The following is a 57671-nucleotide window of genomic DNA, read 5'->3' on the forward strand; positions in this document are numbered from 1 at the left end:
ACTGTCGACGCCATGTCGAGCGCTCCTGTCGCAACAGGGGCGGGCGAAAACAACAAACCATCGAAGTTTGGAAAGTGACGGGTCGACCCGATAGGCTTGTCCAGCGTCTTCCCGATGTGCGCCCGCAACTCGTTTTCCAGCGTGGTTCGCACGCCAAACCTCTGCAGGGCCGTGACACCTTCCAACAGGTTTTTCGTGTACGGGTCACTGAACAACTGGCGAACTGCGTGATCGACCGTGCGGTTGATCACAAAACGCATCCAAAACGGCGACAGAGCAGCCAGCAGGAGCCCAAGACACGCCAAGACGGCGAGCAGCAAAACGCCTGACTTCGCCCACAGCAACGTATCCTGGTGCAGCTGCCAATTCCCCATAAGGACCTCCACAATTGAGACGAGACTGTATGTACGCGTATTCCCTGTTGCGCCATAGACAAGCGGGTCGTCGAATGCAGTTCAAGAATAAGATCGCCGAATTACGAGCAAAGCATGCGGGCTGAAGACATCCACTGACTGATGCCCTGCATGGGCAACGCGGGTGAACCGCACGCCGACTAGACGAAGCCTGTACTGACTTCGCGCAGATTACTGTTGTCGATCCCGGTAATACGGCGCACCCGGCCCATATGTGTTGTTCAAATAGCCGACCATAGCACGCCAGAATACCAATCCTGCCCCCGCCAAGACAAACACACCTGCGAGACCGCGAGTTCTGTTCGTTCGCATCGCCCATCACCTGCATCATGATATTTCAAAACTGCCTGTCGTGGCACGGCTGTAGGCACACGGCTGTAGGCACACGGCGTGCAGCAGAGTTGCGCGTGTTCATTGACCGACCGTCTGGCGACCTCGTCGCCTAATCCATCCGGAAACGATGGCCATCGTTGGCAAAGTGAGTAGACCTGTGATAAAGATGCCGGGATGTGTATAGACAATGAACTCGTCCACGCTCTCACCGTCTTTCCACAACAGCAAACTGCACGCTGCAACGACAAGCACTGCCGGCCAGACGAGATTGCGGTAGTCGTGGAGGTTGAAAGTTTCCGCTGCGGCCGACACGAAGATGTACAGCATCAATGATTGCTGAAGCATCAGCGCCATCAGGACTCCGCCGACGTAGACAGGATCAAGGCGTTGAAAAAAATCGCCGTACCGAATCGCCTTGACAATCTCAAGTAGTGGGTACTTTACATACGCCAACTGCTCGCCAAGTATGGAGACCATGAGTAGGTGCGCTACAACGCCAACAACTGCAACAATGAGACCAACCCAGAGAAAGTTCCGCGGAAGATCCTTTTTCGGGTTCTTTAAGGCGTGCACAAACTGCAGACAGAACAGGGACTGCAAGGTGAACCGCCATGGGACCACGGCTCCCCGTAAGACAGGGTCCATCCCGTTTGCAAGAACAGGCAACAGGTATGACGGGTGCACGTTTCGCAGACTCAAAGCACAAATCAAAAGAGTGACCAGTGCCGCAGCCGGTGTCAATACATCACTGAGTCGCCCTAGCACTTCGAGGCCTAGAAAGGCCGCGTAGCCAACAGGAATGATGATACACATGTCAATCACAATAAGTGGGGTGGCGGGCGATAAGTTCTCGCCGATGAACAAACTCGATTTGCGTTGCAGAGTGACCATCGCCACGAACACCATGCCGAGAAATACCACTGCCAGAGCGCGCCCCATCCACGGGCCAAACCCCTGCAACAATCCGCCAACCAGTGTCCGGTTCGGGCAAATCCGGACAAACAGCCACGTGATCAGATAGAGGATGAAAGCATTCGCGACTAGCAGTCCAGCGGTAATCCATGAATCCCGCGTCACGAAGTGTGCCATCAAATACGGCAGAAAGATGGCGCTGCTTGCCATGACGAGCCAACTAGTCAAAAAAATGAACTGCACATTCGCCAACTGCTGCTTCAAAGTCAGCACCCTCACTTCGGATTTGCACAGTAGTGTCACCTCCGCACGGGAGTCTAATTCCTCGCGGGTCTGCGGCACACATGCCGCTCCACGGAGAGGACGTTTCACATACTGTGATTGAAGCGAGTACGGTACGAGAAGGGGTGATCCTATGGGCAAACAGTTCCCACAGTCTGTTCTCTGGGCCCATCGCTTTACAACGGTCTTCGTCGGGGCCAATATCGCGTGGATGTTTGTCAGAAAGGCCGTAACAAACCGGACGACTGTCTCGAGACGGTAGTTGACGGTACTGCAGGTCTCATAGGATTTCCACTTGCAGGGCATGCTCCCCATGTAAATGGTCCGCGAGGGGGCATTTGATGTGAGACGGCAAGCCAAAAGGCGTGTGCTACAGACCCTCCCGCTTATGCCCACAACACGGTCGGACACCAGCCAACCGGATCAAGATTTGCTCAGTCGCACAAATCCCCCAGATGCCGACCTTCCCATGGATGTGGAGTCAGCACGGTTGAGGTTGGAATCAGTATGGGAGAACTGCGATGACTTAGAGTATCGCTCGCTCGAAGTCGCGTGTGGTCGATTGCTGATTGTCTGGCTAAAACCGTTGGTCGGTAAAGACATTGCGCAAGCCGGGATCATTGAACCTCTCAGCCGAGCAGTGAGTGAACTCGTCAGTATGCAGGATGTGCGGCGACGAATTTGGTCACCTACCATCCACGCTCACCGAACGTGGTCCGCGACTGATTCAGCTCTGGCAGAAGGAAACATGATGGTTTTCGTGGACGGCAGCGCCGAGGTGCTAGGGGTCGATGTCAACGCGTTTCAGGCCAGACCCATTGGCAAAGCGGAGGCGGAGCCGAGTGTCATTGGACCTCAGAATGCGTTCGTTGAAGACGTCGACAAGAACATCGGTCTCATCCGCACAATCGTCAAAACACCACAGTTCAAAGTCGAACTTCATGTCGTCGGCCAACTCTCTCAGACAAAGGTGGCAGTGTGTTATCTTGGAAACCTCTGCAAACCTGAACTCGTGACCGAAGTTCGCGCACGGCTCGGGCGCGTCAAACTTGATGGAGTGCTCGACCTGAACATGATCCGTGAGTCTACCAACGATGCGCCATTTTCTCTGTTTCCCCTTGACCAGACCACAGAGCGCCCTGACCGCGTGGCCGCGGCGTTGCTGCAGGCGCGCATCGCCATCTTGTGTGACGGTTCGCCAGCAGCTATGATGCTGCCAGCAACCTTTATGAATCACCTCCAATCCCACGAGGACTACTACTTGAACTTCGTTGCCGCAGGTATGGTTCGCGTCTTGCGTCACGTCATGTACTGGTCATCTTTCCTCCTCCCCGCACTATTCGTCTCCATTGTCGCGTACCATCCACAAATGGTCCCAACGCAACTGCTTGTGTCGCTGGCTGCGTCGCACGAAGGAGTGCCCTTTCCAAGTGCCATCGAGGCCTTGATTATGGTGCTGATTTTCGAGGCGCTGCGAGAAGCTGGCATTCGCCTGCCAAAGGCCGTGGGGCAATCGGTGAGCATCGTCGGAGCACTGGTTCTCGGTCAAGCCGCAGTTGCAGCGGGCCTCGTATCACCGGCAATGGTGATTGTCGTCGCGCTTAGCGGTGTAGCTTCATTCACCATACCGAACTACGCTCTCTCATATACAAATCGACTCCTCAGCATAGTGTTTTTGCTACTGGCGTCAGTTTTCGGACTGCTCGGTGTCTCCATTGGCATGTTTATCTTGCTCACTCATCTGGTATCGCTTCGCTCCTATGGCGTTCCCTATCTAGCTCCGATTGCTCCACTGGAGTGGAAGTCTTTGTTACGGGACACCTTTTTCCGAGCGCCATGGTGGAACATGCAAAGTCGACCTGCACTGATGGAGCCACAGCAGAGCGCCCGGGAGCGCACACCGCGTCCAGGCCCCGAAAGTGGTAGACGCTGATGAAGCGACCGCTTTTGCTCGTGCTAAGCACCGTGTGTTGCGCATTCCTCAGCGGCTGCTGGGGACAGCAGGAGCTTGGCCAAATGTCCATCGTCATCGGCACGGGGCTAGACCTTGCGCAAGACGGGCAAACTTCAGTCAGCGCCTTTGTGGTAAATCCCACGTTGATGCGCAGCGGGCAAGGGGGTGGACCCTCGACACCCGGTCCTGGGTATGTAACTCACACGGCCACTGGTGCATCTTTGCAGGAGGCACTGTCCAAATACCTCATCACGCCTTACCGGGAGTTTGATTTCTCCCACAACGCCGTCACGGTTTTTGGAGAAGACTATGCAAGGCACGGGGTTGCAGATGCGTTCGACTTTGTTGAACGCTTGCCAGAGACGCGCAAGGACCAACTGCTGTTAGTCATGGTAGGGCATGCATCGAGCCTAAAGGAAGCGAATGCCGGCGTGGAAAAGCTGACGCCGCGTGGGCTACAGGAACTGATTCGACACAGTAATTTATCCGGACTAGCCTACGACTCATCCGAGTTGAATGCTGTAAATCAAGTGCTGTCACCCTCACATGCGTTCGTACTGCCGTTGATCAAACTGGAAGGGAGCGAAATTGAGCTTGCAGGAAGTGCTGTGTTTGACCACAACAAAATGGTGAAAGAACTTGACCTAATGCAGTCCAGGGGTGTCTTGTGGTGGCTCAATCAGAGCGCAGGGACAGTGCTACCGATATCGAGCAGAGGTTTTCCTAAGGAAGGGACGGTTCGAATCAGGGACACCACGACCACGGTTCATCCCGTCATCACACACGGGCATTTGACCATGTTTGTCACGATGCGCGGGAATGCCGCACTCGAAAGCGTGCATCCCGGGGTACGAGTTAATTCACGTTACCTTGAAGACACAAGCAAATCCTGCAACCAAGAGATTCAAAAAGAGATGGATGCTGCTTTGGCGGAATCACAACAAGCGCGGGTGGACGCACTCCAGATTGGCACTCGGCTGTATCGTCAACACCCGCGGTCTTGGCAAAATGCGCAGTCACACTGGCAGGACCTGCTCGCCCATGCGAGTGCGTCGTACGACATCCAGGTTCAGGTCATTCGCACGGGATTGGCACAGAACTCGCCGTTTAGCGTAGACAGTTCAAAGCAAGTACCCCACCCGAGTGAGTCAGGAGGCACTTCTCAATGATTTGGGTTAGCGTCGTTTTCACTGCGCCCATCCTGCTTCTCCAGGCGAGAAAGTTGTTGCACCGTCGCCAGTGGGTTGACCTTTGTGCACAGCTGGTGCTGCTGAGCTTTGGACTGGTCTGCAGTGCCGCGTTGTCGTTGCACTTGTGGATGACGGTCGATTTTCTCAGCCCCGTCAAGGCAGTGTTCACACCAATCACAGAGTGGATGTACGCCTTGTTGTGAGGTCGCTGAAAGGCTGGACCAGAGCAGCGCTTTCGTCCAGTCGCGACATCCGCTAATCGCCGCGGAGTTCCTCAGCCTCGTCCTCTTGCTCAACTTTTCGACGCAACATCTCCTGCAGCACCTGCATGCGGAAAAGCGCCGAGCGAATGCCAAAACCGATGAGTCCGCCGCGCTCCATCAAGACTGCGCCAATTCTGGCTTGTTGACCAATCAGGAGAATACCGACAATGACCCCGAGCCAATACAACTTGCCGCTCATCCGAGGTAGCGTCAACTGACTCGGAAGTCTGCGCACACTGCGCTGCAAAGGCGCGGCGGATGTCGAGAACATCAGTTCCATCGACCTGTCCATACTCACCGCCGTGATCTCAAATGGCAGTTTCCGAACTACAAGGCCTAGTCCCACTGCCACGTTCAGCAACATCAGAATTGCAGTGCGGTAGCGAAAGGAAGTAGAGTCCCCCTTCAAAAGTTTACCAATCTCCGTGAAGCGAAACCGTTCCGAACCGATGGTCCAAACCATGGTCGAGGCGGCAGTGGTCGACTGCGTTAGGTGGGCTTCTCCCACCAACAGGAGGTAGGCCAGCAGCGCTTCAATGCGCAGGTAGGCGTCGGCTGCCAAGCCAGTACTCGGCTTGCGGAGATACGGAAGCGTTCCAGCCGTCAGGCGCCAAAAAATCGGGCCGCGCAAGGTAAATGCAAACGCCTGCGGTCCTATCTCAATCAGACCAACCTGCAAATATCCCAAAACAAGCCCAAAGGCCGCGATTTTCTCCAAATCGTGGACGGCCAGGCCGAGAATTCTATCGTTCCTTGACAAAGGCTTCTTAGGTGTGCCAATACGCTGCTTCTTCATCGCGACCTGTTGGCCTCATCGGCCAACTGCTCCGCGTTTTGTTCCTGAGTCCACTCCCATCCCGGCCTGAGGTTCAACAAAGCGTATCCGGCAAGGATGCCCACCCCAATCAGTCCGATTACACCCGAGACGTCTCGAACAGTTCGGACAAACCGTCCCTCCCCACCTGGTCCTCTAGCTTTTGTCATGATAATCACCGACCTATTAGGTTGGCATAAAGTAGAAGAAGAAGAACAACGCGGCTGCCGTCACGAGTAGAATCACGTCGTGACTGATACTCCGCACAGTCAGTCTGTCCGTCATCGCTGTCCACCTCACTGTGGTTGTGCCTAAAGGGTGTCAGAAGAAACATCCCTGTCGTGACAACGGTACATTTCGTTCACGTCTCCCCCTGGTCTCCAGGGGACCTGCCGTAAAAGAATATCGAGTACGCGGCGAACAGCGATATGATCACGATGAAGTCGTGGAATCGGTACGACGGATTCCGTTCCGCTGCCGCAACCGCCTCCTCGCGCGTCTGTTCCATTGTCCGAGTGCTTCTCATCGCCGCCACTGTCCACTCCCCCCATTCAGCATATGAACGGCAGTGCAGCAATGTTGCGGCCCGCTTCACAAATAGGCAATGGGGGGCCGTCTGGGGAGTGTGACGCTCATACAGTAGTGGTAGGGAGGGAGGCACCTTGGCATGCTGAAGGAACCGATGGAGGACAATTCGCCCGCGGTCATCAAAGCGCGCTCTGCCTTTGGAGTCCTGGCTGCCCTCGGGATGATTGTAATCACAGCTGACGTGTTCTGGCAGAGGATGCGCGGGAAGGGGGCCAGGCCCTATGGCGAATAAGCGTCGGAAATGGAGCGAGTTCGGAATTCTGGTTTTGTTCTTTGGCGCGACACCGCTGTTGTACAAACTAGGCGCAATGATGCCCCGAAGGTAAATCGTGGGGCCTGACCTGTAGGCTTGATGGCCCCTGGCTGACGATACCGACCCGAAGACAGACAAAATCGCCGCAACCATCGATTCTGGTCGCGGCGATTATTGTAGTGCTGCCATGTGGCGCGCCCGGAGGGATTCGAACCCCCGACCTCTGGCTCCGGAGGCCAGCGCTCTATCCACTAAGCTACGGGCGCAAGTGAACGACTGTCACTATACCACATTTGCGCGAGTAGAAACAAGTGTCGCGTAGATGGCCTTAGCCACGGTTACTTACTGCTTGTTCTCCATTTCTTTCTTCAAGCGCTCTAAGTCGTCCTGAACAGCGGACTGTTGCTTGATTTGGTCAAGTTCCTTTTGCACGTTGTCGCGCTTGTCGAGTGGGTCCTCAAGGATGCCTTCCTCTGCCAAGGACTCCATCGCCGCTGCGCGCGCCTGCATCTGCTCGGCTTTGTCCTGCGCCCGCTGCAGCGAGTCGCCGACACCGCCAAACGATTTGCTGATGCCGCTCATCGACTCCCCGACTTTAACCTCTGCCTTCGACGCGTTGTAAGTCGCCTTTGTGACCTCTTTCTGCGTCTTGAAAGCATGGATGCGGTCTTCGAGTTTGCGCTCCGCGTCCTTCAACCGCTCCGCTTGCGCTGTGATGCGCTCGAGTGCCTGTTTCAGCGGTTCGAGTTGCGACGACAACTGGTGCTTGCGCTCCAAAGCTGCCTGAGCGAGGTCTTCACGGCCCATCTTCAGCGCCGTCTTCGCTTCCTCTTCACGGTCTGCCATATCACGCTCGACGCGCGCAATTTGGACTTCAAGTTGCTTTTGTTCTGTCACGACATCAGCCAGACTTGCCTTCATCTCCTGCAGCCCGTCAATCATTTTTTCGTAGCTGAGGTCAAGCGTCGCGTTCGGATCTTCCAGCTTGTCAAGCAGCTTGTTTACCCGTGATTCGACAACGGTTGCTGCGCGTTTGAATAGTCCCATTCCAATCCCCTCCATGTCCTTCAGGATACGCTACTTATTTACGTTGTGCGAGTTGCTTCTGTCGCCTGTACGGCCGAATTTCTGCCAAATTAGCGGTTCTACGTCAATCCCGATACGCCCCACGAATCGGCGTAACGCCATGCCCGTCGGCACGCTGCCGCACGGCACCGTTCGATGGCCACCGTCAGGGCTCATTTGTCACGGCTCAGTCGTTCAACGACAGGATGAGTTGTGGCTCATTTGTCACGGCTCAGTCGTTCAACGACAGGATGAGTTGTGGCGGGGAAATTTCGTGATCGGCCCGAATCGGCGTCACTGCCGTCCCGACCGCAAAGAACTCAATCACGTGCGAACCCCAGCCGTGTGACTTTTCGTCAATCCGGACGCCGACAATCCCTTCCGCCTTCTCTTCGTGCGCCTCGGCCTGCATACGTTCCATCGCAAGTTCGCGCGCATCGTAGAGAGCCTGCGTAAAGTTCGGCATCTCCTGGTTCTGCCCAACTAAGGACATACTCTTCAACATTCCCTGGTGTGCAACGTGGTAGACACAGCTGCCCATCACCATCGACAGCGGTCGGTAGCCTGCCCGCAGCAACGTCCAAAAATCTTGTCCGGACAAGTCGGACGTAAACGGCTTGCCGCGAAAACTGCGGAAGTGCCCACCGGGTTCGCGAGCGACGACCGCCGTGCCAATCGCAAGAAACTCCGCCAGACTTTCTCCCCACTCGTATCGGTTCACTTGTAGCCGGACACCGACGACGCCATCTGCGCCAAGTTCGGCTGCTTCTTCTTCCATCCGCGACATGGCGAGTTCACGCGCTTCGTACATCGCTTGCGTCAGCACGTCCATCTCCATGCTCTGTTTCCAGCGACTCTGCTGGTAGCCAATGTGGTAGATGGAACTGCCGAGCACCATGCCAATCGGTTCAAAGCCTGCTTCGCGCACCAGTAAGTATTCGTTCACGCTCAGGTCGGACGTAAACACTCCGTCCGGGTGTCCCTGTGACCTCAGTCCGCGCAAACGCTCCAGTGCGTGTTGTGGCAAGCCTTCATGTGGATCCGCCATTGCTTCGCCTCCTAGTGGTTACTTCCCAGCATCTATTGTGAGTTTTGGCGTGAACTTTGCGGGTACGACTGTGCTGTGGACCGCCGTGCCCATGGTGAAAAATTCGACGATGTGATCGAGCCGGTCATCGCCTTCGCCACGTTCGACCTCCACGTCGTGCACGGACAGCTTGGTCTCGTGCGCGAGCACGCCGGACGCGCCAAGCGCGGAGGCTTCCCGCCACATGTTGCGCACCGCGCGGTTGCGTGTTTGGTAGACGGCGTCGGTGTACGCCGGGATCTCCTGATTGACCCAACTGCGCACCTGCCACATGTCTTGGCGGGAGGACGCCTGGTAGTAGACACAGACTCCCAACGCGAGGCCAATCGGGATTGATCCGGCGCGCAGCAACTTCACGAGCGACGCTCCGTCCACAGTGCACAGCACGGGCGATTTCGGGACTGGCTCACCGTCTAGTACCACAGCCGTGCCAAATGCGGTGAACTCGACTTCGTGACTACCGTAGTCGGGCTCCTTTAGCTCTAGTCGCACGCCGACAACTGCATTCGCGCCGAGCGCCTCAGCCTCCATCGACATCCGCTGCAACGCCTGTCTACGGACGTCGAGCATGGCTCGTTCGACGTCGGTCACATCGCCGGAATACCACATGCCTGCGCGGTTTTGTGCGGTAAACCCGATGTGGTAGTAGCTGCTGCCCATGACCAGACCGAGAGGTCGGAAGCCAAACGGGCGCAACAAGTGCCACTCATTCACGGACAAATCGCTCGTCCACGGGAGGTCGCCCTTTTTCTCAAGCTCCATGCGTTCGAGCACACGCCCTGGCAGCCGCCCGGAAGTCAGCGCCGCTTCCGTCTCGCGCGCCCGCGCCGCTCCGTCTTCAACGGCTAGTCTGCGCGGACGGCCTGACGTACCGAGCTCGCCGGCGCCACCGCCACTGGTTCCGCCACTGGTTCCGGACTGCGGCGGTGGTCCGGTGTCTCTAGATTTGTCCTTGCGAAACCACACCCGAACCCCTCCCTCACCCACTCGCATTCGCACATCGTTTAGGAAAACAGGAAACGCTCGATCGCAGATCGCGCCTCTTCATGCAACTCTGCAAGCTCTTCGAGTTCCTGCGACACCCCTGCCAACCACTCAGAGAACGAAATTGGCTCGGTCTTCAGCGCGATTCCACGGACAACCTTTGCCCGCTCCGTCGACATGCCACGCCGTTTGTCAAAGTGGAGACGATACGTGTGGGTCTCCAATCGAATCTCAATCAGTCGGATTGCCTGTTCATTAGAAAACAGCCGGTGCTCTCGCTCAATTGTGGTCTGGCCCGGAAGTGCCTTTTCCAGCCGGGTCGCCAGGGCTTCTACGTATGCCTTCTCGTCGGTTAGTCCGCGGCGCCACGACGCCGCCCCAAGGTCAAACTCGCTCACCGTCGGCCCCCCTCTGCCTTTGGCCTCAGTATAGCGCATTTTTTGGTAAAGAAGTGGCACTCCGCAACTGCGAAGCGCCCTAATTTGATGCATGTATGACGATTGTCACAAGTTTGTGGCCGGCGTCTACCTGAGGGGGGTGGCGGAGGGGCGGAGGGGGCGTCATTTTGACATCTACAGCTGCAGGCTCCCGCCGCTAAGTGTCATTTTGACATTTACAGCTGCAGGCTCTCCCCACTAGGTGTCATTTTGACATCTACAGCTGCAGGCCGTCGCCGCTAGGTGTCATTTTGACATCTACAGCTGCAGGCCGTCGCCGCTAAGTGTCATTTTGACATCTACAGCTGCAAGCTCACCCCGCTAAGTGTCATTTTGACATCTACAGCTGCAGGCCACCGCCGCTAAGTGTCATTTTGACACCTACGGATGCAGGCCGTCGCCGCTAAGTGTCATTTTGACATCTACAGCTGCTGGCCGTCGCCGCTAAGTGTCATTTTGACATCTACAGCTGCAGGTCGCCGCCGCTAAGTGTCATTTTGACATCTACAGCTGCAGGCCGTCGCCGCTAAGTGTCATTTTGACATCTACAGCTGCAGCCTCTCGCCGCTAAGTGTCATTTTGACATCTACAGCTGCAGGCTCTCGCCGCTAAGTGTCATTTTGACACCTACAGCTGCAGGCTCACCCCGCTAAGTGTCATTTTGACACCTACAGCTGCAGGCTCCCGCCGCTAAGTGTCATTTTGACATCTACAGCTTCAGGCTCCCACGGCTAAGTGTCATTTTGACATCTACAGCTGCTGGCTCCCGCCGCTAAGTGTCATTTTGACACCTACAGCTGCAGGCTCCCACCGCTAAGTGTCATTTTGACACCTACAGCTGCAGGCTCACCCCGCTAAGTGTCATTTTGACATCTAAACCTGCAGGCTCACCCGGCTAAGTGTCATTTTGACACCTACAGCTGCAGGCTCCCGCCGTTAAGTGTCATTTTGACACCTAAACCTGCAGGCTCCAGCCGCTAAGTGTCATTTTGACACCTACAGCTGCAGGCCACCGCCGCTAAGTGTCATTTTGACACCTAAACCTGCAGGCTCCAGCCGCTAAGTGTCATTTTGACACCTACAGCTGCAGGCTCACCCCGCTAAGTGTCATTTTGACACCTACAGCTGCAGGCCACCTCCGCTAAGTGTCATTTTGACACCTACAGCTGCAGGCTCACCCCGCTAAGTGTCATTTTGACAACTGCGGAGACGGCCAGAGCGGAGACGGCCAGAGCGGAGTAGTTGTCATTCTGACAACTACAGCGAACGGAGTCCGCAAATAGTGAGCAGTTTGATGTCTACGCGCAACGGACCACCCTGCTAGGGGTCATTTCGCGACTCCGCCACGCCACGCCACGCCGAACTGCCAGTCGCTGCCTACACGCGCACAAGCCGGCTCGTCAGCACATCGATCGTGGCGCCAGCCTTGTGGCCGCACTCCAGCCACTCCTGCGACGGCACGCTGTCGGCGACGATGCCCGCGCCGACCTGAACATAGTAGGCGTCGTCCGCTTCGACAACTGTGCGGATCACGATGGCTGTATTGGCGTTACCAGCAAAGTCAATCATGCCGAGCATCCCACCGTACGGCCCCCGGCGCAGCGACTCGAGTTCGTCGATAATCTCCATCGCCCGAATCTTCGGTGCGCCCGACAACGTGCCAGCCGGGAATGTCGCGAGCAGTGCGTGGAACACGCTCGTGTCTTCACGCAGCGTCCCTTCGACGACAGAGACAAGGTGGAACAAGTGCGAGTACGGTTCCACCACCATCAGTTCCGGAACGCGGATGGAGCCAATCTCGCAGACGCGCCCCAAGTCGTTCCGACACAAGTCAACCAGCATTACGTGTTCCGCTCGCTCTTTCTCATCAGCGAGCAAGCGGTCCGCGAGCACCTTGTCTTCAGCCGGTGTCTTGCCACGGCCCTTCGACGTGCCGGCGATCGGCTTCATCTGGGCCTTGCGACCGACTGCGCGAAACTGCACTTCCGGGCTCGCGCCAAAGACTCGCATATCCGGGTATTCCGCCACAAACATGTAGGGCGACGGGTTGAGTTTGCGCAGACGGTCGTACGCGACGTAGGGATGGAGTTGCTTCGCAACACGCAGGCGTTTCGACAAGACAACCTGGAAGATGTCGCCAGCCCGAATGTACTCCTTGGCTCTCTCCACATTCGCCTCAAACAGCGCCTGCGACACATCTTCCTGCACTTGCCCACCCACCTGGCCAGCAGTCGGCGGCAACGAGACCGAGGCGCTTTCGCTCATCTGCGCAAGGGCATCCAGCCGCTCGGCGCCAAACTCGAGCGCCGCCGCGGGATTCGCGACAATCTCGCGGGTGCGAGCAGCTTCTGCGCGTAAATCCGTGATCACAGTCTGTGGAGCAACCCGCGCCAGAGCGTCGATGCTGTCGAACACATGGACGTCACCGTCCGTGATCTGCGTGATCACGGCGTGCCACTGTAAACGGATATCCGGCAACTGACGGTCGTCGCACGTCGTCTTTGGCAACTCTTCAAGGTAGTGAACCGCGTCGTAGCCGATGTAGCCGAGCAGCCCAGCTGAAAACGGCACCAAGTGATCGACTGCGAGTAGCCCCGCAACCAGCTGCCGCAGTTGTTCGAGCCAAGTCATTACGTCCGCCGCCCGAAAGCGCATAGGCACTTCGCAGATCACGCTGGCTCGGGTTGGCGGCAGCACCGCCCCCGCTTCGCTCGTCTCCACTCGCTCAGCAGTCACGCCTAGCTGGGTCGCCCCCAGTTCAACCGCCTTCGGTTCAACCGCCCCCGCCTCGCTCGTCTCCACTCGCTCAGCAGTCACGCCTAGGCCTTCGCTCGGGGCGGTCGTTCCATGCCCGCCCCCCGCTAGGTCAGTTGCGACTGCACCCGGCAATTTGCCGAGGAGGTACTGCGCGAGTCCGTCAATCGCGTACAGGTCAATCACACCGTCTTTCACCTGCACCTCGACGACCGGTGCCGTGCCAATCATGCTCATTTGATACTCCGGATGCGCGTCGTCAGATGCTGCTTCTAGCAGGAACACGCGCCCTTCACCTGCGTCTTCGACAAGGCGCAGAAACATCCGCAGCGCATCTACGTGTTGTCCTGTCATCTCCCCAACTCCCTCGTTTCACTCAGTCTCCTGCACTCCATCGTCTTCCCGACCGCCACCGGATGAATCAACGAGATCCGTCCGTCTGACCCATCAACTACGAATCCCTCCGCGCCGACGGTCAGCTCGCGAGGAAGTTGCGCAACAGGTCCTTTCCTTGCGGGGTCAAAATCGACTCCGGGTGAAACTGAACACCGAGCGCGCCTGTCGGTCGGTGGCGCAGTCCCATGATGGTCGAACCTGTGCGAGCGATGTCTGTAAACGTGTCGGGCAGCGTCTCCCGTTCCACGACGAGTGAATGGTAGCGAGTGGCTTGAAAGGGGTTGGGGATGCCGGCGAACAGGTCGTCGCCGTCGTGATAAACGAGTGAGGTCTTACCGTGCTTAAGTTCCTCCGCGCGCACAACGTGGGCGTCAAACGCCTGCGCGAGCGACTGGTGACCAAGACATACGCCGAGCACCGGGATTAAACCGGCAAACGCCTGAATGGCCTCGACCGAGCAACCGGCCTCGTGCGGGGTGCACGGTCCGGGTGAAACCATCAAGTGGGTCGGGCGCAAGTCTTTGAGATCCTGCACAGTCACCGTGTTGCGCCGGACCACGACGTCCGCGCCAAGTTCACCGCACAGTTGCACGAGGTTATACGTAAACGAGTCAAAGTTGTCGATCACGACCAGCATTATGGGGGCTCCTCTCTTCTCTAGCGAGCGACTCCAAGCGACTCCGAGCAGTTCGTACGCGGTGTTCATGGCACCCTGCGTGATCAAAAAAGCCGCAGCATCAGCCGCGGCAAACACACAGCAGGAACCAGAGCATACCAAACACTCGGCTCAACTCAGCTCACCAGGCTCATCTGTTCTTACCTCTGCTCATCTGCATACAGCTTACAAAGCGAGAGCCGTCACGTCAAGAGACAGCGGAACCAATTCAAAATCCCAACATGTCGAAACACAGCTACCAAAGTGACGGTCGTGTACGCGCTCTCGATAGTTTGCAATATATTACAATTGCGTAAACGTGGAGGGATTTCGGAGACGATGCAGAAGTAACTCGACGGTGATGTAAATGATCAAGTCGAAGTTAAGGGAAGCGTTGAATGAGTACGGCACGAAACAGAGTTGGTTGGTTGCGAAGACAGGAATTCATCCTGCTGTCTTGAGTCGAGTGGTCACGGGTAAATCGCTTCCGTCCTTGTTGAATGCGTACAAAATTGCGAGGGCGTTAGGGAAGAGAGTCGAGGACATTTGGGTGTGGGTCATAGTGTGGACTTGTAAGGCATGCGAGTATCAGTTTGATCCGGATACTGCAGAGCCTATTGTACCTAGTGACGAGAATATACTATTGAAGGAATCAGACGAAGACGGGGTCATAAAAGAAGCTGTCGTATGTCCGAACTGCGGGCGCATTGTGGTTGATGACCGATAAATACTGACCCTCGGGTGTGACCGGCCCGAGGGTCTTGTCGTGTGTACATAACCACGTGGAAATGGTCACCTCCGCCCGGCTACTTCACTGCCTTCCCGGATAGATGGTTTGCACTTGGAAAATCAAAAATCCCTTGCTCTGCAAGGGATTGGCGGTGCTATTGGTGGGCCTAAGAGGACTCGAACCTCTGACCTCACGATTATCAGTCGTGCGCTCTAGCCAGCTGAGCTATAGGCCCGCACGTGCGGGTAGTACATACGCCACCAGAAAAAGCATGGCGGAGCTGACGGGATTCGAACCCGCGGTCTCCTGCGTGACAGGCAGGCATGTTAGGCCTCTACACCACAGCTCCATGTGGTTGCGGGGGCAGGACTTGAACCTGCGACCTTCGGGTTATGAGCCCGACGAGCTGCCAACTGCTCCACCCCGCGTCATTGTGCGCTTTGCGCACCAGTACCGGACCGTCTGGTAAGCGGCCGATACGTACATCTTGTGGCCTTGCATTATGAAGTTCGGTGGTGGGCGGTGGCAGGATCGAACTGCCGACCCCTCGCGTGTGAAGCGAGTGCTCTCCCGCTGAGCTAACCGCCCTTGGTGACCCCAGGGGGACTCGAACCCCCGTTACCGCCGTGAAAGGGCGGTGTCTTAACCACTTGACCATGGGGCCGCAGAGTGCGCGGTCGGCGCGCGGGCCGCCGCGACACCGTTGAAATCCGGTGGCTCCCCGAGTAGGATTCGAACCTACGACCCTCCGGTTAACAGCCGGATGCTCTACCGCTGAGCTATCGAGGAACGTGGTGGAGCTAAGCGGAGTCGAACCGCTGGCCTCTAGAGTGCGATTCTAGCGCTCTCCCATCTGAGCTATAGCCCCACGACCTGGTGCCGAAGGCCGGACTCGAACCGGCACGGTTTCCCGCACGATTTTGAGTCGTGTGCGTCTGCCAATTCCGCCACTTCGGCATGGTGCGCCCGGAGAGATTCGAACTCCCGACCTCTTGATTCGTAGTCAAGCACTCTATCCGGCTGAGCTACGGGCGCATGTTTCAGAGCGGTAAACTCGGTTCTATCAGTGCTCTTTTTCACCCTGCCGCTCGAAGCGACGAAGCTTATTATACGGCGTCATTCGAGCAATTGCAACTGCTAATTTCATCTTCGAACTTGCCGTCTTTGGATTGGCAGACGCCCACCAAAGCCTGAGCGTTTCGCTCGAACCCTGTACCGCAAAAGCGGAACGTTGCCCATAATACAACGGCTGCTCGGGTCATGTCAAGCACGATTTTCACCAACTAGAAATCAGGGTCGTCTGACACATCAGCAACGAGTAGATGTCCATGGGCGCCCCACTACCCTCTTCAGCTGTTCAAAGCTGAAGAGGCAGCCGAAGCTGCCTCTTCCGTAAAGGACTTATGACGATGAGGAACACTGACCAACCATGCGGTTATGTCCGGGTTGCCATCACCCATCACCCTCCCTTACGCACCTTAGAATGTCACGGAGGGAGGCACCTTATACACGGCATCGCAAAAAATTTGAATTCCCCACTTTTGCTCCACCAGCCAAGCAGCCAGTCCCACAGCTGACTTCAGTAGATCACGCGCAGCACTACCCACGGCTCATCCCCAGCCACAATTGCAGTCGTGCTGCACGCCGTTGGGATGAGCCAGGCGTCCCCGGTACCCACTTGCCCAACATCACGCCCCTGCCAAGTCATCCGTCCCACGCCGGAAACTCCGACGACGACACTCGGATTACTGCTCGGTGGTAAAACCGTCGTACCTTCACCGACCTGCATCCACCGCTCGATGCGAAAATACGGGCAGTCGAGCAGCACTTGTGCACGCGCGTGTTCGGTCCTGGCGTCGACGTTTCCCGCCGGCAGCGGCGCGGGTGCCTCCTCATAGCGCAATACGTCCGCAGCCCGCTCGACGTGCAGCGCGCGCGGTTGTCCGGATGCATCGACGCGATCCCAGTCATATACGCGGTAGGTCACGTCCGATGTCTGCTGCACCTCGATGAGGGTTGTCCCACCGAGCAAAGCGTGCAAGGTCCCGGACGGTACATAGACCGTGTCACCCGGCTGGACACTGCGGTAGTCGAGAAGGTCGGCCACTCGCCGTTCCGCGACTGCCCGCAGGTAGTCCGCTCTGTCCCGAAAGTGATGGCCGTAGACGACACGCCCCGACTCCGGAGCGTCGAGAATGTACCAAGCTTCTGTCTTTCCGAAATCGTTCGCGTGCATCTGTGCGTACGTATCGTCCGGGTGAACCTGCACAGATAGGTCAGTCTCAGCTTCAATTAATTTAATTAACAGCGGAAATCGCGGCTGCGGCGACGTGCCGAGATAAGCTTCCGGGTATTGCCGTGTGAGTTCCGACAGCGACCAGCCATCGTAGTCCCCTCCGACGACAACACTCTCTTGTTGCGGGTGCGCCGACACCAGCCAGTACTCACCGACCGGCTCAGTGACATGGTCGGCGCCGAAGTGGGCTTTCATGTGATGTCCGCCCCAGAGACGGGGCGTCGGGATGGGGCGAAGTTTTACAGGTGAAACGTGAAGGTTGTCCATGTCGCATTCCTCTCTGCAGTTACTGTCAGATTAAACGTGTTCTCAGGCTGACAAGGATGCCTAGGCGTAGTCAATACAACTCAGATGGCGACTTCCACTTTACGCCAATGTAGCACGTCAATCGGGCAGGCAGCAACGGTTTTTGCTCATGTCCGGGGTCCACACGAAGGGGCTGCCCCGGCATCAGCCTGACGGGACAGCCCCAGCTTTCAAACCACCTTCGAAATTTGTTTTAGCTGATGCCCAGAGCAAAAATATGCATGGCAGCCTGATAGCCCGCTACGCTAGAGAGTGACGGCAACTTCACAGCTTCGACGGTTTTTCCCGCCTGCAGCGGTACAGATACTCCAAACAGATACACAGTGTGTCCGGATGAACCGGTAGGGTAATTGGCGTAGTTTACTGCTGCCACTTGTGTACTGTTGGGATTGCCGCCCTGCCCCGGGGGATACCAGAAGTTCCCGACGTTCAATGTAAACTGAGAAGTGGTCCCGTCGGTATAGTAAATGACCCCTGTACCACTAAGCGTGGAGTTGTTACTTGAGGTGATGAAGGTCAACTCTTTACCTTCACCGGAGACTTGGATGATTTGGCCGAGTGCCATAGTGTTGTCGTGTTGCCCGGGTGGAACATTGGGCCAGGTCAATGAAGTTCCATTGACGTTGACGGTAACGCCCGGCTGCAGTCCATCTGCGGCCAATCCCTGGGCCGAGAAAGTCGTTCCAATCCCATCGAATCCGAGAAAACCGGTGTGCGGGTTTGGCACAGAATTACTGGTGATCCCGGTATTGTCATAGCTGGCGGCAAGGCTCGCGTAAGGAGTCACCATTCCCACGGTATCTCCAGTGCTACTCTGGCGATGGCCTGATTTCCACGTTGCCGTCCCGGTCAACCGAACGTCACCAGCAGACGCAGAGGTCTGTGGAGGTGTCACGATAAAGGTTTCCATCACCTTTTGTCCCGGTCGGACCACATCGAGTGAATTGGGAGAATTTTGTTTCACCGTCCAGCCACTTGGTGCGCGCAGGGTGATTGCTGCATCCTTCAGTGGTCGGCGAGATGAATCAAGCAAGGTGGCCGTGACCGTCGCCGAATGACCAGCCTCGACAAGACGCGATGATGTCTGCAAGGAAAGGTTCGGCGCTGACTTGATGACTGGAGGACCGTAGACTGCGGGAGAGTAGCCAGGCGCAGAGACCGGTTTTACCGGAATCCCGCCTCTCTCCACGCTGTAGGTAACAAGACCTACGTTGCCAAGTCCACCTCCGTGATTGCTAAGGCCCCAGACCGCAATGGCTAAAGTATTCTTCCCGTGGTCATTGAGAATTCCTGCTGGTAGGTAGAAACGTTGCTGCGGTCCTAAGTAGTTGATGTACCTGCCCACCAACCATCCGTTCAAGTAAATGAACGCCTGGTACTGTCGGTGCGTTGACCCAGGCTTTCCACCTGATACAGGGGACATTGTAAGGGCAATCGGCGCGGTAACTCCTTTCGGGATGTTCAGGGTGAAGTTGGTCCGGTACCAGCCAATACCGGGTGCAATGCCTTGTGACGCCCACGTATTCGGGAGTGAAACCGGCTTCCAGTTCTGGTCTGGGAAGCCTGGGAGATTCCATCCGTGATTTGTACCGTACAAACCAGCTGGATTCATTACGCCGCGAACCTTATCTTGTAAATTTGTACCGCCCTTATTTCCTTGCAGACGCCAGGTGACTTGCGGCGCAGCACCAGTACTCGTGTGGAGCGATGCACCCAGCAAGCCTCTTGGGCGTTTCTGTGAATCATTTGATCCCCCGTCTTCGTTATGACCCATGTTTTCCACAAGGACGCTGACCACATTCTTGGCGTTGGACCGAAGCAGCGACTTCGGGAACTTGAAGGTCTGCTGTTGCTCTCCTCCGGTGGTGTTGGACCCGAGAAATGTCCCGTTCAGCCACACAGAGAACGCGCCATAACTTCCGCCATCAGCAGTTAACGTGATTCCGGAGACGTTATTCTGACCAGTAAACTGACCACGGTACCACACAAACCCATGGTGAAAACCATAATCGTCCGCATATAGCACGGGGAGTGTTACCGGTTTCGTCGGGTTTGTAGTCGACATGTGATTCGCAATCTGCCAGTTCGAGTCGTTGTAGTTTAACAGCCGTTCAGGCGCGCCCTGCATAAACCGCCACCCGGTCAGTTTGGGAAGGGTAATGCTAGGTGGACCTGCTAAAGTCCCATTGAAGGAACCATCGGGTTTCATCGTCGTCGCGAGGGCTGTACCGTCCCACACAATCTTTCGAACCATGGCTGGTCCCCAGACCTGGATTGGCCCTGCGGCCGAAGTATCCCCAGTCAGCACAAGCGTTGAACCAGCAACACGGGCAGTACGCACCAGATTTGACCCGCGCACCAACACAGTTCCGACCGAAGTTGAAACTTTCCAGAACTGCTCTGCCGTCTTGTGTGTACCAATCAGCAGCAGCAATTGATGTGTCCCAGCTGTAATGCGTACTTCAGTCAGACCTGAGTGGGTGTAGTCCAGTCTCAGATTCCCCGTGGCAGCATTCCAATGAGAGGTTACGTTGCCGTTGCCCGACAGGACGTCGACCGACGGTTGGCTGTGGTAGTGAAGAACGGTTTCTCCAGTCGTTCCAGAGTCACCGTATAACAGAAGCGCGCGCTGCTGACCCACCTTGGCTTGGGTAGCAACTTCTGAGGTCGAGTAGACTAGGTCCTGAGCGCCGAACTGCCAATTTGCGACCAAAAATTTTGCTTCCCGTCCTCTGATGGTAATAGAACCCACCTTCGGAATTGACGGAAAGTAGGTGCCGGGGCTCGGGACGTTGATCGCGTTGATGGAAACAAAAGTCCCCCCTGAAGCTGGATTCTTTTGCCCACTAACGACAATCTTGAGTGTATGCGTGGTGTTAGACAATCCGCTCACACCGTAGAGGACCTGTTGAAACTCAGTGGATGGGGCGTAGCTATCCACCGCAGCAACCTTTTTCCCGTCCAAGTAGACGTTCGCAATGCCGTGATTGGCTGCCTTCGGTCCAATCCACTGTACGGCTGTTCCCGTAAACTTAACCGTGACTGAGGCCCCCGTCTGGTTGGAGAAGTCTTCGGAGTTTTGATAATCACCACTGGTGTACGACTGGTTTTTGACTGGTGTCCAAGTTCCAGAGTATTGGAGCGCTGAATTCGTGTCGCCGTATGTGTAGTGCCCGACTGCACCAAGCGTCAGACTCGCATGGGTCTGCACAGTTGCCGTAGAGGACGGGTTCGTTTGACTCAAATATAGGAAGCGCGTGCCCGTCGACGGATTTGCCCGTTCAATTGCCAAGACACCAGGATTGGAAGGTTGTGGCGTAGCCGTGGACTCCGTTTTCGTCAGCGGTGCAACCGCTTGCGTCTGCTCGATAATCAGCTTTTCGGCAGCGTATTTCGACGGAAGTTTACCAGACTCCGCGATGGCGGCGCCATAATCATACGACGTGTACATGAATGGTGCCGGCAGCCATCCCCAGTTGGTACCGCCGACAGTCATGTAATTGCTCTGGACTGTCACTCCGGTAGCCAGATTTTGCTTGTAGTACACATTCTCGAAGCTCGAACCCGTCATTGTCCGACACATTGCATAGTTGGCCGAACTCCCCCACCCATTAAACGACCCACCTTGGTATTCCGGCGAGATCAACGGCTTATTCGGCCCGCCAAGATTATGTGTCCCGGAAAGATTGGGAGGCGTTCCGAACGCCTGTGTATTCGCGCAGTTAAATCCGAGTGGATAGACGTCCGACCCGTACAGGTTTGTGGCACCCGGACCGCTCGCCCAGTTGGACACCGCACTCCCGTAGTTGTTTGCTAGGGTCGGTACGTTGATGCCATCCTGTGCGGCCTTTGCTTCCAATGCCTGCATACCAGCAATAGACGCTTGGGAATGGCTTTGATTCTCGTTTTCGACTTGATAGAGAATCACGTCACCGCCCCTTGTAATCTGGTGAGCGGCGATAATTGCATCGATCTCGGACAACCATTGGTCGGCCGCCGCGAGGTAATCCGGCGCGTTTGTTCGGGCGACACCGGACTGTGTGACCAACCAACCAGGGAATCCTCCGCCGTCGGTTTCCGCATTAATGTACGGACCGGGTCGCGCTATGACGTACAGCCCGACTTTCTGGGCATCGTTTAGGAACTGGTTCATGTTACGGATTCCGGAGAAGTTATAGACACCAGGCGCCGGCGACGTGTAGTCCCAGTTAAAATACACAGTGACAGCGTTAAATCCTGCGGCCTTCATCTTTTCAAGTCTGTCCACCCACAGAGACGGAGAAGGCGTTCGCCAAGGGTCAAATTCTCCCGAGAAAATGAAAACCCGCTTTCCACCGATTTTGAGTGAATAGTGGTCGTAAGTGACCTTTTGCGCTTTTCCGAGGATCACGTGTTTTGGCGGTGCGATGGGATTGGGAGTCACACGGTTGGACGTCGGTGAAGCCTGGGATGTACCTTTTGAACTGGTAGCAGTCACCCGAAAAGTCACGGAGACTCCATTCTTGAGTCCAGGGAAAATCACCCAATGGTTAGGCTGTTGTGCCGTTACTTGCTGTCCCGTAGAAGCCGTTACGGTCCAAGAAGTCACGGGAGCACCATCCACAGTCGAAGGGCCTGCCCACGTCACCGTCACCGAGGTGTCCCCACCAATGGCATGCACGTGCGTCGGCACTGTCTGAGCTTTCTTGAAAGGTGAATCCAGCACGACTTGATGTGCGTTGCTGTGTGTCACAGGAGCAAGCGAGCCCGCTATAGTGCCCGCGCCCGTATCGGCTTGAACCGACGCCATTCCAGTCGCAGTGAAAGCGACTCCCGTCACGACCACACCTGCCCATTGACCCAACCGCAAGAAAAAGCGCTGCTGCTGTCTCGCGCCCCCTCGTGCTGCTGATACATTGGCCTTTGCCCGCATACTCTTCGTCACCATCAATCCCTCCTTGAGTGCAGTCACGTTTTTCAAAGTAACTAACTAACACTTCGGGAAATTGATATGTATGACTCCCCCCTTCCTAGGGTTGCGTCACATATGACTCACCTTGCTCCAAGATTTCAGGGGCTGACGGAACTGTACGCGGAACACTGATCCAGAAAACAGCGACCTCATCTTATGCAACTGGACGTAATCATAGATCACCCCCCTTGCAACAAGTGAAGAACTACCGGGCAATCTGCATGTCAATCTCATGAGGTCTCATACGGAGTATTATTACGTGATGGGAGCACTAATTAATTACCGTAATTAACAAACATAATAGTCTGACTAGTTTGTTGTGTCAATACTATTCAGTTATATTGCGCTACCCCAACAACCCGCCTCGGCTCGACGCTTCAAGCGCGTGTCAGTAGTCGCGCCTTGAGTTCGCATAAGATTGAAATCTGGCCAGTGTAACACTCCATATCCCCCAACCGTCTTGCGGAGCGAAAGGCAGACGAAGTGGATGTCCAAGTACTGTACCTTCACTTCCTCAAAGCTTTTATCGCCTAATAAATCCCCTAAATTCTGATTCAGACTACGGTGTCCGTTCAAGTCACCGTCCACAGCGCCAAGAAAGCGTTAGCTGCAAAACGAGGGACCACGTGCATTCAAACAAAACGGGACGACTCAGATTCCGCAGAAATAATAAGCATGGTATACTTAACGGGAATTCCCAATCAAGACGTCCGGACGGGAGACAGTAAATGCCAAACGCTGTTCTCAACAAAGATGTAGAGGTTCGATCAGGCGCCCACATCCTGTACATATTCCAAGAAGAGTCAGACTATCTAGACAACTTGGCCGCGTACGTCATGGGCGGAATCAATCTAAATCAATTCGTGCTCGTCATCGACCATGCCCACATTTACGAAAAACTAAGAAACACGATTCTTGATAGATTGCCGGAAGAAAACCTACAACGAGTTTTGTTCAGAGCAAGTGACGCGTTTTACGGTACGTACACAGAATTTCAAACGGACCGAATTGTTAGCGGTTTCGAGAGTTTGTTGAGTCCACTATTGCAGTCAAACCGGACCATACGAACTTGGGCTAAGGTCGTATGGCGAGACGATAAGAATATAGTTCCTACACTAGACCAGTTTGAAACGATGGCAGACGATAGTGTAAAGGGACAACGTCTAATTTCTGTATGTGCGTACGACGAGTCGCACACACCCAATGCGTTGGTGCTTAAGATGCTCAGAACTCATGACTACCTGATGACAGACACAGAGTTAGTTGATTCGCCACTCTACGCCAAGAAAAGCACATATCCCTCCCTTTCCGTACAGTCCAAAACTGAGTCGGAAATTGATTTTTACAAGTCAAAACTTGATTTTGTCCACGCCGTTTCTCATGAAGTGCGTAATCCACTGACCGTCATCAGTGGTTACGCTAAAATTCTTCGCAGCACTGAACCAACCCTAAGTGCTGCCGCCTCTGAGAAACTCATCACAATCGAACGGTATGTTAGTGCAATCGACCAAGAACTTACACACATCATGGAAACCGAGCAGATGCTTTCGAACGACTTGTTTATGAAGTTGGAACCCATTCACACATATGAGGTTGCCGCAAAGGTTGTAACATTAATGGAAACGAAAAGCATGGTACAGAACGTTACGCTTGTTGCTGATGTAAATATTAGTGCACAAAATATAATTACAGGAAACACCACAGGACTAAGACTCATCCTGTCGAATTTAATCAGTAACGCGATTAAGTACTCTCGAGAACATGGCAGGGTCGAGTTTACTTCCATGGTCAGTCAAGGGCGAACTTGGTTCATTGTCAAGGACAATGGTATTGGCATGTCTGAGCGTCAGTTAGAATCCATGTTTGAAAAGTATGCGAAGTTTAGTGAAGGAACGAACGGTCAAGGAATTGGTTTGTATATAGTCAAAAAGCTGACGGACCGATTTCGGGGACGTGTTACGGTTAGCAGCCAGTTAGGGGTTGGGACGACTGTGTCCGTTGATTTCCCTTCCCTCGGCACAGATTAGCGTCGTATTCGCCTACACTTCCTCATGGTCTCTCGAATAAAATCACGCCCTGTAGAGCCATCATGTTACTACCGCGCTATTTTGTCTGAAGGTTCATGGTGTCTGATGTCCAGATTCTGGCGAGCTAATGACGACGCAAATTGTCCGTTCAGGGCATTTTGGGGGAAGCGCTGGACATTGACGCCCGACTTGCATAGGTGATAATTTGCTTTTTACGAACGATGTTTGGAATCGCACAACAACACAACAGCGATTTCACCAACTACTGGTTGGGTATTTATGCATTCCGCAGATGGCAACCTTATTGCATATTCGCAGCCCGTTAGCTGAAGAACAACTCACGATTAAAGGGTAGCCTATGGCAGGCTACCCTTAACCCTCTCACTGCCTGTTGCTTGCCCAATAAATCATGTCTTTCGATCGGGATACTTGTTTCATTCCTACCTTTTCGAGTACACGTACAGACGGTTTATTGTTGGCTAAGCACTCTGCAGTTACTCGACTGACGTTTGGTTGATGAAATGCCCATTCAATCATCGCCCAAGCCATTTCCGTAGCATATCCATTCCCCCGGTAAATTGGGACAATGTCATACCCGATTTCAACCATGCCAAGTTCATCCGGTGGAGATTTAAAGCCCATAGAGCCGATCACAATAGCATCCGCAACGTGAACAATCATCCCGCTCCATTGCCCCACGCCGGCATCTCGATCAAGTTCCTTCAACGTAGTTGGTAGCACGTATTCTCGGACCGGTTTATTTGGAAAATCTCTCGGTACTTCTAGACCTAATAATTGAGACAATCTTGACGTGTCCTGAATGGCTGCCAACGCCAATGCTTGATTCCATGACACCATACGTAGGCGCTTCGTTTCTAAATCCGCCACTTCACAAATCCCCTTTTCTTTGGGGACCGGTCATTTCCCAATCCCTTAGAAATTTTTATTGAGGACTGGTTTGAACTCAATCACAGGCATACCCCTTTGGGCTTCAGATTGGGTAAATAATAGCACAATTCACGCTTCCTCTACTCAAACTTTTCTGACCGGGTGGCTTGGTCACCTTACGGTGCCCTCGCCCCTCGGAACCGTGCGTGACCCCTTCGAATCACACGGTTCAAGCCACCTTGCTGGTACGCTTGGCAACCCGTGACGCGGCGTGCGACTCCTCGCATACTCTTTCGAGTGTGACCCGTTGGCTCGTCTCTTGGACGGCTAATGGGTTCATAACAGGTCACTCCATTCGCCTCGTGCTACATGATTCCCGGTTTGGTCACCTCGGGCAAGTCTGCACGCTTTCGCGTCGGGATATCTCGGTGTTGTCACCGTCCCTATCCTTCTCGTTACAAGACGGCATTCGCTTTTTGCCCACTCTTCTACCCCCTAGGGAATTCGGCTTCACTCGCGTTCAGCTTACTGCTCCAGATGGAACAGACCCCATGGGGCTTACCTTGTTTCGTCGACAACCCCTTAATCAGATGTTTAGGTGCCCCGACTCCCGCGGTAGTTCGTGGAACTGCGAATCAGCAATAGGGGAATACTGACCCCGACTACTTGCCTTTTGGCTCAAGCGTAACAGGGGATTTCGCTTGCTTGTCGTGACGCGGTTTATAAGGGGTTCACTTACGTTCGCCATGCATCTGCAACCTGGCTCCGGACCGAATTTCCCTATCAGCCTCGGCTCCATTGTCCCATGAACTTCGCAAGGCGGCGTTACCACCATCCCACGTCATGGTAGGTTCGCTGTCGCAGATCAGACCGTATGGGCTCTCACCATATGATCATCGACAACTTACAAGTCACAACCCTTTAGCGACATAAAACATCTGCTGATATCAGAGACCCTTACACTGAAACATCCGCGTTTTGTCCAAATTGGCGCGTCGGCCTGTACTTCTCAAATATCCTCTGCAAGCCGAAGCCAAATAAAATCGCGAAACAGGGCATGAGTGGGTATCTAAATCTGTCCCAGGCAGGGAAAAAGAAAAATGCAGCCGTGTTATACAGGATGAATAGGGCAGGCAGCGCGATCGCTCGCCAAGGGGTGCGTTTGCGCACAGCGAAAACCACAACCAGCATCCAAACCCAGTATGTGATGGTGTCGAACCACATTGCGACGCCTGTGAGTTTGTGGTATATCACGTGGACTGTCACACTCACGACATTCCAATCCACCCAGTACAAAAAGTAAATCTTGAGGAAGCCGTGAAGTACGGTCCAGAGCGGATGATGCAGGACGTGTTGAATAAAGAGGTGTGTTCCAATCTGGTCTTCCAGGACTTGATTGGTGCCAGCCGCCAACAGTGGGTTGACCTTTGGATTCCAGGACCAAAAGTACCAACCGTCTGCTTTGGTGCCCTGCCACAGATCGACTCCGCCATTGGTGGAGACGAGGATGAAGTGGTGCATGGCGATGGCGTTGCGGATGGTCACAGGGCAGACGCCAACGAGCATGGCCGTGGTAAAGAGGACAAGTTTGAGGACGGAAGCCCGCCAATTCTGACGCCGCACCCAGATTTCATAAAGTAGAATCGCGGCCGGAAACAAGAGTGGAATGGGCCTCACATCGCAAGACAAGCCTAGGACAATCCCTGCAGCCACTGTCCACAGGGCCCAGTTGCCCCTCTCACTTCGCAGATACAGGAACAATGAGAGCATGACGAGAAACGTGAACAGTTCTTCTGACCCGAGGACGGAGTTCCATTCGATTTGACTCGGCAGAAGTGTGTATCCAACTGCAGCCAGAAATGATACCCTGCGATTCGATGTTGTCACAAGTGTCGTAAAGTAGATGAGTACCACAATGGCAACGCTCAGTAGGGCGTTGGTCATGAGACCGACGAGCACAGATTTTGTCCCAAGGAGTCCAAAGACCAGTCGCAGGAAGAATGGGTAGCCAATTGGCCAGTATGCGGTGTAGAGCGCCCCATCGCGATATCCCTGACCGTCAAGCATGGAGACTGCATGTGTGTAATACCACTCAAAATCGTAGAACTGGGGTGGGTGCATGTACAAAATCCAAAGGCCACGAATTAAGATGTTCAGGACTAGCAGAATGAGAAGATCAGCCCACTTCCTGTGGTCACTTACAAGATTCAAACCCAAAACTCCCCGAGGTAAGCAATTTGAATAAAAACGTCTTGTAGTCCTTCCTCTTTGAATCAGACGATTGATAAATATTCTTTGTTGCAACAACGGCATCTTCTAGGGTATTCCCGGTCGATAGCGCAACAAGCGCGTCAGACGGTGTGTCACTTATGCCCCCATTACTGCAATTATTTTTTCGGTTTAACGCATTTAATGATAAACGTTGCAGGAATAAGTTCTGCCTTCTCTGAGGAATACCATCTTGATGGGTTGCCTATCTCTGCATTCTCAGGAACGTACACATCTTCAACTACTCTTTCAATTTGAAATCCCGTTCGAACCAATTCGTTTATGTAGTTACTAAGCTTCAATTGATTCACTATAGCTGTACGATCATTCCACGCCTCACACTGATGAAGTCCTTCCTCATGGTACGATTTCTTAACTACAAAAGAATCTCCTTCAAATTTGATACGGTTATGTAATGGATGTTCCCAGCTAAAAACAAAAATCCCACCTGGTTTCAGATAGCCGTAGACATTTTGTAATGTCGTTGGCAAGTCTACTGTCCATCCAATTGCGTATATCGAATAAACAATTTCGAAATAAGAGCGTGGTAAACCAGGGTCTTGTTCCATTGGTGATTGGAATAGCTGCTTCAATATAGCCATATAGGGCTCTAATAACGTTTTTGCTGTGGCTATCTGTATATCCGATAAATCGAGACCCCACAATTCCTCAGCTCCACGAGAAGCCATGTATTGAAGAGAATGACCACTTCCACACCCAATTTCCAACACTTTTGCACCTGAGATATCACCAAGGAGATTCAACTTGTCTTCATCGGGTGCAAATGGACCGTAGCTAGGCAATGCAGTTCTTCCAAAAAATCGGGGAGCAACTTCATCCCAGCTTTTTTTGTTCGATAAGATGAATCCCTCTGTCGTAGCCATGTATTATCCAATTTCTCCCTCAACGTTATTTTGTCGTTCCATCCAACTGATATGGCGTTCACTGTGTTTCTTCTGTAACTAATGCTGCCCAATAGCCCCATGGGCCGTCGCATGATAACAGTGCATGTTCATGTAATACCGAATTCATATGCTTCTGGTACTCAAGCCCCGGACGTTCTCTTCTATCCAAAGGTTAGAGCTAGTGCCGTTACCTCACTCTTAAACGAATTTAATATAGTGAATTGCTTGGACTGTTTTTCCATTCGATACGAAGCGCGTAGGAATGCCATCAACGACCCTAAATCCAGATTTTTCAGGAACCCTCTGAGACCCTACATTTTGGGCCGAGACCATTGCTTTCAGCTGATGAATGTTTAGCTCGTACTTGGCTTTTTCGCATATCAAAGACACTGCAAGCGTGGCATATCCTTTCCCACTAAATCGTTCTCCAACCCGATAGCCAAGACTAGCCGTTTGAAGGTTGGCTTGCACCTCGACGCCGCGCAAATTGATCCGGCCGACAATGTCTCCCGAAGAATTTCGCGCTAAGTAATACTGACATTCTCCACGTTTCTGTGCCCCGATATCATCCGCCATGACAGTTTGAAAATTGGAGAAATAATCATCTCCTCTATCAGTAACACTAGCGGCAAAATATCTACGATTCTCAAGTTCAAATTGCAATAGGTCCTTCGCATCGGATTCCTTTAGAAGACTAATATGTAGCACTCTACGCTTACCTCCAAAAAAAGCAGTTCATTTATTTAATAGAAATAGTACCCACATTCTCAATGTCGCCCTCATCACCAGAAGTGTGCCTCATCTTCGCCTTGTCAGTGTTGGTTCCTTGATGAATTAAACTGCCCGATAACGACGTATCCAGAGAAACTCCGTCACTGTATATTTATGTGAAAGCAAGAGAAAATCCTTCTTCTGGATAATCCTCCGTGAGTCCCAACACAGGGCGTTTCAGCCACATGGAACAACGTCACTGGAAAGCCCACATGGCTGCAGAATCATGTTAGAAGTATACGCTCCCGAATCGAGGTCCTTTTGGTGCTCCATATTTCTTTATGGCTACTAACCACTTCCCGTTGATTTTATACATCGGCACAGTTCTCTTTGACCATTGAGAGTTTTGGAGTAGGATTTCGATATCTGCGACAGCATGAGTTGAATTGGAGAGGGACATATCGAGAATCTTATAGCTCTTAAATGGCGCAGTATTCCAATAGTCCGGATTAGTACTTTCCTGTGACTGCAGCCATCCGTCCAACACGCTATACGCACTCTCTAGATTTGGATTCCCCTTTTGTTATGTGCTGATACTGACCGGGAGGAGTCGGACATGCAAACATACAAGACGGCCTTGATGGCCATCACCCTAATAAAACTTGCGACTTTGAGTGCTATGGGGTTAAGCTGCAAGGATTCTCGAAATCCATAATCAAGAAATCAATATACATTGCACACTAGTTAAACTCAAGCTTGTTTAGATCTCGATATAAACAATCAACAGGGAAGCGTTTTGGACATAGAAAGCCCAGCCAAAGCCACACGAATTCTAAACTGAGTTATGGATCCGGTCAACATGACTAGCAACATCTGGACATCTTAAACCATCAACTTTTGGACATTACGAGGTAGCTAAAACACTATCATGTGCAGCGCGAGGCCAAAAACAACAGCGGTTCCCCGATGTCATCCAGCGGTTTCAGCACTTTTCAGCCAAGACCGCTACACTCACTCCCCCGACCATTTGCTCCCGAAACACAAAAAAGCCGTGCTATGCACGACTTTTCAGGCTTGGCGGAGAGGGTGGGATTCGAACCCACGGTGCCCTTGCAGACACGGCGGTTTTCAAGTGCGCCGCTGGTGTTGTGTTGAGTTTCATTCAGATGCCCTGAATGCTGCAACGGCGCGGTTTTTTTGACATTGAGGTCCAATAAGATTTGATTGGCGCCAACGAGTTAGGCGCACCACAGGCGCACGCAAAACAGTCGCTTCAAGAACTAATCTTATTGCCAATAACCGAGCAGGAAACGCAAAGTACGCCCGGAATCGATTGGGCATGTAGACATCAAAATATTTTTTGACACGACCACGTCCTCCCCACCCTCACCCAGGATGCGGCATAGGAGTTCTCCGAAACAGGTTGATTACCGAAACCCGTGGAGGCTGGTCAATGGGACCAGTCTCACCTGCCATTGCCTTCAGTTCGGAAGGTATATCGAGCCTGGAGTCGTATATTGGTAGCAGAGGAAATGTGGCACTTTTGATTCGTTTTGAGACGAGAAGCATTATCTGAAGGGCTTTCGTTGTAGTACTAACGGGGAGAAGAATTACACACATCGCTAGGGGAAGGAGCCTCATTATCACGATACATGCGGTTATGTTCGTAAATATGTGAGCCCGCTCGTAAATAGGGATATAATGTATATTGGACATACGGACAGTAATCCTGAATAGCAACTCTACTTGTTGCTTTCTTAGAAATTAATAACTTATGAGGTGTAGGCGAAGAGAAGTGAAACCATGGCACTCAAGTTTCAGGCAGTCTTGTATCGGCTCCGACATAATGAAATTCGCGTACAGTACATCTATACGGGGCCAACAGATATGCGCGAACTAAAGGAAACGGATGCGGTTGTGCAGCCAACCATGCAGAATGGGAAAACGAGAAGGATTTTGAGAAGATGTGCGCAGTTGAAAGCGAGGGCAGTTACTTACTGGAAGTTCCGCTATTCTTTGGTCCGATGATGTTTGAATGGAGCTGTTACGGCTATGCATAGTCGCGGAATGAATAATAACGAACTATTATCTTTTACGACTGTCAGGATCGAATGCGACCTCCCGGGAGGCCAAACATCCTGCGGAACAGGGTTTCTCTTCAATTTCGTAGATCGTGGAGACCAGGGGTGTATTCCTTGCGTAGTAACTAATAAGCATGTCGTTCAGGGCGCTATACGAGGGCGATTTTCTATGCACAATGTCTGGAAGCTAAAAGAGGGTTCCTACCACACGTTTGAGACAGACAACTTTCAATCGCGCTGGATTTCACATCCCGATCCAGATATTGACTTGTGCGTGATGCCGATTTCATATCTCCTTACGGAAGAGAGGGAAATGGGCCATGCTCTTTTTTATCAATCGTTCGGAGTTCAACTTATCCCTACTCAGGAACAGTACCTCGACTTAACCGCTCTTGAAGATGTCGTTATGATCGGTTATCCAAACGGGATTGGGACTCTGTGAACAACTTCCCCATCTTCCGTCATGGCTCTACAGCCACTCAACCGGGTGTAGATTACAACGGTGAACCAAAGTTCCTCATTGATATGGCATGTTTTCCTGGTTCGAACGGTTCACCAGTTTTACTGTACAACCCCGGAGGATACGCAACGCGAGAAGGCTTCACTTTCAAATCGCGTTTATACTTAATTGGTGTCTTATACGCGGGGCCAATGTTTACTGCAGAAGGTGTTGCTGTATGTAGAAGAGATACCCGCTGTGCAAAAAGGGCTGTCGTCAACGCGCATTCCAATGAATTTAGGGGTGGTAATTCGGGCGACCAAGTTGCTGGACTTCGAGAAAATCCTATTAAACGTGATTGATTCCGGAAACAGGAGAGTGAACTAGCTCACTGGCGAGATACCCGCAGTAGAGGAGCTGACAATTGGTGACCACTTCGTTTTATAAACACATGGCAAAAAAGTTCCCGGTCGGGAAAATAACAGAACGAACTGTAACAGATATCAAGCTTAATCATGAATTACGGACTGATGATGAAGCAGTTGATTATTTAATCAGAAATGATCCAATGAAATTCGTTTCGCAAGCACTATCTGGCTTGGAGTATAAGGAAGTATTCCTCTCGCTGGATATTACGACTGATTTTTTCGACAGACTTGGGAGCACTATTCCTGTGTATTGTAATCCACGGTTACATGGGTTTAGCCGAATCGTAAGCGCAGCACTTATTGAGTACGGGATATTAGACGAAGAGTGTTATTCCTATAACCAGCATCAACTGGTCATTGATGAGGTGTGTGCAAATAGCGGAGGGCTGACGAGTCTAAATGCGAGGATTGGCTTCGAATGCTCCCTTCACATTCAATCCTACAACCAGTACACTGGGGAATTGTTTGTGATAGGACATGCGATAAACCATAATGTTACTTTGTCAGACTTAGACGGGCATGAGATCGTCGGCAAGATTGGTTGTATTGCGCTTCCGGTGGACTCTAGTGTACAAACCTGGATTGAGTGCCTAGTCGATTCGATACTTGATCACCAAAACGGCAACAAGAAAATGGCCTTCTTTAATTCTTTCGCCGCGATGGACCAAATAATTCAACGCTTTTACAGGGGTCTATTTGAATTTTACTTGTCAAAGTCTCGAAGAGGCATCACCGACGAATTACGGAGAAAGGTCAAGAAGTACGCGAACGACAATAGAAGGCTTGATGAAAAACTTGATGACGTGGCTAAAGAATTGGGAATCTCCGACTTTGGAAAAATGCAGTGTAGGGCTAAGTATAAAGAGCTCACTACGACGAGAGACAGCATTGCTCATGGCGGAATGTATGACTTGTCAACCTTGGATATGGGTGGTGTATATATAACCGTATTTTCTCTACTCGTAACCTTGTTTAATGCTGCAAATGTAGAACAATCCGGTTGGGGATTAGTGGTGTCTAAAAGATGAAGTTCGAGTGAACACTGGCTTTTAGACGTGAGTTCAACGATAGCTGCAGGATTTTGCTGTAGCACCATAACCCGAACATGGCAATCCACAACTTTTCACTTGACAAACACATTTGTCTGGTGCGGGTACTTCGCCGTCACCCCCCGAACTGTCATCTGGAGCTAATTGACCAGAAGAATTATTCAACACTTGGGAGGTTGGTCAATAGAATCAACTTCATCTGCTCTGACAGAATCCTGTGAAGGTATATCAGGCTAGAAGTCGTATATTGCTATCAGAGGAAATGCACTGTTTTTGGGTATCATCAGCGCTATATCTTACCACCCAGCGTTACGGTACGCGGTAGCTGACCGCACATATAGTTCCCGTCAGAGGAGTATATAAAAGTTGGGCATACGAGGCAAAAGTATAAATTTGTTTCTCATGGACGGGGACCCAAACGGTCGCATCAAATGCACGCTCGCGAACTGGACTGGTGTGGCGTACAAGATTCCGCGCACTGAACTGGATAGGTGCAAAGGACGCGATGACCTATCGCAGAGTGGCGTGTACTGTTTATTTGGAACATCCGACCAGACTGGGGAGAACGTTGTTTACATCGGCCAGACAGGTGTTAGGAAAAACGGCGAGGGAATCCTCTACCGTTTGCAGGAACATAAGCGTGACTCGGCCAAGGACTACTGGACAGAGGCGGTCGTGTTCACCACCTCCAACAACTCGTTTGGGCCAACTGAGATAAGCTACCTTGAAAACCGATTTTGCTCAATGGCCGTAGAAGCAAAGCGATATGTTGTAAAAAACGGAAACGACCCAACCCCTGGTAACATTACAGAGGAGAAGGAAAGTGAACTTGAAGAGTTCATTGATAACTCCAAAATTGTTATGGGGACACTCGGTCATAAAGTGTTCGAGAAGCTGACTGAGGTCAATTTGCCTCGTGAACAGGCTGAGACAACGGGTGGAGACGAGTTACTGTTGCATTTCATGCGTAGGAGCCGGAAAAGTGGCCTGACGATTGAAGCGGACTGCAGGCAAACGAGTGAAGGTTTCGTCGTCCTCAAGGGCAGCCACATTGAAACCATTGACTCTGAGAGTATACCGCCCGGAATCAAGGAAATCCGACAGAAGGCGTCGATTGATGACAACGGGATTTTGCAGCAAGATATTCTCTTCCGCAGTCCGTCTTACGCAGCCGCTTTTGTCATCGGTGGTCATGCCAACGGTCTGACGGAATGGAAAACAGACGGCGGCAAAACGTTGAAAGAAGTCGAGGGAAGCTAATTCCATCAATAGTTGAGCCCGACTGTCATGTAACAAATGAAGAACCCCATGAACTTAGGGAGGATTATCACCGCAAGTGAGGGAGATTTAGGTTGTTTGTTGCCGAGTATATTTTAGAGAATGATAAGGTTGAAACAGTAGTCTCATTCGAAGGTAAAGAGGCTGCCACTCGGATCTTAAGCAAAATGGGGCTCCTACGCTGTCCGGAATGCAGCGAGCAGGTCCGGTTTAGAGCAGGTAAACATAGAAGTCCTCACTTTGCCCATCTTGAGGGTTCCCAGTGTGTAGCGGAATCACACGACCCAGAGACCGAAGAACATCGTGACGGCAAAAGGGCACTATATCTACGTCTTAAAGAACTATACCCGCGTTCTGAAGTAGAACTTGAATACAAGGTTTTTGAGACAAGTCAACGGGCGGATGTGATGGTAATACACCCCTCCGGTGAGAAGTGGGCATTTGAATTTCAATGTTACCCCATCAATGATGACATATGGAGAGAACGGCACGACATGTATCGCAACGCGGATATCAAAGACTTTTGGGTGCTCGGCTCCTCCTTATATAAGCGAACAAACAATGTTCGTTTGAGAATATTGGAACATGCAATTCGAATGGAATTCGGGCACCTGGTTTATCTTGAAGTTTCTACAGAAGAGTTCAATACACTCGAAGACGGATTCTTAAGCAACTTTGTCTTGAGAGATTCCAAGCGGATTAATTTCAATCTGAAGGATGCATACATACTGAATTCCATGAGATGGTGGTCTCAAGCTTTATCTGACTGGAAGGACAAGAAAGAGAAAGACATAAAGGAACGACGTAAATCGGTCAGTAAAGAGAACCAACCATCACCACATCCACGGTCGCCAAAGTCTAAAAAGGAAACTCCCTCATGGGTAATACGCGAAGAAGCCGAGAGACTTTCTCGAGTTACTGCAGTGGATCCCGACTCTGTGAGTCAACGGTATGAGCTGTTATATCGCGAACGAGACTCATTCGCGCATGAAATGGACCCAGTTCAAATTAGTGAGTTCCGTCATATGTGCAAAAAACATAATTTCCGCACATCCTCTTTTCCCGGCGTACTCAATTTGGAGGTCAGATTGTCATGTTTGATACGCAGTCCATTGCAACTGTGGCAACTCTGGATTTACGACCGGTTTATTTACCAGAAGGACATTGTAAACGGCGAAGACATTGTGGAAGCTATGAAGAGACAGACGGATATATTTCGCCCGGCGTCCCTAGACAATGCACCCATGCATTGGTCGTTCACAGTTTATAATTTCCTGCGGAGTTTAGACGACGATTTAAGAATTTTGGCTACACTCAATCCACGAAGAACTGTGTTTCAGATTACAGTTCCTGAGTTGCCCAGGTTTACAAACAGAGGTGCGAACATCAGATTGAAAATGGCCCTTGAGGCTTTAAGTGAAAAACGCGAGATCAGAGAATACACGCCGGTTTACTCTGAGTACCGTAGTCTGCTAAGCGAAGGGTCGAAAACGTGACCTGCAGACCAATCACGAAGTAAGATCATCCGGGACATGCAAAGAGATCCGTCGGCACACTTTTGTCGATCAAAAGTTGACCAATGTCGTCAGTTGGTATGTTTCCAAGTGTATCGATTACACAAGGTACATAGTGCCTATATATCGGCACTTTCAACGCTAGTTTCACGTATAGGAAACTTTGTTATACCTCGTTGCAACCATCTACCAAACTCATCGTTCATACTGCCACGCCCTCTTGCGGCCTTCTGAGTTGTACTAAGAAGTGTGTACCGCACCAGTGTCTGTCGCACTATCTCAAAAAGCTTGCTTGCAACAGTGCTACCTACCTCGTGCACCCATTTATCTATAATGCGACGAGCATCACCATTGCCATGAACAACAGATCCTCGAACTTCCCACACCTGCTCAATGAATTTATCAACACTGCAACCGCCCAAGACTGCAGACGAAACTGAATCGCCACACACACCGGCAACCCTCTGACTTAACTTTTCTATCATGTTTGTGCTCGAACCCATTAAGCAGTCCAAGACAGTCACCATACTGACAAGTGTCTGGTACTGTTCGACCAGATGCGTGCCACGAATCGCATCATCAAAAAAACCTGCTGCCGTCCACCAGTGTGCCCCTTCGCGTGTCAGCGGACTCTCACGCAGGTGCGATAGGTATTCACTTAGGTTCTGCAGCCCATAGGTACCAAGTCCCTCCCATCCACTCAATGAGACTCTATTTCTATCGTTCTGCAAATCATCAAAGCACCCAGAAACAGTGATTTTCCGGTTCATCGTCTGCTTTATAGGGTAAATATACATTTTTCGCTGCTTAATTGAATCGGCCATCCATAAAGTCAAACAGTGACGAACATGCATTTCCATCTCGTACTCTCGTCCTTCTTCGCATACAAAGGTGAGCAGGTAGTTATCAGCCCTAAAGTCGAGTTGGTGTAGTGAGTCCACGTTTTGTTCCTGCCACACCCAAACCGGCAGCAACTTTCCAGGCGCCCACAGACGGACCTCAACCATGGGAAACACTAAGTCAACGAATGCATCACATTTGAAATCACACCGATAAAGCCCATAATCCACGAGTACGACTGAGCGGTTGGCATCGGCTAGTATTTTCAAGCTATCTGATGCATACTGCCCGAGCGAATGCCTTGTGGTAAAGAAATCCGTAGCAGTATATGCATATGTCAAAATTGGCCGAGTCCAAGACAATACCTCGGGCGACAATCCTAAGTAATCCTTCATTTGAATCGTTTGCCGTCGACGCCTCCCCGTGGTCTGTTCTCGTGAGGCCCGGACGTCCAGAGTCTCAATCCCGTCGTCCACATCTATAAGTGCCCTTTCCAACAGCCTAGCCACATCATCTAGTGACGGCATGTCAAAACCTCCTCACTAACCAAAGTCATCAAGGAACCGACTTTAGTTCAAGGGCCCCGGGTCGAATAGCCAGTAGTTCACTAATGCACACCCGACACACAGACTTGTCCTTGAAAAAAGTAACATCGTTTTTGGATCCGCAGAACACGCACATGGGTCGGTACTTACGCAGGACAACGCAGTCTCCATCGACCAGGGTCTCCAGTGGGTCAAAGGCTTCAAGTCCCAACTGCCGTCTCAGGAAGCACCACTCGCCCCAAATGATCCACCGGACGCACGAAACCCGTCAGCCTCATAAGGTGTCCTCCGCTCTACTGTGGTTACATGGCTATCATAGCCGACGGATAGTTTACGGTCGATGACGCGCAGGAGATTTGTGAATTACAATGTAACGAGACAACAGTTATCTCAACACGGCCGTTTGCCGCATCCTGGTGCTGGGCTATGACTCGTTCACATCCTTACCTAGCGTTGGTAAAAGCAAGACCATACCTTTACTTTGAATTGAAATCAGTGAGTGTACCAGATGACGAGAGAGCTGCCGTCATTCCCGGCAGGGTGTCTGCCTTGAATTTGTCAAGCTTGCTTTTGATCTCTGCCTTCAGTTCTTCTCGACTGAGATTTTCAAGTGTGCTCGCCTTGATCCAATCTCTCTTTTTGTATAAATAGAACCACCCCTCGGAAGGGATTCTCTTTTGGGGGTCGAAGACTGAATGGTTTTGTGCTATTTCCAACAATTCCGTTCTGATAGAAGATGGCCCTGGCCCAACATATAGATATATGCTGATCTTATTCTCCAGATTTTTAATTTCGAACAGCACTATCCGTTTACTGACTGTCCAGCCTTTACAGATTCGCGGCAGGAAGTCAAGTGATTGGGGAATAAAGCGGATCAAGGTCTTAGACCACTTGTCGAGTTCCAATTCGTCATCTTCGTTAATCGCTTCTACCAGTACATCCCGCACATCTGATTGTAGATCGGGCCGATACTCCAAGATTAAATCGATAGCATCCTTGTGGTTCTGGTAGATTCGATGGCACAATTCCTGCACCTCAGAGTCCTGCACAATGAATCGCCTCACAGTCTCAATATACTGTCTAATGAAGCTTGCAACATCGTCCTGCATCTGCATTTGACGAGATAACAAAAACCTCTCCAGCATTGCCACAACGGATGTGTGGTCTAAAGTAAGGTAACCATCGGTTGATGGTTCTTCTCCGTCAACCGTCAGGTAAATAAAAATATGCGTAAACTCGAGATAGTCAGTCTCCACGATTTCTTTATATCGTGCTAGCTGATCTCCATGTTCCTTTGACCAGACTTTGTTTTCTATCAGGCAAGTAAACCTATTCTCCTCACTTACGATGAGGACGTCGATATGTTTCCATTCACGCAAAACTAACGAGCTCTCGAAGTGCCACGTATCAATATCAATAAGTGATGGCATGGTCACGCCATTTTGCCGCACCAGTTCCTTGAGAAACAACTTTAAGAAGGTGTCTCCAACGCCGTGACTGTCGTTTGGATTCAATAGCCACGCCAGAAAGTTAGAATGTCTAGTCTCGTTATTGACCAACTTCAAGGCTTGAAAGGCATTAAACCTTCTCAACAGAGTCTCTAATCTTTCTAAGTCCTCACTGTGGTAAATGAACTCTTCAAGTTTGCTCTTGGCATCACTATCGGTCTTATCCATCTCCGCACCACCCACTCCACTTAGTTCCGAATATTAAAATCACTCACCCTACGCATGTCATTCTTATGAACAATCGCATAATATGTTGGACGCGATCGACAGGTTGCCGGAATACGAGCAGACGCAGCCATTTTCCTAGAATTACTTGTGGAATTTAGTGTAACACAAGAGAAGCCCAGGGAGTCTACAAGCACGGTGTGGAGGTGTTTTTTGCTGGAAATCAGTGGACTTCTTTTATACACTCGGGCCCATCGTTCCGCACGTTACCCACCATCTTAGCGACTCGGTACGCCCACATCTCCCTATCTGGGTAGGGCTGCAGAATAGATGTCACAAGGTGGGGATCCATTACACCGCGATCAAGCCACAGGTCGTGGACTTCTTCCCGTAGAATTACCGGCATACGGTCGTGGATCGATATCATAAGCAAATTCGGCTGACATGTGATGATTGCGCAACTGCCTACCTTCATGGCCCCATCTGGCGATGTCCAGGTGTCATACAGCCCAGCGAATCCGAAGGCCGGACGGCCGGTGGGAACCATGCGAAACGGCTGTTTATCGATTTTCCGCCACTCAAAGAACCCATCCGCCGGGATGATACAGCGCTTGCGCGGCACGAGCCGCTTCCACATACCATTGGCCAGCAGTTTATCCGCCCTTGCGTTGAAGGTGGCAAATGTCGTTTTGTCCGATTCCGACCAAACGGGAATCAGCCCCCAGCGCAGCCGACCAATCCGTCGCTGCTGCCCGTCGGATATGATAGCAGCTACATCCTGGGTAGGCGCGATGTTATACCGAGGTGGAAGCCGGAACCCGTTGTCACTGATACCGAAGTACTCCAGGATGCTTGACCAATTCTCAAATGCCTGAGTGAATCGACCGCACATATGTATCACCGCAAATAGCATAACACGAACGGATGTTCCCGCCCAAGAACTACGTACTTTTTTACAGACCAATTTACAACGGAAGCTGCGCAGCAATCATGTGACTTTACCTATGTCGAACAGGTGCCTGCTGAATTCATGGAGAAGTATTGTACTGGAGGGGTCTCGCATGGAATCCAGTCACGTCTTACCGGTGCCAGTAAGTTTCCGCTATCATGATGTCTCAATCCGTTCCTCTGCCGAAGAGCCGGGGATATATCCCGTGGAACTGACAGTAGAGGACCTCTGGTCTTACATGAATGAATCAGGCTTCATTCACGATGAAGACGCAATCGTTCTGTGCAGTTTCGATGATCTACGTAAACTGAACGGATTTTACACACTCCGGATCCTGTACAACTCCTTAACACCGAAACAGTTTATAGAGCGACTTCAAGTTCTGGGAGTCCATTTCACTCCCAAGGACTATAGGTTGGGAATGGATCGGTTCATAAACCGCGCTGGCGTATTTCTACTCAAACCGCTTATCTGGGACCGCTTTATGAGTGTGCAGAAAGATACGTTTTTAAAGCCAAGTGTTTTACAGGCATTGCAAGAAGAGGTGACATGGGATGCCTTACGGGAGGTCAGTTCCACGGCTCTAAACCTCCCGACCCTTGCCGACGACGACGAGGTCCTAGCTAGTTTTACCTACGCCGCGCTCTTCATGCTTGACGATGATGACCTTATTTATCGATGGGCCCAGCGTATGATTGACGACAAAAAAGACGCAGATGGGCGAGTGCTCGCTGACATAGTGTCGTACGGACTTTATACATATTTACACGCACGTTTGCGAGCGACTGAGTCTCATTCTGCCAATGCCAATGCTGCGACCGCACGAGCAATTGAAATAAAACGCTTGCAATCAGAACTTCAGGAACTCCGTAATCAATACGATCAGGATGTGAAGGTGCTCCTAGACGTTATTGACCAGATGGACCAGAAAACACGATTACAACCGCAGCCAGGCCAAGTGGCCGCAGCAAAATCTCCGCTTGTGGGGAAGCGCTTGCTGGTTGTCGGAGATGAGTCCCGTGCCCCGGCTTACCGTACCATCCTAGAGAACGTCGGGGCAAAATACGATTTTTTGCCTGGCTTCGACAAAGACCACTCCACGGAGTCAAAGTTCGCAGCAGCGGATGGAATCATCTTTATCACTGCGTACTCGAATCATCTCAAATTCTATGCCCTCCGGGCAAACGCAGCGCACAAGGCTTGTGTATTAGTACCTCACGCGGGTTTGGGGGAGTTTACTAGACGTCTGGATGAGCTCGCCACGAAATTGGGCCATAATTAGGGGCTGCTGAACCACTCTGTTATACAGAAAATGCAGCGAATGACGAGCACAAGAACAGCGACCCCAGCAGTTGCAGGCAGAAGGCAAACAAAACCCGCAGCCACCGCTCCAGGTTCATCACCAGCATCCGCAGTGAAATTACGGTCAGGCTGGTTTCTGCCAGCCGTGCTCGGATGCGGTCAAGCCCGTATCGGCGCTTGGTTTCTCCGAATTTGCCTTCGATTGCATTTCGCTCTGCCGAATCCTGGCGTTCCACCTGCTTATGCGCCGCTTCCTCCGCCTTCGCAGGTCGACCGAGTCGTGGTCCGCTCAGTCGTATTCCTCGGTCTCGGCAGTACTGCAGGTTTGCCCGATTTCGGTACAGTTTGTCTGCCAGCACTGCCTCCGGGTAGCACCCGTACCGCTCACGGTACGCTTCCACTGACTCTTGTAGCAGTTGTCCTTCATTGAAGGTATCCCACTGCACGTGGTCGATGCGCGCGTAACCGTCAACCATGCTGACAGCGACCTTTGCACCGAACTCCACGTTCGCCTTGGCTTTTCCTCTCACAATCGGGCGTACATGTGGTTGTGAGATGCTCACGATTCGGTCGTCGATTCGGTGTGAGCGCGTGTCGTGCATCATCTTCTGCTGTCGGAACAGTTCCTGTATGACTAACAGGTTCTTGTACTGCTGGCGACTCAGCTTGGTCAGTGGTGTTCGTGTAGCCAGGTGCTCGATCGCCTTCAGGTCCCTCATCACATATCGAAGTTGCTGTCCGATCGCTCTGCGAATCTTTTGCTTGCTCGTTCTGCGCTGCTTGGCGATGACCAGATATGCCCGCCTTGCCTTCTGCCGGTACGTTCTCGGCTTTCTTTCCCTACCGGCATGTGGGGCATGAAGCACGTCAATGAGCTGTTCCAGCTTCTCTCTTGCGCCGTTGAGCAGCGACAAGTCGGTCGGATAGGCGATGTCTGCCGGTGCACAAGTCGCATCCAGAAGCAGTTTCCCTTGCCGTGGCACATCCGGCTCGACCTTCGGTTGCTCGGTCTGTGTACTGGTATCTTGACCGCCGTCGTCCGAGTGCGTGTGGTCGTCATCGTCTGATTCTTCATCGGCCTTTGCCGCCATGATGATCCACTCGTTCACCTGGTTGAGTACATCCGCGCCGAGGCGCTTGCGAAAGTGCGTCATGAGTGAGGCGTCGAACGGAGGGGACTGCTGGAACCCAGGGAGGCCGATGAAGTACTGCAGATACGGGTTCTCAGTGATGTTCTCGACGGTGTCTCGGTCACTCGAACCCAAGCGTTCCTGGATGACGAGCGAACCGAGAGCAACTCTGACGGAGACTGCCATCTGCCCGCCTTTCGACTTCGGCTTGAAGAGCTGTGCATAATGCTTCTCGACTAGGTCCCACGGAATGAACTGAGCGAGCTTTACCCAACGGTTTTCCTCATTCAGCTTCCCGGTAAACGGCAGGAAGAACTCGTGTGGCAAGAGCAACTGATTCTCGCGTTTTTGGTACATGTGGGCACCCTCCAAGTGCAAGGTTTTTGCGGTCCGATCATCGAAATCCTTGCATATAACTTCGACATTCACACCCGAAAAACCTTGCTACGGCGCCGATTTTCGGTCATTCAGCAGCCCCTAATTAGTCTATGAGTCAGTAACGTCCTGGGCCCCTTTGTGAAACGCCACTGCATGTATTAACGTCAGCCACAGCAGCGGTTACCACTATGGGGATGCGAATATGTGGGTGAAGATGTATACCCAATTGAAGCTGCCCACTCACACACGCTGGGAGAAATTCTGGTTTAAGCTGTTTTGGCTGCCTCAAAACGTCCAAAACTTGACTGTGTTAGATGTCCAGGATTTGACGGGCAGTGTGACCAAAGCAAATTTGTCCAGATGGACAGGCGGTCCATCTGGCATGCCAAACAGGAACACTCGAAGAGCAGGCGTGAGACTGTCAAGGTAGTCATTACAGCCTTGACAGTCGGCGGTGATTTCCCACACTGGCAGGTGTGGTGGAATCCACAGACTTGTGGATTCCACCCTAGTTCCAAGAGGACTTGATGTGGGTCTGGAAATTATGTCACAGAAGACAAGAATTCCCTTGGAAAGTCGGGCGGCAATGTCGGATTCGCACCTTGAAACGCACAATATGTGTCGTCAACCACACTTTCGGGCTCAAACAGCATATTATTGGACATTTTCGTTCGTCATCGCGCATGGTTCGAAAAGGCGCTATAGCGGGTTTCTGCGGTCCCGCTCATTCAAAGAGGTCCGTGCTCATTCACCCATTTACACGTTTTTGTTGACCAAATCGACCCGCGTACAGTGCGTGTGCGTGTCACTTTTCGTGGAGAGTTGTACAATCTCTGTAGGTTTGTCCACAACACGACATGGAGTGTTTGGAGGAGCGGCCGTGAGTAAAATGAAAATTACGCCATTGGACATGATCGAGTGGGAAGTCCTTCGGTCTCCCACTAAGATGATAGTACAAGAATCGACTATCGAACTACCGGCGGGCCTTAATGCAGTCCTGGTGGACAGAACAGATTCTTATGGACTTACCGCCGTCCTCCAAGGTGTTGTTAATCCATTAGAGGTTAGAGCATGGGAAACACGCGCTAATGCTCTGCTCCCCGGCGATGCGGGCCATAGGTTCTCGATCACCGCGATATGTGAATCCGGAGCTAAAGCTGCTCTTAACAATGTGCTGTTAACAGGACAGCGCACCTTACGCGGTGACGGGCTTATGCACGCACCGTTGCATGTTCCGGAGATCTCTTTCATGGCTCCGGACTTTATTCACATAGAAAATGAAATATCCTGGTTCACAGATTGGTATTTAAACGGTCCTGAACATAAACTACTTTTTTGCCGATCGACAACGCGCGAAGTAACCGAAACATTTAAACGCGAACGTACGCTCCCAGACAATATGGGAGGAAACGAAGTGTGGTGGCTTACAACGGGAGCGGGAGATGACGATACCCTCCCAGGCCCTTTATCTTCAGTCGGCAAAGACTTTTTTGTGGTGTCTCCAATTACAGGTTCGAAGTTTTTAGTGACTCGTGCCGCGGTGGACAATGGCCCTACTTGGTCGATTAATCTTGGTTTCGAATACCGCCCAGAATGGGGAGGCATCCCCTCAGGAGATGACAGAACTGCCATCGGGGAGATAGTTGGATTTGTTCTCGGGAGGCACCTGTTGCAAGTAGGAACGAGTGTGTTTAGTAATGAAGGTTTACCCATTCACGAAAAGGCATTGCCTGCCTGGGGCCCTGATGTCCAGGCAACGTGCAGGAGCCTGGACTATTCGCCTATAAATGCTGAAGGCAGATACATGGTCGGACCTCAGCTTGAACAAATCCTTTCACAGCTTGTACCTAAGTATCTTGAAGTTAGGGATCAATTTGAACTGCAGTCTGCACTTTGGACATATTGGATTGCTCGGCGTATGCCACTAGGGACTAGTATTCCCCTCATAGCGACGGCCCTTGAGACCATTAGACACGCATGGAATGCGTCGGCACTTTCCAAGCGCAATGGCGTGTATATGCAGAAGGCAGAGTTCGAAACACTCTTACAAGAGGAACTCAATTCAGCCAAGAGCAAAGTGTCGGAAGTACCTTACGGCAAGAGTATAACAAACAAACTATACGCTTCTTACCAGATGTCAGTGGCTCAACAGACTGAGAGCTTCTTCGCTGAGATAGGCTTGCCTGTCGACAAAGGTGAGGCCTATGTAATGTGGTTTCGAAACCAACTAACGCACTCGAGTGTTTCAACCGACGCCGACTGGGAACTAATAAACTCGATTACGCATGGATACTTTTCCTTGTTTCACCGAGTAGTACTGAAACTATTGGATTACGATGGGCCGTACGTCGACCGCTCGGTCTTCGGATGGCCCCACAAACCACTCCATGAACCCATCGGGATTAGATCAAAAGCCTAATCGAAGAACACAGATTGAGACGTTGCAGTGAGATATGAAGGGCGGTCATTTATTTGGACGTATCGTCGTTAATGACACTAGTATTCTCGGGAACGCGATCTCTATCGAGCGCATGGGTAGCTTTCCACCGAACCAAGGTTGAACAACTGTGCCAGAAAATCATCGATAGCGGCCTTGACGTTTCGCAGATTGCCAATGAAAAGACTACACAGGCATACTTCTTTACCATTGTCGATAAATACGTTCGCGAAGCAACGGACAAAAAACTTGAGTATTGGAAGAACGCCATGTTGCATCTGATGTTTGACTACCGAAAATTTGATTTTAAGGACAATTTCGTATCTATCCTAGAGTCACTCACAGCGTTTGATTTGACCGTCCTAGGACAGTTTTATCGCATGAATGAGAATACTGATGATAAATTTCTCGTTGATTTGTTCGCCTTCTTTGCCGACCGACAGGTTGAAGACTATATGGTCTTACACACTATAGACCGACTTGTTTCACAGGGACTAATTACTCAAGTCACGTCCGTTGGCGCGACACCGACTTTCAGGTCTGATGAGATTGATGTGAGTTCAGCCGAGACGTATTACACAAATACTATGGGCAATAAATTCATCGATTTCATCCTTCAAATCCCTAATATTTACAGTACATCACACACCGAATGAAAATCCCACTGTTTCTCATCGCAGATAAATTTGTCCTCCACCGCATCAAGATTCAGCAGAGCCGTGACAACAAGACTTTGTTCCTAGGATTAAATCACCAGACACCCATTCCATGCAAAAGCAAATCGCAGCGGGCAGCACTTCAAATCAAATACCGCATGACCTCGGTGCATCCCCCACACACGGCTTTTTCCTTGACATAAGTAACATCGTTTTTAGAACCGCAAAACACAGACATGGGTCGGTACTTACGCAAAACAACGCAGTCTCCATCGACCAGGGTCTCCACGGGGTCCAAGACTTCAATGCCCAGGTACCGTCTCAATTGAATAGGAACCACCACTCGCCCCAAATGATCCACCGGACGCACGAAACCTGTCAGCTTCATAAGGTGTCCTCCGCTCTACTGTGGTTACATGGCTATCCTAGCGGACGGATAGTTTACGGTCGATGACGCGCAGGAGTTTTGTGAATTACAATGTAACAAGATAACAGTTATCTCAGCGCGGCCGTTTGCCGCATCCTGGTGCTGGGCTGTGACTCGTTCACATCCTTACCTAGCGTTGGTAAAAGCAAGACCACACCTTTACTTCGAATTGAAATCGGTGAGTGTGCCAGATGACAAGAGAGCTGCCGTCATTCCCGGCCCGTCTATGACCTTCGCCACACGAGCGCCACGCTACTCATGACCGGCAACGTGCATCCAAAAATAGTCGCAGAGCGTCTGGGCCACTCCACAACCAACCTCACACTGGACACTTACAGCCACGTTGTGCCTGGAATGCAGGATCAAGTCGTTAAGACTCTCGAAGCACTATTAGGCTCACAGAGGCACACAGAAAAAGATTAGGCGCACTGAAGGCGCACAGAAAACGTGAGGCAACGAAAATGGCGCGGGTCTCAAGAAGTGTTTCATTCTCGAGAACCAGCGCCATTACTGAATTTGTTGGCGGAGAGGGTGGGATTCGAACCCACGGTGCCCTTGCAGACACGGCGGTTTTCAAGACCGCTGCCTTCAACCACTCGACCACCTCTCCACGAAGTCGAGACGCTTCGTCCCGACTAGCGCTACTATATCCGCCAACACCCGCGTTGTCAATGAGGGGCATGGGTCATGTCCAACAATGGCGCCCCGACGAGACGCACATCACGTCTCGACCGTCTCCCAGCTGCCTGATGCCGCTGACCGCTCGACCGCTGCGAGCACCTGCTGGTTGCGAAGACCGTCGCCGAAGTTTGGGTGCGGAGATTCACCTTTCGCGATGGCGTCGAGAAACTCGGACACGAGGTTGATAAACGTATGCTCGTAGCCAATGATGTGCCCGGGTGGCCAATATGCACCCGCATAGGGATGGTCCCGCTCCGTACAGTTGATGCGCCGGAACCCCTGCAACCCTGACTCATCGTCGGTAAAGTACACCTCAAGCACATTCATATTCTCAAGGTCCCAGCGCAGCGACCCGTGTTCCCCGTTCACCTCGAAGCGATTCGCATTTCGGTTACCGCCAGCGAAGCGAGTGGCTTCGAACACACCTTCCGCTCCACACGCAAACCGGGCCAGAAACATCGTGGCGTCGTCCACGTCCACCATGCCAGTCCCGGACTCGTCGAAGAGTGGACGTTGCGATACAATCGTCCGCAGCGATCCCGTTACCGTTTTGAACTCTCCAACCAAAAAGCGCGCTAAGTCGACGATGTGCGCGCCGATGTCGCCGAGTGCTCCGGTCCCGGTCACATCGCGACGCATGCGCCACGTCATCGGTGCTGCCGGATTGAGGAGCCAGTCCTGCAGATAGTGTGCACGGATGTGATGTATGCGTCCGAGGCGGCCCTCGTCAATTAGACGCTTCGCAAACTGCACCGCAGGCGCAAAGCGATAGTTGTGGCACACCATATGTGATACGCCAGCACGCACAACCGCGTCATGCATGGCTCCGGCATCATCTACGGTGGTCGCCAACGGCTTTTCGCACAGCACGTGTTTTCCAGTTGCCGCGGCAGCCTGCGCGATTTGGGCATGTGTGTCGTTCGGCGTAACGATGTCAATCACATCAATGTCCGGTCGTTCCACCAATCTTCTCCAGTCTGTCTCGTACTCTGCGAAGCCGAGTCGCGAAGCAGCCTCGCGCACGGCATCTTCGCTGCGACCGCAAACTGCCTGAAGTACTGGCGTGAGTTGGGGACGAAAGTAAAATCCCACATCCCGATAAGCGTGGCTGTGGGCACGTCCCATGAACTGGTAACCAACCATGCCAATGCGGACCGGGCGCTGCTTCATAGCAGGATGAGCGGCTTCAAAAACGCGACTGCTTTATCAAAGCCTTCCTCCAGTGACATCAGGTTGTCTTCATGTTCAATGCTGACTGTTCCGTTGTAGCCAGCCAACCGAAGCGCGCTCAGGATGTTGCGCCACGTCTCGCCACCGTGGCCGTACCCGACCGTGCGGAAGTTCCAGGAACGATGCCCAATGTCCTCATACGATTTGGTATCGAGGACACCATTTCGTGCCGTGTTCCATGAGTCGATTGCCGTGTCTTTCGCGTGAAAGTGGAAAATCGCGCCGCTTTCCCCAAGTTCGCGGATGCTCGTCACCGGGTCAATCCCCTGCCAAAAGAAGTGGCTCGGGTCATAGTTCACACCGATGGACTCTCCACAAGCTTCACGCAGTCGCAGAGCGGTCTCGGTGTTATACACCAGAAACCCCGGGTGCGGCTCAATGGCGACCCGAACCCCGTGATTGGCCAAAAAGTGGTTTTGTTCGCGCCAATACGGAATCGCGTGTTGCTGCCACTGCCACTCGAGCAGTTGTGTATGCTCAAGCGGCCACGGGCAGGTCACCCACACGGGGTACCGAGAGTGTTCGGATTCACCCGGACACCCCGAAAACATGTTGACTGTATCGACACCGAGTTGTTCCGCGAGCAGGACCGACTGTTCAAACGTTCGCTTTGCCTCGTGCGCAACCTCAGCGACCGGATGGAGTGGATTGCAGTGGCAAGACAAGGCGCTGATCGACAACCCCCGCTCTGCGATAGCTGCGAGAAACGCGCGACGCTTGCCAGCGTCACCGAGGAGACCGGGAACGTCGCAGTGATCCATTTCAGAATAACCGCCTGTGCCAAGCTCCACCGTATCGAGACCGCTTGCTGCCACACGGTCAAGCATCTCTTCGAACGAAAGGTCCGCGAACACCCTTGTGAACACACCGAGTTTCACTGCACAACGCCTCCTCGTCCCGGATTGGTGCCGTATGCCTCGGTCAACTCGTCAAGCATGACTTCCCTTCCCGTCTGCGACGACTGGTAGATTCCGTCGAGCACCAGTTGGTTCGTCAACCCGGCGAGGGCCGGAGCCATCGGGGCAACATCTCCTCGTACGCAAGCCAGAAAGTGCCGTCCCATCCGCACTCGCTCGCCTTCGTCGTAGACGGGAACAGGCAGTGGGATGTCTACGGGCCGTCCAAAGGCTTCTGTGTAGAAAGCCGCGGATTCACCGCGAATTGACGCTCCGCCATCTGACCCCATCAGGTGAACGAACGGGGCCGAGTCGGTTTCACCGTGCACTGCCCAACTCACGTCCAGGGTGAGTGTACTGCCGTCCTCCATTCGGATAAAAGCGGATGCCAAATCCTCCACATCGAAAACACCATCCCAGTCCGGCGTGCCCCAGTTACCAATGCCCCGCCGGTTCGGCCCGAACGCTGCGTAGGTCTGACCGGACACAGCAACAGGCTTCGGATTCCCCATGAGAAACAGGGCTAGGTCGAGCATGTGCACGCCGATGTCAATCAGCGGTCCCCCGCCCGAGTCCGCTTTGCGAGTAAACCACGTGCCCCACCCTGGAATCCCCTTGCGCCGCATCCAACCAGCCTTCGCGGTATAAATTGTGCCGAGCGCCCCCGCTTCGACTTGTTCGCGCACTGCCTGAGAGGACCATTTCCACCGATACTGTTGCCCCATCAACAAGGCTTTGCCTGACGCTTGCGCAGCCTCGACTATCTCCCTCGCGGCGGTCGCGTCAAGCGCCATGGGTTTCTCAAGCAGGACGTGCTTCCCCGCCTTCAGTGCCTGCACCGCAAGCGGCGCGTGCCAACGGTTCGGCACACCAATCACAACCGCGTCCAACGTCTCATCATTGAGCAAAGCGTCAGCGGAGTCGTACACCCTGGCGATACCAAACTCGCCTGCGCGCGCCGACGCAAGGTCGGGGATGGCGTCCGCCACCCCCGCCAGTACTACACCGTCAAGTCCGGCAAACGATTGCATGTGCACGCTCCCAATGTTGCCCGCACCCATGAACCCAAGTCTCACTCTTCCTGCGCTATCCATTGTCGTCCCTCGCTTGCTGGAGAATTTCCGTTCGCTTTCCAGTCATCCGGTTCAGATATGGTGTAACAGATAGTCAAAGCTGGTTTGAATGCACTCGAACGGATCACGGCGACACTCGTCTTGCTCGACAATGTACCACTGTGTGCCACTCTGCTCTGCCGCTTGGAATATCTCCGGCCAAGGCAACGTCCCCTGACCCACTTCAGCGTAAAACCGTTCCTCATCGTTCGTCATGTCCTTCACGTGCAACAGCGGACAGCGGTCGCGATAGCGCTCGATGTACTGCACAGAGCTCTGGCCCGCTTTTTCGATCCAGAACAGGTCGAGTTCTGTTTGGACCCCGACTGGGTCGGTGTGCGAAAATAGGTAATCGAGCGCGAACTCGCCGTCAAACTGAGTAAACTCGTGGTCATGGTTGTGATAGCCAAAAGCCATTCCGGCCGCTGCTACGCGGGTTCCAATTTCATTAAACAAGTCCGCCAGGCGCGCGAAATCGTCCTTCGTCTGACATCGCTCCGCTGGCACAGACGGGCAGACCATGTACTGCAGACCGACCGTTAACGCACCTTCAATGGCGCGATCGAGATGGTTTTCCAGTTCCTCGAATGGGACATGGTTAGAGACAGCGACAAGTTGCAAATCGCTCAGGAACGTTGCCAATTTTGCGGGTTTCAAGCCACCGTAGCCGGCAAACTCGACACCCGCGTAGCCAATCTCCCGTACGCGCTGAAGCTTTCCAGCGAAGTCATCCGTCATCTCGTCACGCAGCGTGTATAGTTGCAAGGCAATTTTCGGCATCGGGCATACCCCCTATGAATGGCTGTATCACTTACGGCCGATCCCTTGGATATCCTGCATCCTAGCCGCAAAGCTAGGGGATGCGGGGCCTCCCCGCGCCACCGACATGTGTCGTCCGTCGCGATGTGTCAACTGTGTTCTGAACGAATGCAAGCCGGTTGCGTCATCTGCCAAGCGCGCCCAGTCGCCGATGGAAGACGGTCTTCTCCGATTGACATCAAAACAATTTCATTGGACCGTTGATTGGCGACGAGTAGAAAGCGCTCGTCTCGTGACACCGCGAGACTTCGCGGCCATTGCCCCTGAGCCGAGACGTGCCCCATCGCGCTTGGCGTTCCATCCGATGCCAAAGCGAACACGGCAATGCTGTCGTGTCCTCGATTCGACACATAGAGCGTACGCTGTGCGTGAGACATGGCCACATCGGCCGCTAGGTTTGGCCCCGCGTACCCTTGCGGCAACAGCGGCAGCAGCCGCTCCTCCAGCCACGGTGCACCCGGGTGACTGCGTCGTAACACAGACAGTGATGAATCAAGTTCATGGACAACGTACAGGACGCGACCATTCGGATGAAACGCGAAGTGGCGCGGACCTGAACCACGTGGTGTCGGTCCGCAAGCAAGCTGCCTGAGCGTTCCACGCTCGATGCGATACGACACCCATTGGTCGCTGCCAAGGTCTGTCGCAAAAACTCCTCCCGTCCACGGGTCCTCTTGCACCATGTGTACGTGCGGCCCGTCTTGGCGTCCCGCAACCGGTCCACGCCCTGCATGGACGGCCACATCCGCCAAGTCGCCAATCCCCCCGGTGTCACGGTCGACCTCCAGCAAACCGACGCTGCCACTCTGGTAGTTGGCCACAAACAGCCACCGCCCGGTCTTTGACCGCGATACAAAGCATGGCTCGCCACCGCCGGACGAACACCGGTTCAGTTCAGTCAAGCGTCGACCGCTGCGCTCAAACGCGTATGCAACGACTTGTCCCGCAGCCACCTCGCTTACGGCATACAAGCGGCTCTGGCGAGCGTCGAAGTGGAGAAAGGAGGGAGCGCAAACGCCAGCGACTCCCCCCGTTTGAACCACGTCGCCGGCCGTGGTATCTAGGTCGAGCACCGCGACAGCCTGTTCCTGCGCCGTTCCATACGACCCGACAAAGAATACCTCTCGCGTTTCTTTCGTCACAGCACGCCGCTGCGGCATTACTCGATGCTCCGGGCCATCGCCGGCAACCCATTCCCTGCAACGAGCTGGCCAAACCACGTAAAGCTGTCTTTCCGAATCCTCTGTTGCGTCTCAAAATCCACATAGATGAGACCGAATCGCTTGGAGTAACCAAATGCCCACTCGAAGTTGTCAAGGAGTGACCACACATAGTAGCCCTTTAGATTTCCACCTTCAGCGACAAACCGCTGCAGAGCCGCAATGTGCCCGTGCAAATACGCAATCCGCTCTGTATCCGCGACCCGACCATCAACCACGACATCCTCAAACGCTGCCCCATTTTCCGTAATGTATAAGGGCTTATCCGTGCAGTCCTGGAGACGTTTGAGCAAGTCGTAGAGTCCCTCCGGTTCAATTTCCCACCCCATAGCTGTACGCTCGCGCCCTGTCGAGACTTGCTTCACACCTGTCAATGAGTTGTCTTCCGGGTCATCGACGACATGCGCTGGGTTGTAGAAGTTGACTCCGAGAAAATCGAATTCGGTCGAGATACTTTCCATATCCTCATCGCGAATGAAGTCTAATGGTCCTACGAATGGCCGCAGGCGCTCGAAGTACTCGCTAGGATAGGAACCCTTCGTGAGCGGGTCAAGGAACCAGCGATTCAGAAAAATATCCTGTCGGCGAGCCGCAGCCACGTCAGCTTCGCTGGAACTGCCTGGGTACACGTGTGTCAGATTGAGCGTAATGCCGATTTGCCCTTTTCCTCCCATGGCGCGGTACAGTTTTACCGCCTCCCCATGCGACAGGAGAAGGTGATGTGCGGCACGATACGCCTTTCTCCAATCGCGCAACCCCGGGGCGTGGTGGCCAAGACCATACCCCAACATCGATGCGCACCACGGCTCATTCTGCGTGATAAACTTCGGAACCGTGTCATTCAAGTGGCGAAACACCGTTTCCACGTATTGCGTGTAGTAGCCAACCGTATCGCGATTCAACCACCCGCCATCATCCTCAATCCACTGCGGCAGGTCCCAGTGATACAGTGTCACGGCGGGATCGATGCCACGCTCGAGCAGTTCATCGATGAGCCGCTTGTAATGGTCGAGCCCCGCCTGATTGACCTGCCCAGTTTCCGTCATGATGCGCGGCCAGGAGAGCGACAGGCGGTAGGAGTGTGCCCCGAGGTCGGAAATTTGCTGGATATCCTCCGAGTAACGGTGATAGTTGTCACAGGCGATGTCACCTGTGTCCCCGTTGAACACCTTGCCCGGCGTGTGTGAAAAGGTATCCCAGATAGATGGCACCCGGCCTGCCTCGTTCACGGCCCCTTCAATCTGATACGAAGCAGTCGCTACTCCCCACAGAAAGCCTTTTGGAAACGCTCGAGTGCTCTCGTTTGTAGACATCCAGGAAGTCCCTCATTTCAGTAGAGTTACAGAGTTAGGCTCTGGTTGCGTTGCACGCTCACCACTTGCTGCAATCTCTGTCCTGCGTCACTCCTCGGGAAGAGGTCGTGTGCTGTCGCGCACAATCACCCGCGTCGGCAAGACAAAGTGTTGGGGTGTGAAGAGTTCCTCGTTTTCGATTAAGTCAACCAAGGTCCGAGCTGCCAATGTACCTAGTTGATGTGTATCTTGGCGAACCGTGGTCAACTGCGGATGAACGTAGGTCGCAGCTTCGATATCATCAAACCCGACCAGTGAGACGTCTTGTGGAACTCTGATGCCTTCTCGGTCGAACACTTGCAGCACACCAATCGCCGTGATATCGGCGGCACAAACAATCACTTCCGGCAAACTGTCCATGCGAATCAGTCGTTCAGCAGCCTGCCGCCCACCTTCGAGTGTGAAAGCGGTGGATACCACCCAGCCCGGGTTTGGCATCAAGTTCACCGACGCCATCCCGCTGTTGAAACCCTGTAAGCGTTCTACAGACACCGACATCGTGAGGGCCCCCGTGACGTACCCGAACTTTCGATAGCCATTGCGGTACAGGCGTCCGACTAGGTCATGCATTGCTCTGCGGTTGTCCGAAGTCACGGAACCGACACGGTGGCCACCGACCGTATAATCGACCCCCATCACAGGTATGGCGGATGACAGTAGCTCGCTGATTCCTTCTCCCGGGTCACCTAACACCAGAACTCCATCGACGTCTCGATGACGGACGCGATCCAACATATTGACCTGGTCAAACGGTGCCTTGGTGTTCGCGAACAACATCAGGTCAAACCCGTACGTGCCCATTGCCCGTTTGAACTCGTCAAGCAAGCTCACGATGTACATCTGTTTCAAACCAGGACCTTCCGGGTCCGGGTAAAAGACACCGATGGTATTGGAGCGCTTGGTCACCAACTGCTTGGCAGACGCCGCGGGTACATAGTGCAAATCCCTAGCTACCTGCAGAATTCTCGACTTGGTATCCGGGTTGATATCCGGGTAGTTGTTGAGTGCGCGAGAGACGGAAGACACAGATACTCCAGCCTTCCTCGCCACATCTCGAATGTTTGCCATGTGGGTGGTCCTCTCTTCCTCCGGTCCTTCTACCTAAGCCGTGGCTTGCGGATGATGACACGCGACAAAATGTCCTTTATCTAGTTCCATCAGTGGCGGCTTGGTCTGCGTACAGACGTCTGTCACAAACGGACACCGATTCGCAAACTGACAACCTTGCCTTCCCTCAACCAGATTGGGTGCACTAATGCTCGTCTCTGGCAACGGGCCCCTGTCTCGGTTTCCCGGTGTCGCTGCCAGCAACAGGCGGGTATAGGGATGCATGGGACGGCGCACAAGTTCTGCAGAAGGTGCGAGTTCCATCACGCAACCGGCATACAACACCATGATGCGGTTGCCAATGTAGCGGGCTGACGACAGGTCGTGTGTGATGTACAAGAACGCCAGATTCAGGTTGTCTCGCAGTTCGCCAATCAACTTCAGTACACCGGCTCGAATCGACACGTCAAGCATGGAGATGGGTTCGTCAGCCACCACAAAGGTGGGGTTCACAGCCAGTGCTCGCGCGATCGCCACGCGCTGACGTTGGCCCCCTGACAATTCGTGCGGAAACTTGTGACGGGTTTCCGACACGGGTGTGAGACCAACTTGTTCCAGCAGTTTGTCTATGCGTCGGCTTACCCCCTCCTGTCCGGACACTTTGTGTCTGCGTAGCGGGTACGCGAGATGTCGCTCCACCGTATGAACAGGGTTGAGAGAACCAAATGGGTCCTGAAAGACCATCTGGACTTCCCGTCGATATTGCGTGATGCGCCGGCCCCGAACATGGGTGACATCGCGCTGATTGACAATGATTTGTCCCTCAGAAGGTTCAACCATTCGCACCAGTGCTTTGGCAATGGTCGACTTGCCGCTACCTGACTCGCCGACCAAAGACAGGACCTCTCCCGCTTCAATGGAAAAACTCACCTGATCGACCGGACGAATTGCCTGACCCCGTCCAATCGGGAACCGCACGACCAAGTCTTTCACCTCAACCAGCGGACCCAGAGCCATGCTCAACCGCCTCCTCTCGACGAAACAAGTGGCACTCGATGAGCTTGTCTCCCACGTGGGTCGCGACGGGGCGTGCCACCCGGCATACATCCACCGCAGACGGGCAACGCGGGTGAAATGCGCAGCCGGAGGGGAGGTTGACCAGGTCCGGAGGATGGCCTTTGATGCCCTGAATCGTGACATGGTCGCCTGTCAGCTCCGGAATCGCCCGTAACAGCCCCTCCGTGTACGGGTGGTGCACGTCGCCAAGATTGAGCAAACGACTAGGAGCCACCTCAACGAGTCGACCTGCATACATGATGGCCACACGGTCTGCCAACTCAGCCACAAGACTAAAATCGTGACTGACGAATAGTATCGCGAAACCGGCTTGGTCTTGTATCCTCTGAATCTCATCGAGAATCGTCCGCTGGACAACGACATCGAGCGCGGTTGTCGGTTCATCCATGATGACGAGGGCAGGGTTTAACGCAATGGCAATGGCAATCACGACACGCTGTCGCATCCCACCGGACAGCTCGTGCGGATAGCTTTTCAAGTACTTGCGGTCAATGCGTACCAGGTCCATCAGTTCTTCGCTGCGTTCAAGCGCTGCTCGCTTCGACATGCCAGGCTTGTGTGCGAGCAAGGTGTCCACAATCTGGTTTTCTACAGACAGGACTGGATTGAGCGCACTCATGGCACTTTGAAAAACCATCGCCATTTGCGTCCAGCGAAACTTCCGTAGTTCTCGCCGTGACAATGTGTACACATCCTGGCCGAGGATGCGAATTGACCCTTTGGTAACAATCGCGTCCCCCTTGAGCAGGCGCATGACTGCGTACGCCATTGTGGACTTCCCAGACCCTGATTCACCGATAAGGCCCACAATCTCATGCTTGTGCACGACCAGGTTCACGTCTTCTACCGCTTTCACGAAACCGTCCCGGGAAGCATAAACCACCGACAAATCCTCGATTTCCAGCACCGGTGTGTTGTCGGTCATGACGTTACGCCCCCTTTTCCCGCAGTTGCTTCAGCGCAGCCCGCATGGCTTTCGACCTTTTTGCGCGCCGCAAACGTGGATTCGTCACTTGGTCCACACCAAAGTTCATCAAGGCGAAGCTCAGTCCAAGCATCGCAATTCCCAATCCAGGCGGAATGAACCACCACCAGGCACCCACCATCATGGCGCCGTTCTGTGACGACAAGTACAACATCGCGCCCCAACTGGTCGATGTCATGCCTTCGAAACCGAGGTAAGCTAATCCGGATTCCGCCAAAATGGCGCCCAGACAAGCGTACATGATGTTTGAAGCAATCACGGATGTCATGTTTGGTACAATCTCTGCATAAATGATGCGAAACGTCGATGCCCCGGCCAATCGCGCAGCCGCAATATAATCCCGACTGCCGACCGTCATCGCCATCGACCGCATCACGCGAGCGCCCCAAGCCCAGCCAGTGACTCCGATAATCAAGCCATTGGTGTACGGCGACTGACTGTTCACATACGACTCGATAATGATGAGCAGCGCCAGACCTGGCAAGACCAAGAAGATGTTCGTGATCGTATTGAGGATGGAGTCTGTCACTCCTCCGCGATACCCTGCCGTAACCCCAATGAGGATGGCAATCAGTGTACTCAAGAGACCTGCGCCGATGCCCACGACGGTTGTGGTTCGTGCACCCCAAACGAACTGTGAAAACACATCCTGCCCCAGCGAAGT

The 57671-nt window shown here is 52.9% G+C and carries 47 protein-coding genes and 11 tRNA genes (2 of these 58 running past the window's edge); 14 read left to right on the forward strand and 44 right to left on the reverse strand.

Annotated elements, in window-relative coordinates; all coding sequences use genetic code 11:
* The 3 genes from JC200_RS03830 to JC200_RS03840 form a co-directional block, all read right to left on the reverse strand.
* Positions 1–374: the start of an FMN-binding glutamate synthase family protein gene (locus tag JC200_RS03830; RefSeq protein ID WP_274434865.1), read on the reverse strand. Its footprint begins 1048 nt before the window's first position; the window shows 374 of its 1422 coding nt (coding positions 1–374); the start codon lies at positions 372–374; its stop codon lies off the left edge, out of view.
* 210 nt (positions 375–584) lie between these two features.
* Positions 585–725 carry a hypothetical protein gene (locus tag JC200_RS03835; protein ID WP_274434866.1) on the reverse strand — a complete coding sequence of 47 codons (141 nt, stop codon included), beginning with the start codon at positions 723–725 and terminating at the stop codon, positions 585–587.
* Between the two features lie 99 nt (positions 726–824).
* On the reverse strand, positions 825–2000 hold the full coding sequence (locus tag JC200_RS03840) for a GerAB/ArcD/ProY family transporter (RefSeq protein ID WP_274434867.1): 1176 nt from the start codon (positions 1998–2000) through the stop codon (positions 825–827).
* Between the two features lie 430 nt (positions 2001–2430).
* On the opposite strand from JC200_RS03840, the gene JC200_RS03845 reads away from it, so the two are divergent.
* Genes JC200_RS03845 through JC200_RS03855 form a run of 3 tightly spaced genes read left to right on the forward strand, consistent with a single transcriptional unit; the run spans position 2431 to position 5287 of the window.
* Entirely contained in the window at positions 2431–3873 is a 1443-nt protein-coding gene (locus tag JC200_RS03845; protein ID WP_274434868.1) for a spore germination protein, read from the forward strand.
* Entirely contained in the window at positions 3873–5063 is a 1191-nt protein-coding gene (locus tag JC200_RS03850; RefSeq protein ID WP_274434869.1) for a Ger(x)C family spore germination protein, read from the forward strand. The genes JC200_RS03845 and JC200_RS03850 overlap by 1 nt, the downstream gene beginning before the upstream one ends.
* The gene (locus tag JC200_RS03855; protein ID WP_274434870.1) at positions 5060–5287 is read left to right on the forward strand and encodes a hypothetical protein; all 228 of its coding nucleotides are present in this window, start codon (positions 5060–5062) and stop codon (positions 5285–5287) included. Before JC200_RS03850 ends, JC200_RS03855 begins: the two co-directional genes overlap by 4 nt.
* A gap of 52 nt (positions 5288–5339) precedes the next feature.
* Here the strand turns inward: JC200_RS03855 and JC200_RS03860 are convergent, their stop codons facing one another.
* The 3 genes from JC200_RS03860 to JC200_RS03870 all read right to left on the reverse strand — a co-directional run bounded on the left by JC200_RS03860 (position 5340) and on the right by JC200_RS03870 (position 6696).
* Complete coding sequence (locus tag JC200_RS03860; protein WP_274434871.1) at positions 5340–6143, reverse strand: hypothetical protein; 804 nt, start codon at positions 6141–6143, stop codon at positions 5340–5342.
* A complete protein-coding gene (locus tag JC200_RS03865; RefSeq protein ID WP_274434872.1) occupies positions 6140–6331 on the reverse strand; it encodes a hypothetical protein in 192 nt (63 codons plus the stop codon). The genes JC200_RS03860 and JC200_RS03865 overlap by 4 nt, the downstream gene beginning before the upstream one ends.
* A 191-nt stretch (positions 6332–6522) precedes the next feature.
* Positions 6523–6696 carry a hypothetical protein gene (locus JC200_RS03870; protein ID WP_274434873.1) on the reverse strand — a complete coding sequence of 58 codons (174 nt, stop codon included), beginning with the start codon at positions 6694–6696 and terminating at the stop codon, positions 6523–6525.
* Positions 6697–6828: 132 nt separating this feature from the next.
* Between JC200_RS03870 and JC200_RS03875 the strand changes: the two genes are divergently transcribed.
* Positions 6829–6981, forward strand: a complete 153-nt coding sequence (locus JC200_RS03875; protein ID WP_274434874.1) for a hypothetical protein — start codon at positions 6829–6831, stop codon at positions 6979–6981.
* 211 nt (positions 6982–7192) lie between these two features.
* Here the strand turns inward: JC200_RS03875 and JC200_RS03880 are convergent.
* The 7 genes from JC200_RS03880 to JC200_RS03910 form a co-directional block, all read right to left on the reverse strand.
* A tRNA-Arg gene (locus tag JC200_RS03880) sits at positions 7193–7268 on the reverse strand.
* A gap of 76 nt (positions 7269–7344) precedes the next feature.
* A complete protein-coding gene (locus JC200_RS03885; RefSeq protein WP_274434875.1) occupies positions 7345–8049 on the reverse strand; it encodes a PspA/IM30 family protein in 705 nt (234 codons plus the stop codon).
* Positions 8050–8299: 250 nt separating this feature from the next.
* Entirely contained in the window at positions 8300–9115 is an 816-nt protein-coding gene (locus tag JC200_RS03890) for a heavy metal-binding domain-containing protein (protein ID WP_274434876.1), read from the reverse strand.
* Between the two features lie 18 nt (positions 9116–9133).
* A complete protein-coding gene (locus JC200_RS03895; protein WP_274434877.1) occupies positions 9134–10120 on the reverse strand; it encodes a heavy metal-binding domain-containing protein in 987 nt (328 codons plus the stop codon).
* Between the two features lie 38 nt (positions 10121–10158).
* A complete protein-coding gene (locus JC200_RS03900; protein WP_274434878.1) occupies positions 10159–10536 on the reverse strand; it encodes a hypothetical protein in 378 nt (125 codons plus the stop codon).
* 1416 nt (positions 10537–11952) lie between these two features.
* Positions 11953–13683 (reverse strand): anthranilate synthase component I family protein, encoded by a 1731-nt coding sequence (locus tag JC200_RS03905; protein ID WP_274434879.1) that lies wholly within the window; start codon positions 13681–13683, stop codon positions 11953–11955.
* Between the two features lie 121 nt (positions 13684–13804).
* Positions 13805–14362, reverse strand: a complete 558-nt coding sequence (locus JC200_RS03910) for an aminodeoxychorismate/anthranilate synthase component II (RefSeq protein ID WP_274434880.1) — start codon at positions 14360–14362, stop codon at positions 13805–13807.
* Positions 14363–14747: 385 nt separating this feature from the next.
* On the opposite strand from JC200_RS03910, the gene JC200_RS03915 reads away from it, so the two are divergent.
* A complete protein-coding gene (locus JC200_RS03915) occupies positions 14748–15107 on the forward strand; it encodes a helix-turn-helix transcriptional regulator (protein ID WP_274434881.1) in 360 nt (119 codons plus the stop codon).
* A gap of 161 nt (positions 15108–15268) precedes the next feature.
* Here the strand turns inward: JC200_RS03915 and JC200_RS03920 are convergent.
* The 11 genes from JC200_RS03920 to JC200_RS03970 form a co-directional block, all read right to left on the reverse strand.
* Positions 15269–15345, reverse strand: a tRNA-Ile gene (locus tag JC200_RS03920).
* A 37-nt stretch (positions 15346–15382) separates the two neighbouring features.
* A tRNA-Asp gene (locus tag JC200_RS03925) sits at positions 15383–15459 on the reverse strand.
* Positions 15460–15462: 3 nt separating this feature from the next.
* Positions 15463–15538, reverse strand: a tRNA-Met gene (locus JC200_RS03930).
* A gap of 85 nt (positions 15539–15623) precedes the next feature.
* Positions 15624–15698: transfer RNA gene (locus JC200_RS03935), tRNA-Val, on the reverse strand.
* Position 15699: 1 nt separating this feature from the next.
* A tRNA-Glu gene (locus JC200_RS03940) sits at positions 15700–15774 on the reverse strand.
* Positions 15775–15824: 50 nt separating this feature from the next.
* A tRNA-Asn gene (locus tag JC200_RS03945) sits at positions 15825–15899 on the reverse strand.
* A 3-nt stretch (positions 15900–15902) separates the two neighbouring features.
* A tRNA-Ala gene (locus tag JC200_RS03950) sits at positions 15903–15978 on the reverse strand.
* A 6-nt stretch (positions 15979–15984) separates the two neighbouring features.
* A tRNA-Leu gene (locus tag JC200_RS03955) sits at positions 15985–16067 on the reverse strand.
* Position 16068: 1 nt separating this feature from the next.
* A tRNA-Arg gene (locus tag JC200_RS03960) sits at positions 16069–16145 on the reverse strand.
* A gap of 544 nt (positions 16146–16689) precedes the next feature.
* Positions 16690–17673, reverse strand: coding sequence for a mannose-6-phosphate isomerase, class I (manA, locus tag JC200_RS03965; protein ID WP_274434882.1), 984 nt, complete (start codon positions 17671–17673; stop codon positions 16690–16692).
* Between the two features lie 232 nt (positions 17674–17905).
* A complete protein-coding gene (locus JC200_RS03970; protein WP_274434883.1) occupies positions 17906–22639 on the reverse strand; it encodes a beta-galactosidase in 4734 nt (1577 codons plus the stop codon).
* A 752-nt stretch (positions 22640–23391) separates the two neighbouring features.
* Between JC200_RS03970 and JC200_RS03975 the strand changes: the two genes are divergently transcribed.
* Entirely contained in the window at positions 23392–24690 is a 1299-nt protein-coding gene (locus JC200_RS03975; RefSeq protein WP_274434884.1) for an ATP-binding protein, read from the forward strand.
* Between the two features lie 381 nt (positions 24691–25071).
* Here the strand turns inward: JC200_RS03975 and JC200_RS03980 are convergent, their stop codons facing one another.
* The 4 genes from JC200_RS03980 to JC200_RS03995 all read right to left on the reverse strand — a co-directional run bounded on the left by JC200_RS03980 (position 25072) and on the right by JC200_RS03995 (position 29459).
* Positions 25072–25578 (reverse strand): GNAT family N-acetyltransferase, encoded by a 507-nt coding sequence (locus JC200_RS03980; protein WP_274434885.1) that lies wholly within the window; start codon positions 25576–25578, stop codon positions 25072–25074.
* Positions 25579–26535: 957 nt separating this feature from the next.
* Complete coding sequence (locus JC200_RS03985) at positions 26536–27789, reverse strand: glycosyltransferase family 39 protein (RefSeq protein WP_274434886.1); 1254 nt, start codon at positions 27787–27789, stop codon at positions 26536–26538.
* Between the two features lie 176 nt (positions 27790–27965).
* On the reverse strand, positions 27966–28730 hold the full coding sequence (locus JC200_RS03990; RefSeq protein WP_274434887.1) for a class I SAM-dependent methyltransferase: 765 nt from the start codon (positions 28728–28730) through the stop codon (positions 27966–27968).
* Between the two features lie 219 nt (positions 28731–28949).
* The gene (locus JC200_RS03995; protein WP_274434889.1) at positions 28950–29459 is read right to left on the reverse strand and encodes a GNAT family N-acetyltransferase; all 510 of its coding nucleotides are present in this window, start codon (positions 29457–29459) and stop codon (positions 28950–28952) included.
* Positions 29460–31712: 2253 nt separating this feature from the next.
* Between JC200_RS03995 and JC200_RS04000 the strand changes: the two genes are divergently transcribed.
* The 5 genes from JC200_RS04000 to JC200_RS04020 all read left to right on the forward strand — a co-directional run bounded on the left by JC200_RS04000 (position 31713) and on the right by JC200_RS04020 (position 36233).
* Positions 31713–31985, forward strand: a complete 273-nt coding sequence (locus JC200_RS04000; protein ID WP_274434890.1) for a hypothetical protein — start codon at positions 31713–31715, stop codon at positions 31983–31985.
* Positions 31982–32344 (forward strand): hypothetical protein, encoded by a 363-nt coding sequence (locus JC200_RS04005; protein ID WP_274434891.1) that lies wholly within the window; start codon positions 31982–31984, stop codon positions 32342–32344. Before JC200_RS04000 ends, JC200_RS04005 begins: the two co-directional genes overlap by 4 nt.
* 65 nt (positions 32345–32409) lie before the next feature.
* Positions 32410–33438: a hypothetical protein gene (locus JC200_RS04010; RefSeq protein ID WP_274434892.1), complete on the forward strand. Its 1029-nt coding sequence runs from the start codon at positions 32410–32412 to the stop codon at positions 33436–33438.
* Between the two features lie 387 nt (positions 33439–33825).
* Positions 33826–34719, forward strand: a complete 894-nt coding sequence (locus JC200_RS04015; RefSeq protein WP_274434893.1) for a GIY-YIG nuclease family protein — start codon at positions 33826–33828, stop codon at positions 34717–34719.
* A gap of 92 nt (positions 34720–34811) precedes the next feature.
* Positions 34812–36233: a competence protein CoiA gene (locus tag JC200_RS04020; protein ID WP_274434894.1), complete on the forward strand. Its 1422-nt coding sequence runs from the start codon at positions 34812–34814 to the stop codon at positions 36231–36233.
* A 137-nt stretch (positions 36234–36370) separates the two neighbouring features.
* Here the strand turns inward: JC200_RS04020 and JC200_RS04025 are convergent, their stop codons facing one another.
* The 3 genes from JC200_RS04025 to JC200_RS04040 all read right to left on the reverse strand — a co-directional run bounded on the left by JC200_RS04025 (position 36371) and on the right by JC200_RS04040 (position 40201).
* Positions 36371–37618: a hypothetical protein gene (locus tag JC200_RS04025; RefSeq protein ID WP_274434895.1), complete on the reverse strand. Its 1248-nt coding sequence runs from the start codon at positions 37616–37618 to the stop codon at positions 36371–36373.
* A gap of 494 nt (positions 37619–38112) precedes the next feature.
* A complete protein-coding gene (locus JC200_RS04035) occupies positions 38113–39312 on the reverse strand; it encodes a PDDEXK-like family protein (RefSeq protein ID WP_274434896.1) in 1200 nt (399 codons plus the stop codon).
* A gap of 220 nt (positions 39313–39532) precedes the next feature.
* The gene (locus JC200_RS04040) at positions 39533–40201 is read right to left on the reverse strand and encodes an SOS response-associated peptidase (protein WP_274434897.1); all 669 of its coding nucleotides are present in this window, start codon (positions 40199–40201) and stop codon (positions 39533–39535) included.
* Between the two features lie 169 nt (positions 40202–40370).
* Here JC200_RS04040 and JC200_RS04045 point away from each other — a divergent pair, with 169 nt between their 5' ends.
* Complete coding sequence (locus JC200_RS04045) at positions 40371–41540, forward strand: hypothetical protein (protein WP_274434898.1); 1170 nt, start codon at positions 40371–40373, stop codon at positions 41538–41540.
* 19 nt (positions 41541–41559) lie between these two features.
* Here JC200_RS04045 and JC200_RS04050 read toward each other — a convergent pair whose 3' ends face one another.
* Positions 41560–43047: an IS5 family transposase gene (locus tag JC200_RS04050; protein ID WP_274434899.1), complete on the reverse strand. Its 1488-nt coding sequence runs from the start codon at positions 43045–43047 to the stop codon at positions 41560–41562.
* Between the two features lie 901 nt (positions 43048–43948).
* Here JC200_RS04050 and JC200_RS04055 point away from each other — a divergent pair.
* Positions 43949–45487, forward strand: coding sequence for a hypothetical protein (locus JC200_RS04055; protein WP_274434900.1), 1539 nt, complete (start codon positions 43949–43951; stop codon positions 45485–45487).
* A 53-nt stretch (positions 45488–45540) separates the two neighbouring features.
* Positions 45541–46161: a hypothetical protein gene (locus tag JC200_RS04060; protein WP_274434901.1), complete on the forward strand. Its 621-nt coding sequence runs from the start codon at positions 45541–45543 to the stop codon at positions 46159–46161.
* A gap of 142 nt (positions 46162–46303) precedes the next feature.
* On the opposite strand, the gene JC200_RS04065 is transcribed toward JC200_RS04060, so the two are convergent.
* The 12 genes from JC200_RS04065 to JC200_RS04125 all read right to left on the reverse strand — a co-directional run.
* The gene (locus tag JC200_RS04065; protein WP_274434902.1) at positions 46304–46549 is read right to left on the reverse strand and encodes an AbrB/MazE/SpoVT family DNA-binding domain-containing protein; all 246 of its coding nucleotides are present in this window, start codon (positions 46547–46549) and stop codon (positions 46304–46306) included.
* 559 nt (positions 46550–47108) lie between these two features.
* Positions 47109–47198 (reverse strand) — tRNA-Ser (locus JC200_RS04075).
* A gap of 110 nt (positions 47199–47308) precedes the next feature.
* Positions 47309–48439 (reverse strand): Gfo/Idh/MocA family protein, encoded by a 1131-nt coding sequence (locus JC200_RS04080; protein ID WP_274434903.1) that lies wholly within the window; start codon positions 48437–48439, stop codon positions 47309–47311.
* Positions 48436–49377, reverse strand: a complete 942-nt coding sequence (locus tag JC200_RS04085) for a sugar phosphate isomerase/epimerase family protein (RefSeq protein ID WP_274434904.1) — start codon at positions 49375–49377, stop codon at positions 48436–48438. Before JC200_RS04085 ends, JC200_RS04080 begins: the two co-directional genes overlap by 4 nt.
* Positions 49374–50489 (reverse strand): Gfo/Idh/MocA family protein, encoded by a 1116-nt coding sequence (locus tag JC200_RS04090; protein ID WP_274434905.1) that lies wholly within the window; start codon positions 50487–50489, stop codon positions 49374–49376. The genes JC200_RS04085 and JC200_RS04090 overlap by 4 nt, the downstream gene beginning before the upstream one ends.
* A 51-nt stretch (positions 50490–50540) precedes the next feature.
* Positions 50541–51287, reverse strand: coding sequence for a sugar phosphate isomerase/epimerase family protein (locus tag JC200_RS04095; protein WP_274434906.1), 747 nt, complete (start codon positions 51285–51287; stop codon positions 50541–50543).
* 128 nt (positions 51288–51415) lie between these two features.
* Positions 51416–52486, reverse strand: coding sequence for a lactonase family protein (locus JC200_RS04100; protein WP_274434907.1), 1071 nt, complete (start codon positions 52484–52486; stop codon positions 51416–51418).
* Positions 52486–53859, reverse strand: coding sequence for a GH1 family beta-glucosidase (locus tag JC200_RS04105; RefSeq protein WP_274434908.1), 1374 nt, complete (start codon positions 53857–53859; stop codon positions 52486–52488). Before JC200_RS04105 ends, JC200_RS04100 begins: the two co-directional genes overlap by 1 nt.
* An 87-nt stretch (positions 53860–53946) precedes the next feature.
* The gene (locus JC200_RS04110) at positions 53947–54966 is read right to left on the reverse strand and encodes a LacI family DNA-binding transcriptional regulator (RefSeq protein ID WP_274434909.1); all 1020 of its coding nucleotides are present in this window, start codon (positions 54964–54966) and stop codon (positions 53947–53949) included.
* Positions 54967–54999: 33 nt separating this feature from the next.
* A complete protein-coding gene (locus JC200_RS04115; RefSeq protein WP_274434910.1) occupies positions 55000–55962 on the reverse strand; it encodes an ABC transporter ATP-binding protein in 963 nt (320 codons plus the stop codon).
* Entirely contained in the window at positions 55940–56947 is a 1008-nt protein-coding gene (locus tag JC200_RS04120) for an ABC transporter ATP-binding protein (RefSeq protein ID WP_274434911.1), read from the reverse strand. Before JC200_RS04120 ends, JC200_RS04115 begins: the two co-directional genes overlap by 23 nt.
* Positions 56948–56951: 4 nt before the next feature.
* On the reverse strand, positions 56952–57671 hold the 3' portion of the coding sequence (locus tag JC200_RS04125; RefSeq protein WP_274434912.1) for an ABC transporter permease. Its footprint extends 246 nt past the window's final position; 720 of the gene's 966 nt are visible here — the last part of the coding sequence; the start codon falls outside the window, past its right edge — the gene reads right to left on this strand; the stop codon is at positions 56952–56954.

It is taken from the genome of Alicyclobacillus sp. ALC3 (assembly GCF_028751195.1).
GTDB lineage: Bacteria > Bacillota > Bacilli > Alicyclobacillales > Alicyclobacillaceae > Alicyclobacillus_L.

What these genes read in the sequence shown, in the direction of transcription:
- JC200_RS03865 (WP_274434872.1), bottom strand. Translation starts at nt 6,331, where the DNA reads ATGACAAAAGCTAGAGGACCAGGTGGGGAGGGACGGTTTGTCCGAACT.
- JC200_RS04065 (WP_274434902.1), bottom strand. Translation starts at nt 46,549, where the DNA reads ATGAAGCTGACAGGTTTCGTGCGTCCGGTGGATCATTTGGGGCGAGTG.
- JC200_RS03850 (WP_274434869.1), top strand. Translation starts at nt 3,873, where the DNA reads ATGAAGCGACCGCTTTTGCTCGTGCTAAGCACCGTGTGTTGCGCATTC.
- JC200_RS04095 (WP_274434906.1), bottom strand. Translation starts at nt 51,287, where the DNA reads ATGCCGAAAATTGCCTTGCAACTATACACGCTGCGTGACGAGATGACG.
- JC200_RS03885 (WP_274434875.1), bottom strand. Translation starts at nt 8,049, where the DNA reads ATGGGACTATTCAAACGCGCAGCAACCGTTGTCGAATCACGGGTAAAC.
- JC200_RS04035 (WP_274434896.1), bottom strand. Translation starts at nt 39,312, where the DNA reads ATGGATAAGACCGATAGTGATGCCAAGAGCAAACTTGAAGAGTTCATT.
- JC200_RS04025 (WP_274434895.1), bottom strand. Translation starts at nt 37,618, where the DNA reads ATGCCGTCACTAGATGATGTGGCTAGGCTGTTGGAAAGGGCACTTATA.
- JC200_RS03975 (WP_274434884.1), top strand. Translation starts at nt 23,392, where the DNA reads ATGCCAAACGCTGTTCTCAACAAAGATGTAGAGGTTCGATCAGGCGCC.
- JC200_RS03860 (WP_274434871.1), bottom strand. Translation starts at nt 6,143, where the DNA reads ATGAAGAAGCAGCGTATTGGCACACCTAAGAAGCCTTTGTCAAGGAAC.
- JC200_RS03835 (WP_274434866.1), bottom strand. Translation starts at nt 725, where the DNA reads ATGCGAACGAACAGAACTCGCGGTCTCGCAGGTGTGTTTGTCTTGGCG.
- JC200_RS04115 (WP_274434910.1), bottom strand. Translation starts at nt 55,962, where the DNA reads ATGGCTCTGGGTCCGCTGGTTGAGGTGAAAGACTTGGTCGTGCGGTTC.
- JC200_RS04000 (WP_274434890.1), top strand. Translation starts at nt 31,713, where the DNA reads ATGCACAATGTCTGGAAGCTAAAAGAGGGTTCCTACCACACGTTTGAG.
- JC200_RS04105 (WP_274434908.1), bottom strand. Translation starts at nt 53,859, where the DNA reads ATGTCTACAAACGAGAGCACTCGAGCGTTTCCAAAAGGCTTTCTGTGG.
- JC200_RS03855 (WP_274434870.1), top strand. Translation starts at nt 5,060, where the DNA reads ATGATTTGGGTTAGCGTCGTTTTCACTGCGCCCATCCTGCTTCTCCAG.
- JC200_RS03910 (WP_274434880.1), bottom strand. Translation starts at nt 14,362, where the DNA reads ATGCTGGTCGTGATCGACAACTTTGACTCGTTTACGTATAACCTCGTG.
- JC200_RS04080 (WP_274434903.1), bottom strand. Translation starts at nt 48,439, where the DNA reads ATGAAGCAGCGCCCGGTCCGCATTGGCATGGTTGGTTACCAGTTCATG.
- JC200_RS04045 (WP_274434898.1), top strand. Translation starts at nt 40,371, where the DNA reads ATGGAATCCAGTCACGTCTTACCGGTGCCAGTAAGTTTCCGCTATCAT.
- JC200_RS04050 (WP_274434899.1), bottom strand. Translation starts at nt 43,047, where the DNA reads ATGTACCAAAAACGCGAGAATCAGTTGCTCTTGCCACACGAGTTCTTC.
- JC200_RS04040 (WP_274434897.1), bottom strand. Translation starts at nt 40,201, where the DNA reads ATGTGCGGTCGATTCACTCAGGCATTTGAGAATTGGTCAAGCATCCTG.
- manA (WP_274434882.1), bottom strand. Translation starts at nt 17,673, where the DNA reads ATGGACAACCTTCACGTTTCACCTGTAAAACTTCGCCCCATCCCGACG.
- JC200_RS04090 (WP_274434905.1), bottom strand. Translation starts at nt 50,489, where the DNA reads ATGGATAGCGCAGGAAGAGTGAGACTTGGGTTCATGGGTGCGGGCAAC.
- JC200_RS04110 (WP_274434909.1), bottom strand. Translation starts at nt 54,966, where the DNA reads ATGGCAAACATTCGAGATGTGGCGAGGAAGGCTGGAGTATCTGTGTCT.
- JC200_RS03875 (WP_274434874.1), top strand. Translation starts at nt 6,829, where the DNA reads ATGCTGAAGGAACCGATGGAGGACAATTCGCCCGCGGTCATCAAAGCG.
- JC200_RS03970 (WP_274434883.1), bottom strand. Translation starts at nt 22,639, where the DNA reads ATGGTGACGAAGAGTATGCGGGCAAAGGCCAATGTATCAGCAGCACGA.
- JC200_RS03915 (WP_274434881.1), top strand. Translation starts at nt 14,748, where the DNA reads ATGATCAAGTCGAAGTTAAGGGAAGCGTTGAATGAGTACGGCACGAAA.
- JC200_RS04100 (WP_274434907.1), bottom strand. Translation starts at nt 52,486, where the DNA reads ATGCCGCAGCGGCGTGCTGTGACGAAAGAAACGCGAGAGGTATTCTTT.
- JC200_RS03890 (WP_274434876.1), bottom strand. Translation starts at nt 9,115, where the DNA reads ATGGCGGATCCACATGAAGGCTTGCCACAACACGCACTGGAGCGTTTG.
- JC200_RS03905 (WP_274434879.1), bottom strand. Translation starts at nt 13,683, where the DNA reads ATGACAGGACAACACGTAGATGCGCTGCGGATGTTTCTGCGCCTTGTC.
- JC200_RS03990 (WP_274434887.1), bottom strand. Translation starts at nt 28,730, where the DNA reads ATGGCTACGACAGAGGGATTCATCTTATCGAACAAAAAAAGCTGGGAT.
- JC200_RS04120 (WP_274434911.1), bottom strand. Translation starts at nt 56,947, where the DNA reads ATGACCGACAACACACCGGTGCTGGAAATCGAGGATTTGTCGGTGGTT.